General features: G+C 66.0%; 54 protein-coding genes, 1 tRNA gene and 1 pseudogene (1 of these 56 cut by a window edge). 14 read left to right on the top strand and 42 right to left on the bottom strand.

What is annotated here, in order from left to right; all coding sequences use genetic code 11:
* Positions 1-246 precede the first annotated feature (246 nt).
* The 3 genes from mutS to WBN46_RS08245 all read left to right on the top strand — a co-directional run bounded on the left by mutS (position 247) and on the right by WBN46_RS08245 (position 6275).
* Positions 247-2790, top strand: coding sequence for a DNA mismatch repair protein MutS (gene mutS, locus WBN46_RS08235; RefSeq protein WP_337731900.1), 2544 nt, complete (start codon positions 247-249; stop codon positions 2788-2790).
* A 450-nt stretch (positions 2791-3240) separates the two neighbouring features.
* The gene (gene katG, locus WBN46_RS08240) at positions 3241-5487 is read left to right on the top strand and encodes a catalase/peroxidase HPI (RefSeq protein WP_337731111.1); all 2247 of its coding nucleotides are present in this window, start codon (positions 3241-3243) and stop codon (positions 5485-5487) included.
* 173 nt (positions 5488-5660) lie between these two features.
* Positions 5661-6275, top strand: coding sequence for a DUF937 domain-containing protein (locus WBN46_RS08245; RefSeq protein ID WP_192201526.1), 615 nt, complete (start codon positions 5661-5663; stop codon positions 6273-6275).
* 78 nt (positions 6276-6353) lie between these two features.
* On the opposite strand, the gene WBN46_RS08250 is transcribed toward WBN46_RS08245, so the two are convergent.
* From WBN46_RS08250 to ffh, 7 genes are all read right to left on the bottom strand, one after another.
* The gene (locus WBN46_RS08250; protein ID WP_337731112.1) at positions 6354-6755 is read right to left on the bottom strand and encodes an RNA-binding S4 domain-containing protein; all 402 of its coding nucleotides are present in this window, start codon (positions 6753-6755) and stop codon (positions 6354-6356) included.
* Positions 6756-6884: 129 nt separating this feature from the next.
* On the bottom strand, positions 6885-7292 hold the full coding sequence (rplS, locus tag WBN46_RS08255; protein WP_192201528.1) for a 50S ribosomal protein L19: 408 nt from the start codon (positions 7290-7292) through the stop codon (positions 6885-6887).
* A gap of 149 nt (positions 7293-7441) precedes the next feature.
* Positions 7442-8200: a tRNA (guanosine(37)-N1)-methyltransferase TrmD gene (gene trmD / locus WBN46_RS08260; RefSeq protein WP_337731113.1), complete on the bottom strand. Its 759-nt coding sequence runs from the start codon at positions 8198-8200 to the stop codon at positions 7442-7444.
* 64 nt (positions 8201-8264) lie between these two features.
* Complete coding sequence (gene rimM, locus WBN46_RS08265) at positions 8265-8792, bottom strand: ribosome maturation factor RimM (protein WP_337731114.1); 528 nt, start codon at positions 8790-8792, stop codon at positions 8265-8267.
* 38 nt (positions 8793-8830) lie between these two features.
* A complete protein-coding gene (rpsP, locus tag WBN46_RS08270) occupies positions 8831-9085 on the bottom strand; it encodes a 30S ribosomal protein S16 (protein ID WP_142124374.1) in 255 nt (84 codons plus the stop codon).
* 106 nt (positions 9086-9191) lie between these two features.
* Positions 9192-9992 carry an aminotransferase class IV family protein gene (locus tag WBN46_RS08275; RefSeq protein WP_337731115.1) on the bottom strand — a complete coding sequence of 267 codons (801 nt, stop codon included), beginning with the start codon at positions 9990-9992 and terminating at the stop codon, positions 9192-9194.
* 120 nt (positions 9993-10112) lie between these two features.
* Positions 10113-11483 carry a signal recognition particle protein gene (gene ffh / locus WBN46_RS08280; protein WP_337731116.1) on the bottom strand — a complete coding sequence of 457 codons (1371 nt, stop codon included), beginning with the start codon at positions 11481-11483 and terminating at the stop codon, positions 10113-10115.
* A gap of 97 nt (positions 11484-11580) precedes the next feature.
* Between ffh and ccsA the strand changes: the two genes are divergently transcribed.
* A complete protein-coding gene (gene ccsA / locus WBN46_RS08285; protein ID WP_337731117.1) occupies positions 11581-12372 on the top strand; it encodes a cytochrome c biogenesis protein CcsA in 792 nt (263 codons plus the stop codon).
* Positions 12369-12887, top strand: a complete 519-nt coding sequence (locus WBN46_RS08290) for a demethoxyubiquinone hydroxylase family protein (RefSeq protein ID WP_337731118.1) — start codon at positions 12369-12371, stop codon at positions 12885-12887. Before ccsA ends, WBN46_RS08290 begins: the two co-directional genes overlap by 4 nt.
* 135 nt (positions 12888-13022) lie before the next feature.
* Here WBN46_RS08290 and radA read toward each other — a convergent pair whose 3' ends face one another.
* The 4 genes from radA to WBN46_RS08310 all read right to left on the bottom strand — a co-directional run bounded on the left by radA (position 13023) and on the right by WBN46_RS08310 (position 19950).
* Positions 13023-14414: a DNA repair protein RadA gene (gene radA, locus WBN46_RS08295; RefSeq protein WP_337731119.1), complete on the bottom strand. Its 1392-nt coding sequence runs from the start codon at positions 14412-14414 to the stop codon at positions 13023-13025.
* 103 nt (positions 14415-14517) lie between these two features.
* Positions 14518-14593 (bottom strand) — tRNA-Thr (locus WBN46_RS08300).
* Between the two features lie 402 nt (positions 14594-14995).
* Positions 14996-15310, bottom strand: coding sequence for a hypothetical protein (locus WBN46_RS08305; RefSeq protein ID WP_337731120.1), 315 nt, complete (start codon positions 15308-15310; stop codon positions 14996-14998).
* Between the two features lie 8 nt (positions 15311-15318).
* Positions 15319-19950: an RHS repeat-associated core domain-containing protein gene (locus tag WBN46_RS08310; RefSeq protein ID WP_337731121.1), complete on the bottom strand. Its 4632-nt coding sequence runs from the start codon at positions 19948-19950 to the stop codon at positions 15319-15321.
* Between the two features lie 209 nt (positions 19951-20159).
* Between WBN46_RS08310 and WBN46_RS08315 the strand changes: the two genes are divergently transcribed.
* Positions 20160-23030: an FG-GAP-like repeat-containing protein gene (locus WBN46_RS08315; RefSeq protein WP_337731122.1), complete on the top strand. Its 2871-nt coding sequence runs from the start codon at positions 20160-20162 to the stop codon at positions 23028-23030.
* Between the two features lie 305 nt (positions 23031-23335).
* On the opposite strand, the gene WBN46_RS08320 is transcribed toward WBN46_RS08315, so the two are convergent.
* The 5 genes from WBN46_RS08320 to WBN46_RS08340 all read right to left on the bottom strand — a co-directional run bounded on the left by WBN46_RS08320 (position 23336) and on the right by WBN46_RS08340 (position 27434).
* Complete coding sequence (locus tag WBN46_RS08320) at positions 23336-23656, bottom strand: hypothetical protein (protein WP_337731123.1); 321 nt, start codon at positions 23654-23656, stop codon at positions 23336-23338.
* A 166-nt stretch (positions 23657-23822) separates the two neighbouring features.
* Positions 23823-24314, bottom strand: a complete 492-nt coding sequence (locus WBN46_RS08325) for a hypothetical protein (RefSeq protein ID WP_337731124.1) — start codon at positions 24312-24314, stop codon at positions 23823-23825.
* Positions 24315-24883: 569 nt separating this feature from the next.
* Entirely contained in the window at positions 24884-25189 is a 306-nt protein-coding gene (locus tag WBN46_RS08330) for a hypothetical protein (RefSeq protein ID WP_337731125.1), read from the bottom strand.
* Positions 25190-25477: 288 nt separating this feature from the next.
* On the bottom strand, positions 25478-25798 hold the full coding sequence (locus WBN46_RS08335; protein WP_225590998.1) for a hypothetical protein: 321 nt from the start codon (positions 25796-25798) through the stop codon (positions 25478-25480).
* A 343-nt stretch (positions 25799-26141) separates the two neighbouring features.
* A complete protein-coding gene (locus WBN46_RS08340) occupies positions 26142-27434 on the bottom strand; it encodes an adenylosuccinate synthase (RefSeq protein WP_192201543.1) in 1293 nt (430 codons plus the stop codon).
* Between the two features lie 454 nt (positions 27435-27888).
* Here WBN46_RS08340 and WBN46_RS08345 point away from each other — a divergent pair.
* Both WBN46_RS08345 and WBN46_RS08350 read left to right on the top strand, forming a co-directional pair.
* Positions 27889-28209, top strand: a pseudogene (locus WBN46_RS08345) (DUF559 domain-containing protein); the annotation flags it as partial.
* 171 nt (positions 28210-28380) lie between these two features.
* Positions 28381-28503 carry a hypothetical protein gene (locus WBN46_RS08350; protein WP_337731126.1) on the top strand — a complete coding sequence of 41 codons (123 nt, stop codon included), beginning with the start codon at positions 28381-28383 and terminating at the stop codon, positions 28501-28503.
* Positions 28504-28530: 27 nt separating this feature from the next.
* On the opposite strand, the gene WBN46_RS08355 is transcribed toward WBN46_RS08350, so the two are convergent.
* The 9 genes from WBN46_RS08355 to rlmE form a co-directional block, all read right to left on the bottom strand.
* Positions 28531-28716: a DUF2065 family protein gene (locus WBN46_RS08355; protein WP_192201544.1), complete on the bottom strand. Its 186-nt coding sequence runs from the start codon at positions 28714-28716 to the stop codon at positions 28531-28533.
* Between the two features lie 91 nt (positions 28717-28807).
* The gene (gene hflC / locus WBN46_RS08360) at positions 28808-29671 is read right to left on the bottom strand and encodes a protease modulator HflC (RefSeq protein WP_337731127.1); all 864 of its coding nucleotides are present in this window, start codon (positions 29669-29671) and stop codon (positions 28808-28810) included.
* Positions 29668-30792: an FtsH protease activity modulator HflK gene (gene hflK / locus WBN46_RS08365; RefSeq protein WP_337731128.1), complete on the bottom strand. Its 1125-nt coding sequence runs from the start codon at positions 30790-30792 to the stop codon at positions 29668-29670. Before hflK ends, hflC begins: the two co-directional genes overlap by 4 nt.
* 234 nt (positions 30793-31026) lie before the next feature.
* Positions 31027-32367 carry a ribosome rescue GTPase HflX gene (gene hflX, locus WBN46_RS08370; RefSeq protein ID WP_337731129.1) on the bottom strand — a complete coding sequence of 447 codons (1341 nt, stop codon included), beginning with the start codon at positions 32365-32367 and terminating at the stop codon, positions 31027-31029.
* A 34-nt stretch (positions 32368-32401) separates the two neighbouring features.
* Positions 32402-32680 (bottom strand): RNA chaperone Hfq, encoded by a 279-nt coding sequence (gene hfq, locus WBN46_RS08375; RefSeq protein WP_062355623.1) that lies wholly within the window; start codon positions 32678-32680, stop codon positions 32402-32404.
* A 173-nt stretch (positions 32681-32853) separates the two neighbouring features.
* The gene (gene miaA, locus WBN46_RS08380) at positions 32854-33804 is read right to left on the bottom strand and encodes a tRNA (adenosine(37)-N6)-dimethylallyltransferase MiaA (RefSeq protein WP_337731130.1); all 951 of its coding nucleotides are present in this window, start codon (positions 33802-33804) and stop codon (positions 32854-32856) included.
* 57 nt (positions 33805-33861) lie between these two features.
* Complete coding sequence (gene folP, locus WBN46_RS08385) at positions 33862-34761, bottom strand: dihydropteroate synthase (protein ID WP_337731131.1); 900 nt, start codon at positions 34759-34761, stop codon at positions 33862-33864.
* 188 nt (positions 34762-34949) lie between these two features.
* Positions 34950-36878 (bottom strand): ATP-dependent zinc metalloprotease FtsH, encoded by a 1929-nt coding sequence (ftsH, locus tag WBN46_RS08390; protein WP_192201550.1) that lies wholly within the window; start codon positions 36876-36878, stop codon positions 34950-34952.
* Between the two features lie 49 nt (positions 36879-36927).
* A complete protein-coding gene (rlmE, locus tag WBN46_RS08395) occupies positions 36928-37560 on the bottom strand; it encodes a 23S rRNA (uridine(2552)-2'-O)-methyltransferase RlmE (protein WP_142124628.1) in 633 nt (210 codons plus the stop codon).
* Positions 37561-37661: 101 nt separating this feature from the next.
* On the opposite strand from rlmE, the gene yhbY reads away from it, so the two are divergent.
* From yhbY to WBN46_RS08410, 3 genes are read left to right on the top strand one after another with little or no spacing between them, the layout of a single operon-like run.
* Complete coding sequence (gene yhbY / locus WBN46_RS08400; RefSeq protein WP_192201551.1) at positions 37662-37967, top strand: ribosome assembly RNA-binding protein YhbY; 306 nt, start codon at positions 37662-37664, stop codon at positions 37965-37967.
* A 23-nt stretch (positions 37968-37990) separates the two neighbouring features.
* Positions 37991-38368: an Mth938-like domain-containing protein gene (locus WBN46_RS08405; protein ID WP_337731132.1), complete on the top strand. Its 378-nt coding sequence runs from the start codon at positions 37991-37993 to the stop codon at positions 38366-38368.
* A 13-nt stretch (positions 38369-38381) separates the two neighbouring features.
* On the top strand, positions 38382-39011 hold the full coding sequence (locus tag WBN46_RS08410; protein WP_337731133.1) for a D-Ala-D-Ala carboxypeptidase family metallohydrolase: 630 nt from the start codon (positions 38382-38384) through the stop codon (positions 39009-39011).
* Here the strand turns inward: WBN46_RS08410 and WBN46_RS08415 are convergent.
* From WBN46_RS08415 to surE, 5 genes are read right to left on the bottom strand one after another with little or no spacing between them, the layout of a single operon-like run.
* On the bottom strand, positions 38972-39793 hold the full coding sequence (locus WBN46_RS08415) for an endonuclease/exonuclease/phosphatase family protein (protein WP_337731134.1): 822 nt from the start codon (positions 39791-39793) through the stop codon (positions 38972-38974). The genes WBN46_RS08410 and WBN46_RS08415 overlap by 40 nt on opposite strands.
* A gap of 44 nt (positions 39794-39837) precedes the next feature.
* Entirely contained in the window at positions 39838-40623 is a 786-nt protein-coding gene (locus WBN46_RS08420) for a peptidoglycan DD-metalloendopeptidase family protein (protein ID WP_337731135.1), read from the bottom strand.
* Between the two features lie 37 nt (positions 40624-40660).
* Positions 40661-41317 (bottom strand): exopolysaccharide biosynthesis protein, encoded by a 657-nt coding sequence (locus WBN46_RS08425; RefSeq protein WP_337731136.1) that lies wholly within the window; start codon positions 41315-41317, stop codon positions 40661-40663.
* A 5-nt stretch (positions 41318-41322) separates the two neighbouring features.
* The gene (locus WBN46_RS08430; RefSeq protein WP_298121883.1) at positions 41323-42000 is read right to left on the bottom strand and encodes a protein-L-isoaspartate(D-aspartate) O-methyltransferase; all 678 of its coding nucleotides are present in this window, start codon (positions 41998-42000) and stop codon (positions 41323-41325) included.
* Complete coding sequence (gene surE / locus WBN46_RS08435) at positions 41997-42776, bottom strand: 5'/3'-nucleotidase SurE (RefSeq protein ID WP_192201558.1); 780 nt, start codon at positions 42774-42776, stop codon at positions 41997-41999. Before surE ends, WBN46_RS08430 begins: the two co-directional genes overlap by 4 nt.
* An 89-nt stretch (positions 42777-42865) precedes the next feature.
* Between surE and WBN46_RS08440 the strand changes: the two genes are divergently transcribed.
* Positions 42866-43414, top strand: a complete 549-nt coding sequence (locus tag WBN46_RS08440) for a Smr/MutS family protein (RefSeq protein WP_337731137.1) — start codon at positions 42866-42868, stop codon at positions 43412-43414.
* A 59-nt stretch (positions 43415-43473) separates the two neighbouring features.
* On the opposite strand, the gene WBN46_RS08445 is transcribed toward WBN46_RS08440, so the two are convergent.
* From WBN46_RS08445 to WBN46_RS08485, 9 genes are all read right to left on the bottom strand, one after another.
* Positions 43474-43698 (bottom strand): hypothetical protein, encoded by a 225-nt coding sequence (locus tag WBN46_RS08445; RefSeq protein WP_192201560.1) that lies wholly within the window; start codon positions 43696-43698, stop codon positions 43474-43476.
* Between the two features lie 119 nt (positions 43699-43817).
* Positions 43818-44876, bottom strand: a complete 1059-nt coding sequence (gene truD, locus WBN46_RS08450; RefSeq protein ID WP_337731138.1) for a tRNA pseudouridine(13) synthase TruD — start codon at positions 44874-44876, stop codon at positions 43818-43820.
* Complete coding sequence (ispF, locus tag WBN46_RS08455; protein ID WP_337731139.1) at positions 44873-45364, bottom strand: 2-C-methyl-D-erythritol 2,4-cyclodiphosphate synthase; 492 nt, start codon at positions 45362-45364, stop codon at positions 44873-44875. Before ispF ends, truD begins: the two co-directional genes overlap by 4 nt.
* Positions 45365-45382: 18 nt before the next feature.
* Positions 45383-46081, bottom strand: a complete 699-nt coding sequence (gene ispD / locus WBN46_RS08460; RefSeq protein ID WP_337731901.1) for a 2-C-methyl-D-erythritol 4-phosphate cytidylyltransferase — start codon at positions 46079-46081, stop codon at positions 45383-45385.
* Entirely contained in the window at positions 46078-46428 is a 351-nt protein-coding gene (gene ftsB / locus WBN46_RS08465) for a cell division protein FtsB (RefSeq protein WP_192201563.1), read from the bottom strand. Before ftsB ends, ispD begins: the two co-directional genes overlap by 4 nt.
* A gap of 3 nt (positions 46429-46431) precedes the next feature.
* A complete protein-coding gene (gene eno, locus WBN46_RS08470; RefSeq protein ID WP_192201564.1) occupies positions 46432-47718 on the bottom strand; it encodes a phosphopyruvate hydratase in 1287 nt (428 codons plus the stop codon).
* Positions 47719-47735: 17 nt separating this feature from the next.
* Positions 47736-48569, bottom strand: coding sequence for a 3-deoxy-8-phosphooctulonate synthase (gene kdsA, locus WBN46_RS08475; RefSeq protein WP_337731140.1), 834 nt, complete (start codon positions 48567-48569; stop codon positions 47736-47738).
* A 152-nt stretch (positions 48570-48721) separates the two neighbouring features.
* Entirely contained in the window at positions 48722-50383 is a 1662-nt protein-coding gene (locus tag WBN46_RS08480) for a CTP synthase (protein ID WP_337731141.1), read from the bottom strand.
* 141 nt (positions 50384-50524) lie between these two features.
* Positions 50525-50776 (bottom strand): hypothetical protein, encoded by a 252-nt coding sequence (locus WBN46_RS08485; protein WP_192201567.1) that lies wholly within the window; start codon positions 50774-50776, stop codon positions 50525-50527.
* A 280-nt stretch (positions 50777-51056) separates the two neighbouring features.
* Here WBN46_RS08485 and parE point away from each other — a divergent pair, with 280 nt between their 5' ends.
* Together parE and WBN46_RS08495 are read left to right on the top strand one after the other, a co-directional pair.
* On the top strand, positions 51057-52946 hold the full coding sequence (gene parE / locus WBN46_RS08490) for a DNA topoisomerase IV subunit B (RefSeq protein WP_192201568.1): 1890 nt from the start codon (positions 51057-51059) through the stop codon (positions 52944-52946).
* Between the two features lie 117 nt (positions 52947-53063).
* Positions 53064-54206, top strand: a complete 1143-nt coding sequence (locus WBN46_RS08495) for a carboxylate-amine ligase (RefSeq protein ID WP_337731142.1) — start codon at positions 53064-53066, stop codon at positions 54204-54206.
* Positions 54207-54219: 13 nt separating this feature from the next.
* Here the strand turns inward: WBN46_RS08495 and WBN46_RS08500 are convergent, their stop codons facing one another.
* The 3 genes in view from WBN46_RS08500 to gorA are tightly spaced (at most 36 nt apart) and all read right to left on the bottom strand, a layout consistent with a single transcriptional unit that may run on beyond the window.
* The gene (locus WBN46_RS08500) at positions 54220-55203 is read right to left on the bottom strand and encodes a DMT family transporter (RefSeq protein ID WP_337731143.1); all 984 of its coding nucleotides are present in this window, start codon (positions 55201-55203) and stop codon (positions 54220-54222) included.
* Between the two features lie 10 nt (positions 55204-55213).
* The gene (gene hutG / locus WBN46_RS08505; protein ID WP_337731144.1) at positions 55214-55990 is read right to left on the bottom strand and encodes an N-formylglutamate deformylase; all 777 of its coding nucleotides are present in this window, start codon (positions 55988-55990) and stop codon (positions 55214-55216) included.
* A gap of 36 nt (positions 55991-56026) precedes the next feature.
* A protein-coding gene (gene gorA / locus WBN46_RS08510; protein ID WP_337731145.1) for a glutathione-disulfide reductase crosses the window boundary here: on the bottom strand, positions 56027-56979 show its 3' portion. It continues 403 nt past the right edge of the window; only the last 953 of its 1356 coding nucleotides appear in the window; its start codon lies off the right edge, out of view — the gene reads right to left on this strand; it ends in the stop codon at positions 56027-56029.

The following is a 56979-nucleotide window of genomic DNA, read 5'->3' on the forward strand; positions in this document are numbered from 1 at the left end:
TAACACCCACTTCACAGCACGGCATTCTGCACTGCGTCGATACGCAGGCCATCACTTTGGCATGGATAAGTCACTGATTTTCCGAACGATCGTGCGGAACTTCGATTACGTCGGGTGCTGCTCGCTGTGCCAGCCCCCAGTTCCACTCCGCGGCCACGCACGCCCAGCCGCTACAATCAGCACCCTTTCGCACTTCCCTTCCCCACAGGCCTCGTGAGCAAAGACAAGTCGGAACACACGCCCCTGATGAAGCAGTTCTTCGCCGCCAAGGCGGAGTACCCGGACCTCCTGCTGTTGTTCCGGATGGGCGACTTCTACGAGCTGTTCTACGACGATGCCCGCAAGGCGGCCCGGCTGCTCGACATCACGCTGACCCAGCGCGGGAGCTCGGGTGGTGCGCCCATCCCGATGGCGGGCGTACCGGTCCATGCCTGCGAGGGCTACCTGGCCCGGCTGGTGGCGCTGGGCGAATCGGTGGCGATCTGCGAGCAGATCGGCGATCCGGCGCTGGCGAAGGGGCTGGTCGAACGGAAAGTGGTGCGGGTGGTCACCCCAGGCACCGTGACCGACGAAGCGCTGCTCAACGAGCGTCGCGATACGCTGCTCATGACCGTCGCGCGCGGCCGCTCGGGCTATGGCCTTGCATGGGCAGACCTGGCCGGTGGTCGCTTCATGGTCAACGAAGTGGACAGCGACGACGCCCTGGAGGCCGAACTCTCCCGCCTGGAGCCGGCCGAACTGCTGGTTCCCGACGAAGAAGGCTGGCCGGCATTCCTGCAGCAGCGCACGGGCGTCCGCCGGCGCGCGCCCTGGCTGTTCGATCCCGACAGCGGCCGGCGGCAGCTGCTGAACTTCTTCGGCCTGCACGATCTCAGCGGCTTCGGCATCGACGACAAACCGCTCGCCACGGGCGCTGCGGGCGCCCTGCTCGGGTACGTGGAAGAAACCCAGAAGCAGCGCCTGCCCCACCTGACCGCGATCGCGGTGGAATCGGCCGGCGATGCCATCGCCATGAACGCGGCCACGCGCCGCCACCTGGAACTCGATACGCGCGTCGACGGCGACACGCGGCACACGCTGCTCGGCGTGCTCGATTCCACCATCACCCCGATGGGGGGGCGCTTGCTGCGTCGCTGGCTGCACCGGCCGCTGCGCGACCAGCGTGTGCTGGGCGAACGCCACCAGGCCGTGGCCACGCTGATCGAACACGGCACCGACCGCGAACTGCGGACGGGCTTCCGTGCGCTGGGCGATGTGGAACGCATCCTCACCCGCGTGGCGTTGCGCTCCGCGCGGCCGCGCGACCTGTCCACGCTGCGCGACGGCCTTGCCCTGTTGCCGGACGTGCGTTCGCACCTGCTGCCACTGGACGCGCCGCGCCTGCAGGCGTTGGCCATGGCGCTCGGTGAGCATGCCGATACCGCATCGCTGCTCCTGGCTGCCATCGCGCCGCAACCGCCGCTGAAACTCAGCGATGGCGGCGTGCTGGCCGATGGCTACGATGCCGAACTGGACGAATTGCGCCAACTCAGCACCCACGCGGACCAGTTCCTGATCGACCTGGAGACCCGGGAGCGTGAGAGCAGCGGCATTCCCACGCTGAAGGTGGGCTACAACCGCGTGCACGGCTACTACATCGAGATCAGCAAGGGCCAGGCCGACAAAGCACCGGTGCACTACACCCGACGGCAGACGCTGACCGGCGCCGAGCGCTACATCACCGAGGAGCTCAAGCAGTTCGAGGACAAGGTGCTGTCGGCGCGCGAGCGCTCGCTGTCGCGCGAGAAGCTGCTGTACGACGCGCTGCTGGACACGCTCAACGAGCGACTCGAACCGCTGAAGCGCTGTGCCGCCGCGCTCAGCGAACTGGATGTGCTCGCCGCCTTCGCCGAGCGGGCGCAGGCGCTGGACTGGACCCAGCCGGAACTCAACGATGTGCCGGGCCTGCGGATCGAGCGCGGCCGCCACCCCGTGGTGGAAGCCGTGCGCAAGGAACCCTTCGAGCCCAACGACCTGCACCTGCACGAAGACCGGCGCATGCTGGTCATCACCGGCCCTAACATGGGCGGCAAGAGCACCTACATGCGGCAGAACGCGCTGATCGTGCTGCTCGCCCACATCGGCAGCTTCGTGCCTGCCTCGCGCGCCGTCATCGGCCCGGTCGACCGCATCCTGACCCGCATCGGTGCGGGCGACGATCTCGCACGCGGGCAGTCCACCTTCATGGTGGAGATGGCGGAGACCAGCTACATCCTGCACCACGCCACCGCGCAATCGCTGGTGCTGATGGACGAAATCGGCCGCGGCACGTCGACCTACGATGGCCTGGCACTGGCCGACGCCGTCGCACGCCATCTCGCCGCGACCAACCGCTGCCACACATTGTTCGCCACCCACTATTTCGAGCTCACCGCGCTGGCCAACGAAACAGGCAGCGGCATCGCCAACGTGCATCTCGATGCCGTCGAACATGGCGATACGCTGGTCTTCATGCACGCGGTGAAGGAAGGCGCCGCGGACCGCAGCTTCGGCCTGCAGGTGGCCGCCCTCGCCGGTCTGCCGAGGACCACGCTGCAGCAGGCCCGTCGCCGCCTGGCCGAACTGGAGCAGCGCGGCCGCGAGACGCACGCCTCGGACATGGCTCCCCAGGCACTCGATGCACCGCAGCAGTTCGCCTTGTTTGCTGCCCGGCCTTCGGCCGCGCAGGAAGCGCTTGCCGCGATCGATCCCGACGAACTGACGCCCAAGCAGGCACTCGAAGCCATGTACCGGCTGAAAGCCCTGCTCTGACCGTTTCGCGAGAACCCCGCGAACGCCATTGGCTGATCCGGTGCATGCCGGCAGGCAGCAGTACAGTGGGACGCGCACGCTCGTACAACATCCGCGTAACGTGCGCGGCGTATCGTCGTATGCGCCACCCGGGGATCGTCGATTGCGCAATGCACCATTGAATCGCGCTATCGAACTCTTCGTCACAAACGATTTTCATTGATCGTTCGCATTGCCTAGTCTGGTCGCCATCCGCCAACGCCCGCAGGACGTCAGCCATGTGCATGCCCGCCATCCGGTACGCCCCGCACGCGCCCACCGTCTCGAAGAACCGCTGGCCCGTTTCGCTCCCCACCCTCCAGCACACGCGGCCGCCCCGCGCCGCTCGCGCGCCGCAGGCATGGCGACCGCAGTCGCCCGCTTGATCCGACTCCTTCCCACCCACACCCGACGGCAAAAGGAAGCACACGCATGACCACCGAATCGAAGTGCCCGTTTCACCAGACCGCTGGCGGCGGCACCGGCAACCGCGACTGGTGGCCCAACCAGCTGCGCGTGGACCTGCTCAACCAGCATTCCTCCCGTTCGAATCCGCTCGACGGCGGTTTCGACTATGCCGAGGCCTTCAACAAGCTCGACTACCACGCACTGAAGAAGGACCTGCGCGACCTGATGACCGATTCGCAGGACTGGTGGCCGGCCGACTTCGGCCACTACGGCGGTCTGTTCATCCGCATGGCCTGGCACAGTGCAGGCACCTACCGCATCGGCGATGGGCGTGGTGGTGGCGGTCGCGGGCAGCAGCGTTTCGCACCCCTCAACAGCTGGCCGGACAACGTCAGCCTGGACAAGGCGCGCCGCCTGCTGTGGCCGGTCAAGCAGAAGTACGGGCAAAGCATCTCCTGGGCCGACCTGATGATCCTGGCCGGCAACGTGGCGCTGGAAACGATGGGCTTCCGCACCTTCGGTTTCGGTGGTGGCCGCGAAGACACCTGGGAACCCGACCAGGACGTGTACTGGGGCCGCGAAACCACCTGGCTCGGCGGTGACGTGCGCTATGCGCATGGTTCCGAAGGCGTCGAGAAGCCGGCCGATGAAGGCGTGCTGGTCTCCGACGACGATGCCGACGGCGACGTGCACTCGCGCCGGCTGGAGAACCCCCTGGCCGCCGTCCAGATGGGCCTGATCTACGTCAACCCGGAAGGTCCCGATGGCAATCCCGATCCGCTGCTGGCCGCCAAGGACATCCGCGACACCTTCGGCCGCATGGCGATGGACGATGAGGAAACCGTCGCCCTGATCGCGGGTGGCCACACCTTCGGCAAGACCCACGGCGCCGGCCCGGCCGACAACGTGGGCGCCGAGCCGGAAGCGGGCGATCTCGAGCAGCAGGGCTTCGGGTGGCACAACAAGTTCGGCAGCGGCAAGGGCCGCGACACGATCACGTCAGGCATCGAAGTGACCTGGACGCAGACGCCGACGCTGTGGAGCAACAAGTTCTTCGAGAACCTGTTCGGCTTCGAATGGGAACTGGAGAAGTCACCGGCCGGCGCGCACCAGTGGGTTGCCAAGGACGCGCCCGAGGATGTGCCGCACGCACACGACGCATCGAAGAAGCAGCGCGTGAAGATGCTGACCACCGACCTGTCGCTGCGCTTCGATCCGATCTACGGGCCCATCTCCAGGCGCTTCCTGGAGAACCCGCAGTCCTTCGCCGATGCCTTCGCGCGCGCATGGTTCAAGTTGACCCATCGCGACATGGGGCCGCGCGTGCGCTACCTCGGCCCGGAAGTACCGAAGGAAGAACTGGTATGGCAGGACCCGCTTCCCAAGGCGGACTACGCCACCGTGGATGCGGCCGACATCGACGCATTGAAGACGAAGATCGCAGCATCGGGGCTGTCGGTACCCGAACTGGTCTCGACCGCGTGGGCGTCGGCCTCGACCTTCCGTGGCGGTGACAAGCGCGGTGGCGCCAATGGCGCGCGCATCCGCCTCGCCCCGCAGAAGGACTGGGCCGTCAACCAGCCCGGGCAGCTGGCGAAAGTGCTGAAGACCCTGGAGCGCATCCAGATGGAGTTCAACCTCGACGCTGCCGGCGGCAAGAAGGTCTCGCTGGCCGACCTGATCGTGCTCGCCGGCGGCGTTGGCGTGGAGCAGGCGGCGAAGGCCGGCGGCATCGATGTCAGCGTGCCGTTCCAGCCCGGCCGCACCGATGCGCGCCAGGACCAGACGGACGTCGAATCGTTCGCCGTGCTCGAACCCTTCGCCGATGGCTTCCGCAACTATCTCAAGGGACGCTCGGTGGTGCCGGCCGAACACCTGCTGGTGGATCGCGCCCAGCTGCTGACGCTGACGGCGCCGGAGATGACGGCCCTGGTCGGCGGCCTGCGCGTGCTGGGTGCGAATGCCGACGGTGGCAGCGAGGGCGTGTTCACCGACAGGCCGGGCGTGCTGAGCAATGACTTCTTCGTCAACCTGCTCGACATGGGCACGGAATGGAAAGCGACCGGCGCGAACCGCTATGAAGGCCGCGATCGCAAGACCGGGGCCGCGAAATGGACCGGTACGCGCGTGGACCTGGTGTTCGGCTCGAACTCCGTCCTGCGCGCGCTCGCAGAGGTTTACGCCAGCGCCGACGGCAAGGAAAAACTGGCAAAGGACTTCGTCGCCGCCTGGACCCGGGTGATGGAACTGGACCGCTTCGACCTCAAGTAAGGCGATCGACCCGATCAGCGTTTGCGTCGCTCTGTCAACGCCGCATGCCCCGAAAGGCATGCGGCGTTGCTGTTTCCGTCGGTCGGCCGACCGCTAGTGTGAGTCGGCGACGGGTCAGATTGGCGCTAGCATGATGCGCCGCTTCCCACCGCGTCCAGGAGGACGACCGCACCATGAGCAACGCATCCCTCGCAGAAGACCTCTTCGCCCAATTGCAGGGCGCGCCGCTGCAGCAGGTGTCGCAGCAACTGGGTATCGGCCAGATGCAGGCATCCAGCGCCATCGGCGCCGCACTCCCGTTGCTGTTGGGCGCATTGGGTCGCAACGCGGCACAGCCGCAGGGTGCGGAGGCACTCTTCGGTGCCCTGCAACGCAACCACGGCGGGCTGGACATCGGCAGCGTGCTGGGCGCGGTGCTGGGTGGCGCTTCTTCGCCGCAGGCCAACGGTGCGGGCATCCTCGGGCATGTCTTCGGCGGCCAGCAGAACCGTGCAGAACTGGGCCTGGGCCAGGCGACCGGGCTGGGTGGCGAACGTGCAGGCCAGTTGTTGAAGATCCTCGCCCCCATCGTGCTCGCCTTCCTCGCCCAGCGCATGAGCCAGGGCAGCGCGCAGAACAACCCGCTGGGACTGGCTGAAGTGCTGGGACAGGAACAGCGCCAGGTGCAGCAACAGGGCGGTCTGGGCGGCGGATTGCTTGGCGCCGTGCTGGACCAGGACGGCGATGGCCAACTCGGCCTGGGCGATATCCTCAAGATCGGCAGCGGCATGTTCGGCGGCGGACGCTGATCCGCTTCCACGTAGCGCACAGTTGCAACCAGGAAGGGCGCCATCGGCGCCCTTCTTCCGTTTCAGGCGCGGGTACGGCTACAGCGCATCGATGTCGCCCAACGCACGGATCAGGCGACGCGCGCGCTTGTCCGGTCGCGACTGCGGCGCCTGGTAACCGGCACGCTCCGCACGGCGCGCCGCGAGTGCGGCCTCACGCCGCTGCCTTGAGGCTGCCGATTCGGAATACAGCGCCTGCGCCAATGCGGCCGAACCGCGACGGTCACTCAGCGCAAGCACCTCGATCTCGAAGACCTCCTCACCTCGCGTGATCGCCAGCACATCGCCCACGCGCACCGCACGCGACGACTTCGCGCGCTGCCCGGCCGCGTCGACCTTGCCGGTCTCGACCGCCTGCTTGGCCAGGCTTCGGGTCCTGAAGAAGCGTGCTGCCCAGAGCCAGAGATCCAGGCGCACGGTTGCAGTGGGGAGTTCAGTCATCGTGATCGAGGAACAACAGGTGCATGAGCGTCATGCCGCGGCGCCGGGATTCCGCCGCGGAATCCACCCGCCGGAAACGCGAACGGCCACCCGGAGGTGGCCGTTCCTGCAGCGCTATCCAGCCAGCCGTTACTCGGCGGCGGAAGCCGCCGCAGCGGCGGCCTGGCGGGCGACCTTGGCGGCGGCGTTGGCAGCCAGATCTTCCTTGATGCGGGCGGCCTTGCCTTCCAGTTCGCGCAGGTAGTACAGCTTGCCGGCGCGGACCTTGCCGCGGCGCTTCACTTCGACCGAGTCGATGGTGGCGCTGTGGGTCTGGAACACGCGCTCGACGCCGTAGCCGTGCGAGATCTTGCGGACGGTGAACGCGGAGTTCAGGCCGGCGTTCTTCTTGGCGATGACAACGCCTTCGTACGCCTGCACGCGCTCACGGTTGCCTTCCTTCACTTTCACGTTGACGACCACGGTGTCACCGGGGCCGAACGCGGGCAGCTCGCGCGTGATCTGGGAGGCTTCGAATTCCTGGAGGAGCTTGCTCATGTTGGCACCAATGCTTGTATGCGTGATTGTGTCTTGCGACAACGAAAACTGATGCAGTCGCCGAATTGCGCCGCACGATATTGTTATGGGATCCGGGGGCGTGAACCGCCCAAGGGTCGCGCATTCTACCGGATTCCCGGCCGGACTGGCTACCCTGCCCCGTCCCCGCCGGCCTGACCTGCCCGGAAGGCCGCCAGCAGGGCCTTGTCGGCCTTGGTCAGGCCCGCCTCGTCCAGCAGGTCGGGCCGGCGCAACCAGGTGCGCCCCAGCGCCTGCTGGCGACGCCAGCGGGCGATGGCGGCATGGTCGCCGGATCGCAGGACCGCCGGGACGTCACCCAACGGGTGGCTGGACGGGTGGGTGAAATGGGGGCAATCGAGCAGGCCATCGCCTTCGAAACTGTCCTGGATGGCCGAATCCGCATCGTTCAGGGCACCGTCCTGCAGACGGCCGACCGCGTCGATGACCACGGCGGCCGCCAGTTCTCCCCCGGACAGCACGTAGTCGCCGATGGACAGCTCCTCGTCCACCTCGGCATCGAGGAAACGCTCGTCCACGCCCTCGTAGCGGCCGCACAGCAGGATCATGCGCGGCAGCGCGGCCAGTTCGCGCGCCTTCTTCTGGGTCAGCGGCGCACCCTGGGGGCTCAGGTAGATCAGTGGCGCCGGTGCGGCATCCGCGGCACGGACCGCCTCCAGGCAGGCCTGCAGCGGCTCGATCATCATCACCATCCCGGGACCGCCACCGAAGGGACGATCATCCACGCGTCGATAGCCGCCGCTGGCGTAGTCGCGCGGGTTCCAGCCATGCAGCGACAGCAGCCCGCGTTCCTGCGCGCGTCCGACCACGCCCACGGCGGCGGCCTGGGCGATGAACTCGGGGAACAGGGTCATGACGTCGATACGCATGGCGATCGGCTGCAACTTGGGTGGGGACGCAGGGTAACCGCCACGGCGGTCGCCCGCGAGGCGGCTAGAACTCGGGATCCCAGTCCACGGTGACCACGCCCGCCTCGAAATCCACCGAGCGGACGTAATCGGGATCGACGAACGGAATCAGGCGCTCGCGGTCGCCCCGCGCGACCAGTACGTCGTTGGCACCGGTCGAGAACAGGTGCGAGACGGTGCCGAAATCGGTGCCGTCCACGTTGACCACGCGCAGGCCTTCCAGATCAACCCAGTAGAACTCGCCGGCACTCGGCGGCGGCAAAGACGACCGCGGGACGAAGATCTCCAGTCCGCGCATGGCCTCCACCTCACCACGGTCTTCCACGCCCGGCAGCGTGGCCACCAGGTGCTTGCCCGATGCCTTGCCACGGGCCCCCATGAATTCGCGTTCGGCGCCGCTGGCGTCGCGCAGCGTCCACGGCTGGTAGCGGAAGATGGCCTCGCGCGGCTCGGTCCAGGATTCGATCTTGATCTGGCCACGCACACCAAAAGCGCCCAGAAGCCTTCCCAGCAGAATCATCTTCTGCGGAGTCGGTGGGCGCTCGGTGTTCATGCGTACGGAAGGCCGCGCGGTCTGCGCGGCCAAGACCATCAGGCCGCCGGAGCGGTCTTGATTTCCTTGTACAGGTTGCGGACCTTCTCGGTCAGCTGCGCACCGTTGCCGACCCAATGGTCGACACGGGCCACGTCGAGTTCGACGCGCTTTTCGTTGCCGGCGGCGACCGGGTTGTAGTAACCCACGCGCTCGATGTTGCGGCCGTCACGCGCGCTGCGCGAGTCGGTGACGATGATGTGGTAGAAGGGGCGCTTCTTCGCGCCGCCGCGGGTGAGACGGATCTTGACCATGGTGTTTTCCAGTGTTGCCCAGTCGCCAGAATGGCGAGGTAAGCCGGCTATTCTAAGCCATTGAATCGGTCAGGAAAACCCACCCCCGGACAGGTCGCCCGGACGGTCAGGCCAGCGGCTCCCAGGGCACGGCATCCAGCGCCCTCTTCAATACCCCCATGAGGGCGGTATCAAGGCCCCATGCGACGCCATCGACGGCCACCACCGGCTGCAGGCCACTGGCATTGCAGGCGAATCCCGCCCGGTACCGGCCCAGCTCGGCCAGCGGGATAGGCCCGCACCGCTGCGGGACGCCCACCTCTTCCAGCGCCTGTCGCAGCAACCGCTCGGCCGTGCCGCGCAATGCCGGCCCCTCGGGCCAGGTCACCGTTTCTCCCTCCCACAGGCCCAGGTTCCAGATCGACCCCTCGACCACCTGCCCGGCCGGATCGACGAACAGTGCGTCGTCGTATCCGTCCGCCACCGCCTGGCGGCGGTAGTGGAACAGCGGGAAGGTGCCCACGTGCTTGTACTGCGGCAAGGGCCGTACGAACGGATAGGACTTCACCCGCAGCGCGGGCTTGTCCGGCGATGACGGCGGCGCCAGCGACACCAGTACGTCGGGGGTGACGATTCGCGCAGGATCGCGGTAGTCGAACCGCGTGGAAAACACGGTGATGCGCACCGACGCATCGCGCAGGCCAGCCTGCTCCATCACCTGCGCGGCCTGCTTCAATGCATTGTCGCCGTCCAGCCCGCTGCCGAACAGCGCGAGCGTGGCCTCTTCCAGTCGCCGCACATGCAGCGCACGTCCCTGCACCGCGCCATCGCGCACTTGCATCGAGGTGAAGTGGCCATAGTTGGCCAATGCCAATGCGCGCAGGTCGTCGGCGGTGGCGGGTTTGCCGTTGAGGAACGCCGAGATCATGCGGGCGCCTTCTGATTCCCTTGTAGGAGCGACGTCAGTCGCGACCGCATGCCAACAGAGCGCATGGTGCTTCGTTCTCGCGGTCGCGACTGACGTCGCTCCCACAACAGGCAGAAAGCCTCAACGGAACGGCATGCCGCCGCGCGCGCCCATCATGCCCTTCATGTTGCGCATCAGGCCCTTCATGCCGCCGCCGGCCAGCTTGCCCATCATCTTTTCCATCTGCTGGTACTGCTTCATCAGCTTGTTGACGTCCGCCGGGGTCAGGCCGGCGCCCTTGGCGATGCGGGAACGGCGCGAACCGTTCAGCAGCGCGGGGTTGCGGCGCTCCTTCTTCGTCATCGAGTTGATGATGGCGATCATGCGCGGCACTTCCTTGCCCTGCTGCACCTGCTGCTTCACGTGCTCGGGGATCTGGCCCATGCCCGGCAGCTTGTCCATCAGGCCGCTGATGCCGCCCATGTTCTGCATCTGCTCCAACTGGTCGCGCATGTCGTTGAGGTCGAACTTCTTGCCCTTGATGACCTTGGCCGCCAGCTTCTCGGCCTTCTCGCGGTCGACGTTCTGCTCGACCTGCTCCACCAGCGACAGCACGTCGCCCATGTCGAGGATGCGGTTGGCCACGCGCTCGGGGTGGAACACGTCCAGCCCGTCGGGCTTCTCGCCCACGCCGATGAACTTGATCGGCTTGCCGGTGATGTAGCGCACCGACAGCGCCGCGCCACCGCGCGCATCACCATCGGTTTTGGTGAGCACCACGCCGGTCAGCGGCAGCGCTTCGCTGAAGGCCTTGGCGGTGTTGGCGGCGTCCTGGCCGGTCATCGCGTCGACGACGAACAGCGTCTCCACCGGCTTCACCGCCGCGTGCAGGCCCTTGATCTCGGCCATCATGGCCTCGTCGATCGCCAGGCGGCCGGCGGTATCGACGATCAGCACGTCGACGAAGGACTTCTTCGCATCGTCGATGGCGGCGCGGACGATGGCTTCCGGCTTCTGGCCGGCATCGGACGGGAAGAACAGCACGTCGACCTGCTGGGCGAGCGTCTTCAGCTGCTCGATCGCGGCCGGACGGTAGACGTCCGCGCTGACCACCATCACCTTCTTCTTGCGCTTCTCGCGCAGGTGCTTGGCCAGCTTGCCGACGGTCGTGGTCTTGCCGGCACCCTGCAGGCCGGCCATCAGGATGACGGCGGGCGCGGGCACGTTGAGGTTCAGGTCGCTGGCCTGCGAGCCCATCACCGCGGTCAGCTCATCGCGCACGACCTTGATCAGCGCCTGGCCCGGGGTCAGCGACTTCAGCACTTCCTGGCCGACGGCGCGCACCTTGATCCGCTCGATCAGCGCCTGCACCACCGGCAGCGCCACGTCGGCTTCCAGCAGGGCGATGCGGACTTCGCGGGTAGCCTCGCGGATGTTCTCCTCGCTCAGGCGGCCGCGGCCACGGAGGCGTTCGATGGTGCCGGAGAGGCGCTGGGTCAGGGATTCGAACATGGGGGAAGGGACCGGGGAAAATCGGACCGGAATTATATGCGGTCGCGCCGCGCCCGCCCCCTGCCTTCCTGCCGGCCCGCTGTGCGACACTGCTCCGATGACAGTCATTCTCATTGCCGTCGCGCTTTACCTGTTCGCCACCGGCCTGCTGGTCCGCTCCGTCGGCCGCGATCCGGGCGAGGGCATGCGCCTGTGGCTGTGGCCCGCGGTCGGCGGCGTGCTGCTGCACGGCGCCTATCACCTGCTGGTGGCCTGGCGGACGCCGGGCGGCCCGGACATGCACTTCTTCGCGGCCCTGTCCCTGGTGTCGCTGGGCATGGCGGTGATGACCCTGCTGGTCGCCATCCAGGGCCGCATGGCCGCCCTCGGCGTGGTGGCGTTCCCACTGGCCGCGTTGCTGCTGGTGGTCTACCACCTGTACGGGCACCGGGCCTCCAGTGGACTGGACTGGCGCCTACAACTGCACGCCTGGCTCGCGCTGCTCGCCTACGCGGCGCTGGCCATCGCCGCCTTGCTGGCGCTGATGCTGTGGGCGCAGGAACGCGCCCTGCGCCGGCGCGAGTTCTACCTCTGGCTGCGTGCCCTTCCGCCGCTGACCGAACTGGAAGACCTGCTGTTCCGCACGATCACGGTCGGCTTCATCCTGCTGACCGCCACGCTGCTGACCGGCGTGCTCTTCGTCGAGAACTTCCTGGTCCAGAAGCTCACCCACAAGACCGTGCTGAGTGTGCTGTCGTGGCTGACCTTCGGCGCCCTGCTGGTCGGACGCTGGCGCTACGGCTGGCGCGGTGCGAAGGCCGTGCACTGGACGCTGACGGCCATGGCGCTGTTGCTGCTGGCGTTCTTCGGCAGCAAGTTCGTGTACGAGATGGTGCTGAGGCGGGCTTGAGTACGCCGCTGGGCGACCGGATCCTGAAGGTCGATCACGCGGGCGAAAACGGCGCGGTCAACATCTATCGTGCACAGATCCTGGTGTCGCAGTGGACCGCGCCGCAGCTGGTGCCACTGCTCCGGCATTTCCTCGATCACGAACTCGGTCATCGCACCCTGTTTCACGATCGCCTCCAGGCACGCGGTGTCCGTCGCTGCCGCAGCTATGCGCTGTGCGGTGTCGGCGGCTGGACGTTGGGATTGGTGACCGGCCTGCTGGGACCATCCGCCATCGCGGCCACCACGTATGCCGTCGAAAGCGTGGTGCTGCGGCACCTGATGGCGCAACGGCAGCAGCTCGCGTCCACCGACGCGGATGCCTTCGATGCGGTGTCTCGCATCGTCGTGGAAGAACAGGAGCATCACGATCACGGCCGTGACGCGATGCACTCCGGCGCTTTCTGGCCGCCGATCCTGACCCCGATCGTGCGCGTCTCGACGGAAGCGATGATCTGGCTGGGAATGCGGCTCTGATGCTCGTCGCGACCTGCTTCTTGTAGGAGCGACGTAAGTCGCGACCGCGAGATCGACACACCTTGGAGGGTTGGCGCGCGCGTCAGCCGTGCGGTCGCGACTTACGTCGCTCCTACAAGGGATCCGCGCCCCGCCCTACTCCGCCGCCGCTTCCAGCGCCTGCGACAGCCGCTCCACCGCCACCACCTCCAGTCCCTTGAACGCGCCCGATTTCGGTGCGTTGCCTTTGGGCACGATGGCGCGCTTGAAGCCGTGCGTGGCCGCTTCGCGCAGGCGCTCCTCGCCGTTGGGCACAGGGCGGATCTCGCCGGACAGGCCCACTTCGCCGAAGGCCACGGTCTTCTCCGCCAGGGGGCGGTCGCGCAGGGATGACAGCACCGCCAGCAGCACGGGCAGGTCGGCGGCGGTTTCCTGCACGCGGATGCCGCCGACGACATTCACGAACACGTCCTGGTCGCCCACCACCACGCCGCCGTGCCGGTGCAGCACGGCCAGCAGCATGGCCAGGCGGTTCTGTTCCAGGCCCACGGCCACACGGCGCGGGTTGGACAGTGGCGAGCTGTCGACCAGCGCCTGCACTTCCACCATCAGCGGGCGCGTGCCTTCGCGGGTAACCAGCACGCAGCTGCCGGGTTGCTGGGTGCTGCCGCCGGACAGGAAGATCGCCGACGGGTTGGGCACTTCCTTCAGGCCCTTCTCGCCCATGGCGAACACGCCCAGTTCGTTGACCGCGCCGAAGCGGTTCTTGAAGGCACGCAGCACGCGGAACCGGCTGCCGCTCTCACCTTCGAAATACAGCACGGCGTCCACCATGTGCTCCAGCACGCGCGGGCCGGCAATGCCGCCTTCCTTGGTCACGTGGCCGACCAGGAACACGGCGGTGCCGGTCTCCTTGGCGTAGCGCACCAGCCGTGCCGCACTCTCGCGCACCTGGCTGACCGAGCCGGGGGCGGCGGTCAGGGATTCGGTCCACAGGGTCTGCACGGAATCGGCCACGATCAGCTTCGGCCGTGCCACCGAGGCGTGCTGCAGGATGTTCTCGATGCCGGTTTCGGCCAGGGCCTGCAGGTTGTCCAGCGGCAGGTCCAGGCGCACGGCGCGGCCGGCGACCTGGGCCAGCGACTCCTCGCCGGTGACATACAGCGCCGGCAGGCTGGCCGACATCTTCGCCACGGCCTGCAGCAGCAGCGTGGACTTGCCGATGCCCGGGTCGCCGCCCACCAGCACCACCGCACCCTCCACCAGGCCGCCGCCCAGCACGCGGTCGAACTCGCCGATGCCGGTGGTCACGCGCGCTTCTTCGCTGTGGCGCACGTCCTTCAGCGCGGTGACCTTCGGCGCCTCGGCCTTGCCGGCCCAGCCGGAGCGACGGGCGGCGGCGGGCGCGCTGGCGGCGCTTTCCAGCACGATCTCGCTGAGGGAATTCCACGCCCCGCAGTCGGCGCACTGGCCCTGCCATTTGCTGTGGTCGGCGCCGCATTCGGTGCAGACGTAGGCGGTACGGGACTTGGCGGAGGTCTTGGCCACGGGAAACCTGTCGTGAAGGCGAACGGCTACTGTATCGGGCCGCCGTCTCCGGGGGCGAGACCCGGAAAAACAAAACCCCGCCGAAGCGGGGCTTTGTCACGACTGGTGCCGGAAATAGGAATCGAACCTACGACCTACGCATTACGAATGCGCCGCTCTACCAACTGAGCTATTCCGGCGGAGCCGCGAATTTTAGGGGTTGGGGTGGGGGTGGGTCAATGCGGGGGTGTTGGGATCGGGTGGTAAGCCGTTGGGAAGCCGGGGGGACCTGCGGTGGTCACTGGAAATCACATGCCCTCACGACCTCCGTCGTTCCGGCATGTGGGGGTTCGCAAGCTCACTCTCAACTTATGACACCGTGTTTGCATTCCTAGTCAATAATCAGGAGCCGGCTGTCCCTTCGCGACCCGCCACGCAGTCAACTAACGGAAAGAATCCGAACATCGAATCCATCCTCTAAGAGTAGTGCTCGAAGCCAATGACTTCGGGGCATCTCTTGTAATCGCGCATGTCAGCTTCCTGCATCATAGATCGTGGACCCAGCGCCTGAACAGACTAGTGGACTGCAGAATGAAAACAACTCATGTCAGCAAAGCCCTCACCTCTTCATCGACATTCTTACTCTTAAGAATGTGAGACCTAACATCAGCCGCCATGATCTGATCAGGATCCAGGAAAGACAGTGCAGCCAACTTCACAAGCACATCTTTACTTGGATCCTGCTTTAGCCACCAATGAAAAACCCCATTTCTATCATGCTCGGAAGCCCTCTCGTTTCCCGGCTCATATAGCTCAACTAGCTTGGCCAATAGATGGTCTGGCATCAGGCCGTAGTGAAGCCACTGTGCAGGAAACTGCATCACCTTGAAATACTCATTCTTGTCCATCGGATTCATCCAAATGCTTAGGGATTAATATCCTCTAGTATCTCCAAACATGCTATTGGATCCGAGCGACACGCATTGGTAATCGAGTCGGCGCCGACCAATGGAGCCGACATCGCCCTCACCAAGAACTTTCCATGCTTAAAAACCAAACGCTGCCTGGTTCGAATTAGATCTTTCTGCGCGCTCGTTAAGGACTGGCACATTTTTTTCTGCTCTCTAGTCATATCTCTAGCATCCTTAGCGCTTAGAGGCTCGAACTTCTCGGTGTCTACCCTAGGACCATCATTACCTCCTAGATGAACATGAGGAGGATCATGCTCGGCCCGATAAGTCGTCGCTTCAGGTCCAGGATTGCCATGAATGGTGACCGAGACTCCCGGAATCTTCAGATCTATCAAACCCAAGGGGTCGATGTATCCAAGCGGATTCCCTCGCACGTACGTGTAGGTATTAATTCCGCCAGCCAAGCCAATCGGATCCGACTGCAGATATCTACCCACCCGGCTATCGTAATCACGGAACCCGTTGTACCAAAACCCCGTTTCCGCATCGAAGTACTGCCCTGGAAATCCGAGATTCAGGGCACCCAGGTTATTGAACACCACTGCTCGATCAAACGCGTAGTTGGCCGCCGCCCAACGCATGGTGTTACTGCTATCGGTCACGACCTCTGGGCGCCCCAAGTGATCGTTGTGGAGAAAGAACAACTGGTTGTTGCGCACCATGGCGATGGGTTCATTGCCCAGCCACAGGTAGCTGCTCCATACGCCATCCGTATACTCGGTCAGCAGCGTATTCTGAGCTGCATACACGAATCGACTGCTCCCCGACGGCCCACTTTTGCCGATGCGCTGGTCCAGCGCATTGAACTGATATGTCGTGGTACCTGCGGCATAACTCTGGTACGCCCGATTTCCTCCACTGAAGTAGCCGACAGCAGCACTGCGTGACGCAGTAATCAGCCGATTGAAACCGTCGTAACCGTAAGTGGTCGTTGAACCTCCCCACGACTGACTGGATCGGTTACCTCTACCGTCATACGCGTAGACAATGTCCTCGCTTGCCAGTCGATTGCTGGACGCATCAACCTGATAGGTCGTATTCGCGGTCGCACTTAGCCCCGGCACCCACCAGCTGTGGAACGAGCGATTGCCGTTGGCGTCATAGGAAAAGCTCTGATTTCCAGCAGGCGCGGTAACGCCCGTCAGCCGAGACAGTGCATCGTAAGCAAAGGCTTCGTTGTACTCCGGCCTTGACCAGTTCTGGATCGAAGTGATCTCGTCGTTGACGTTGTAAGTCTGCGTATGACCCACCCACCCATGGTCATGTGTGATGGTCATTCTGCCATCAAGGTCGTAGCTTCTTTCCTTGATGACGCCGTTGCCGTACGTAAACTGGCCGATGGGACCGGAAGGCTGATACTGCATTCCTGTCGCAATGTTATGGGTCACGCCATTGATGACGGCCTGCATGACGGTCAGCCTGCCTTGACTGTATCCGTACCCCACCGAAACCCCGCTCGGGTAGGTCATGCCCGCCAGCCGGCCAACCGCATCATACGTGTAATGCGTCCACTCATCGCTTGTCGGCGTCCAATCGCGCGTTACGGTGATCTTGCCGTCTTCGCTGTAGCCATAGTGCCGTGTCCCGCCGCTATGGTCGGCATTGCACAGTCGACCTTTCCCGTTGCTACACCAGTCGTACCCGAACCCCCTTCCCTCTGTCGGGGTTCCATACCAGGTGAGTCGACCCAACGTATCGTAGTTGTAAGTAAGGGTACTGCCATCATTTCGCACTTGGTGCGTCATCTGGCCGAAAGCGTTGTACTGATAGGTCGTCGTGCCGGTATCCGGACTGGTCAGCGACCACAATTGACCGAATCCATCATACAGATACGTCGTAATGTTTCCCTTGGGGTCCTTGACCCATACGAGCCGATCGCCCAGGTCGTACTTGAACTCCGATACGCCTCCGGCGGCATCAATCTGCTTGGTCAGGCGACCGAGCTTGTCGTACTCCATGCGTGTCTCGCGTCCTAGCGAGTCGATACTGAGAAGCAGGCGATCATCCCTGTCGTACCCATAATCCTGGCGCTGCCCGTTATTGCCTCGGCGAGCAATGACACGGCCAAGCTCGTCGTAATCGGTGTACGCACGGTACGAAACGCCGGGAGGCAGTGCCTGGAGTGCCTGCGCAGAAGAAAGGGTAACGCCCGCCATCCCGCTTTTCCGCGCAAGTGGACCAAACTGCGGTATGCAATCCGGAACCGCTGGAGGACAAGGATCTGTTGGCGGATTGGAGGCGTAGACGACGTCAAGTGTCGTGCTTGGCGTCATGGGACCGAAGGCGACCCCGGCATGGGTCATCTGCCACTGAGACGTATAAGTGCCATATCCGGGCGCTGTGCCTTGGATGCTGAAGGTTGCGGTCTGCCCCGGGAGTACGGTACCGGGCACACCAACCACGCTGATGCCGAAGGCACTGCTGAAATTCTGGCTTGTGGAAACGAGTTTATAACCATCAGCCGTCGACCATGCAGTCGTGCCGGTGTTCTTCAACTGGATATTGATGGTATAGGACTGACCTACATAAAGGGGAGAGATCGTCTGTCCGATGTACTGGACGCCTGCAACAGGATCGACAGGTGCGTTCGTCAGACGCTCGGCTTCAACAAGCGTTGGCAGCGACGCGTTGTTGTAGATATACCGCATCTGTTGGTAGGCGCCGCCTGGTGTTGCCTCATGCGTCGACAGCAAGCGCCCGGCCGTGTCATATCGCATGTGACGTGCATGTGCATCAGGCGTCGTCACAAGGACGAGACGCCCCATCCCGTCATAGGCGTACGTCGTCGTGTGGATAGCACCGCCTACGATGCGCTTCTGAGCCGTGATCCTTCCCCGCGCATCATAGACATACTCGGTAACATCGCCATTGATGCCGGTGATCCGCCCGGGCTGACCGAGTTCGTTGTAGTTGTCATACACCACATTGCCGAGCGCCGACCCCACGCCGACGAGATCACCTTTCGTGCTGTAGCTATAGGTAACAGCATCGGCATTTCCATACAGCGGCCCGTCAACGGTCATGGTGGCAACCATGCCACTGGCATGCTCGGTATAAGTGTAGTAGGTGATCCTGGTTTGATTCAGGCTGGCCGGCACGGCGCTGGACAGGTTCCTGACCGTCGTCGTTTCCAGTCGCTTGCGCGCGTTGTAGCCATAAGTGATCTGGTACAACTCTTGCGTACCGGCCTGGTTATGCACCGTCTCCCTCAAGAGCCGGTTCTCAGCAGGATCCCATACGTAGCTGGTTGCCCGGGCCTCAGGGGTCCCGGCGGCGACGATTTTCTTGAGTAACTGACCTTTGGCATTGTAATCGTAGTCGGTTACACCACCCTCGTTATCGTAGACCTTGTCCTTGTAGCCATTGGCATCGTAGGTGATGCTTCTGGCGCTCGATGGACAGTTGTTCGAAACGTGGCCCATGACCGTCGTCAGCTTCCGGTCGAAGAACGCCTGCGTCGATTGCTTGCCGAGCGGGTTCGTATGCAAGACCGACATCGTCTGCTTGCCGTTCTGGAATCCACTTGTATACGCAAAGGTGTGGCGATCAACGCCACCTGCATGCTCACTGAGAGTGGCACGGCGTTCCGCGTCATACGCGAAGGTGGAGTAGCGAACGTCGTTGTACGACTTGCCTGTGAGCGCGAAGAATTCAGGCTTCTCGTAATGATAGGTAATGACTGTCGAAGGGGTGCCCGGCAGCGTCACCGTGGCCAGAAGATGCAAGCCATCGTAGACCTTCTGATGGCTGTAGGTGTATCGATACGCGTTGCCCGCCGGATCATTGATCTGCCTGAGCTCATCGCCCGTCCACAGGAACTGTATGAATCGCGTGGAGGTATGGGTAACGCGCTGGAGCTGCGTTCCCTGCATCCCTCCATACGTAAACGTCCACCCTATTCCTTGTTCATCCTTGACCTCCAACGGAAGCCCACCCACTCTGTAGCGCTCTAGAGTTCCTGTTTCCCCATACAGCATCCAGGTCCCATTGGCCTGCCGTACGATCCTGGAAACCGGACTCGCCTTTTCTTCGTAATAGATGCCGTCAGCTGCCTTGATGTAACGAATCTTCCGCCCATCTGGTCGATGCGCCCAGATCGTCGAGTAGGTGTGGCCCACCTGGCACTCCGCACTGCTTGGGACGGGATAGCAGTGACTCAGACCGTAGCTGCTGCCAAAGCTGAGCTTGTAGTCGAAGTTGGTCTGCCAGTGATAGCCGAAGAGGCCGATTCCATCCCAGTGCTGGTTCCAGGTGCGTTCAAGCCTGAGTCCGGATCCCGCAAAATCGACCTCATGCTCGATCTTGTTGCCGGAGGACATGACCACGGGATTACCCGCTTTGGGCTGCTCCTCTTTGCAGTCCGGTGGGGCGCTCGAGTCATTGTCGGACCCATTCTCCATCTGCCCCATGTTCCCGCTGAACTCGCTGCCATTGACGATGCCGCCGGCGGTGCCAAGGGACTCTATTCCCGACCTGTAGACAGTTTGCGGGTTAGGTCGGAAACCATGGACCTGCACTGTCGAAAGATTGGTCGTACCCGCTCCGTTGGGCAGCCTAGGGATGAGGGTATCGTCAACTTGTGCCATCACTGAAGGTGCCAGCGATGCCGACAAGCCAACGAGCGCAGCGCTAGACAATACGAAGTTTCGTATAGCCGCAGAACATCGGAAAGGATTTGAAACGAATCCCTGCTCTTCCCCAGCCCAACGCATACGACCAGCTTCCATCTACTCCGCTCCATTCCAGCCCCTTGCAGGCCAGAGTCCTTGCGTCCACCACCCCGGTGGGACACCCCATGCCGGAAAAACTACTACCCGGCAATGCACCTTGGGAAGCCGTGAATGCACGTAAGCGTATTTACGTCCAGTACCACTCACACCGCAGGCCCGATCTGCCTGTACGGAGTGCGTCGGACACACTCTGCATCCGTATGGTGGGGGCTTGGTGCAGCGCCCTGTCCAGCGCATACGGGGGACGCCCCCGCGTCGCGTCGCGTCCCAATGTGAGGCATGATGAGCCCAGGGAATGGCGCCGCCTTCGACGGGGCCCATGGCTGGCGCAGCGCCGGCACACATGCAGCATCACCTTGTCGGCAAGGAGGCGTCAGCTCATGGGACAGACTCACGGAACCTCAACGGCGCGCGTCGCGCTACTGCGGGGTTGGCTCACCTGCCTGGCATGCCTGTTGTGGAGCTCCGCGCACGCCGAACCCACCATCACCACCATCGCCGGCGGCGGCAACCCGATATCGGGCAACGGTGACGGTGGACTGGCGACGCAGGCCCGGCTGCAAGAGCCCGTCGCCGTTGCGGTGGACCGTTCCGGCAATGTCTTCGTCGCCGAACGCTATGGGTTCACGGTGCGCAGGATCGGCACAAACGGCATCATCACCACGGTGGCCGGTAACGGTCAGCAGATGTACGACGGCGATGGAAAGCCAGCGACCTCGGCCGCCATCGATGTGCGTGGCATCGCGGTCGATGCAGCGGGCAACCTTTACATCGCCGACGGCGGGAACGGTCGGATCCGCAAAGTGGCACCCAACGGCGTCATCAGCACCCTCGCCTCCGCAGGCCTGTCGTTCCCCACGCGCCTGGCGGTAAGTCCATCCGGGCAGGTCCATGTGATTGACCAGTTGCGGATCTGGAAAGTGAACCCGTCGGGCAGCCTTCAACTGGTGGCGGGCATCGGCGAGTACGGTTCGACGGGTGATGGCGGACCCGCCATCGCGGCCCGCCTCGGCAACCCGGAGGCGCTGGCCTTCGATCGCAGCGGCCGGCTTTACATCGTCGACAACAACGACAGGATCCGACGCATCGCGCTCGACGGGACTATCTCGACGATCGCCGGCAATGGCCCCTTCCGGGTCGACCCGGTGGCGCGGAACTCCCGCATCCACTCACCCACGGGCATTGCCGTGGATGCTCGCGGCAATGCCTATGTCGCACTGCGAAACAACCTGGTGCGCACCATCAACCCCGACGGCATCATCGACGATGCGGTGGTCAGACTGAACGACTCAGGCGGGATAGTGATAGGCGCGCCTTTCGGTTTCCAGGGCGACGGCGGTCCCGCGCTCGACGCGCTGCTGCACGAACCGGAAGCGCTCGCCATCGATGAACAGGACCACCTGTACATCGCCGACACCAGAAATGGACGCATCCGCAAGGTCACGCCGATACCGACGGCCCGCACACCGCTCGGCCTGGACGCATTCGCGCCGCAGAAGATCTACGGCATCGGCAGTTACGTCAGGCACGTGGCGATCGGCGACATCACCGGCGATGGTCGGCAGGACGCTCTGCTGACGACCTCGAGCTGGTCGGGGCCGTACGCGGAGCCGGCCAAGGACTTCCACGTGTGGCTGTTCGTGCAGAAGCCGGATGGCACGCTGGCGGCACCGCTGGGTTATCCCTTTCCGGGCGACGCAATTGGTGGACGCACGGGCAGCGGACTGGACACGGGCGACTTCAATGGTGATGGATTCGAGGACGTGGTGGTCGGCACGCTCACCGGCATCACGGTGTTCCTGGGCTCACCCTCGGGCCTGGGGTCCGGCCTCGGCTACGCCTCCCAAACGCCGGGCGCACAGGCGGCCCACGGCCTCACGGTGCTCGATGTGGATCGGGATGGCCGCCTCGATGTCGTGACACTCAGCGGCGGCAGGAGCGAGGGCGGCACCAGTCACACCGACCAGGTCGGCCTGCTGGTCTACTACGGCAACGGCAGCGGCGCCTTCCCACGACAGGACTTCCGCGTGCGCCCTGCGGGTGCGAGCTGGGGCGCGCTGCGTGCCGCCGATATCAACAACGACGGGTTGCTCGACCTCACCAGCTCCTGGACCGACATCATCGCCGGTTATTACCGCGGCGGCTTTGAAGTGACACTGCACCAGGGTGCATCCGGCTTCGGGGCGGTGCGGCGCTGGCATCCCGCCGAATCCCTCTCTTGGGGCCCGGGCTATGCGTTCGGCGACTTTGATGGCGATGGCCGGAAGGATGCGATCGTGTCGTACACGGCCAACACGCCGTCCGCAAGGTATGCGCACTTCAGGCAGGAGCAGGACGGCAACTTCGTCGAGATCGGCGCCTGGCCTGCCTTCGATGTGCCAAACGAACTGATCAGCGCCGATATGAACAATGACGGACGCGATGATCTGCTGGTCATCCACGGCGGGTGGAGTTCCATTGGCTACATGCAGCAGAAGCCGATGGGCGGGCTGGATGTCGAGATCAAGTACGAAGTCGAGCAATCTTCCCACCCGCAGATGCCTGCGCTGGTGGTGGGCGACCTCAATGGCGATGGATGCCGCGACGTTGCGATGGCTGATCGCAACTATGGGTTGATCGTCCTGGAAGGACGCAACTGCATGATTCGCCAGAACGGCTCGCAACCGCTGGTTCCCGGTTGGGGGTCGCTCGCCATCCACGGCGCGATCACGCAGGGTCAGGCGAACCCGGGCGAAGGCAGTTCTTCGCGACCCGTTATCACCGAAGGACCCATCCCACATTCGAGGGCTGGCGCCACCGTGCGCGGGAGCAGCGATGCCAGCCGTGCGTGGCATGCGCGCAGGGTGATCGTATGGTTGATGCTATTGGGTGCACTGGGCATCTTCAGCGGCGCAGCATGGTTCTTGCTCACGCGGACGTCATGGCTGCGTCGTTGAGCGTCGCGTTGCGTCTGCGGTGTCTCCACTGACGGCGGTCCGGCGATCCGATCCGCGGGGTAACCGATGTTCCCGGGCCCGCATGCGGCTCAACTGACCAGGAGCAGCGCCGCGCTGTGGGTAACGCGCCCCCTCTGGTACTGCGATTCGCCGCCCCGTTCGATGACACCGGCGACGCCACGGTCACGCTGGCGCTGGGCGCCGTGGCTTCGCTGTTCCGCCGAGGTGGCCAGCCACCACCTCGCGACCGGTACGACAGCGGTGTGTCTAATGGCGGCGTGCGACGTGGGAGGACAGGCAAGGCATCAGCTCATCCCCCCTCCTCCCTCACCCTCCTGCCCCAACGCCTCACGCAATCGTGCGTTCTCCTCCACCACACGCCCATAAGCACGGAACAACGACCACGTTCCCCACACGCCCAGCACCAGGGCGTGGGCGAACGGGATGGCGGCCAGTGCCATCAGCGAGGCCAATGCGGTTGCGTCGAGGGTGCGTACGTAGGGGATGGCCATCAGCCCCTGGTTGATGAGGGCGGTCGCGGTGGAGATGGTCAGCAGTCCGAAGCTGACGTGGCGGAAGCGGCGCCATGCGCGCCACTGCAACACCAGCGCGACGATGCTGTACAACCAGTCCGGCCACGATGAAGACCCAGCTGAGGATCATGTAGACGGGCATGCAGGCTCCTGGCGTGAGTGCGGTGACGGGGTTTTATCACGTGGATGTGCGCTTGCTCGACCGCACATGAAAAGGCCCCGCGGTGCGGGGCCTTCTGTTTTCCGGGCGGGCTGTGTGTCAGCCGTTGCTGCCGCTCGAGCCGACGGGTTCGTCGGGCGAGGCGGTGCGGTTCCTGCGGACGAAGCGCTGCGAGAGTTCGCGGCGGGCTTCGTCCACGCCCTTGTCCTTGCCGGCCACCTTGATGACGCCGTAGACCTCCAGCGAGGCAGCCATCAGGTCGCTGCCGAGGGCGAGTTCGGTGTCGGATACGCGTTGCATGAGATGGGCGAGCCGCGCCGCGCGCGGGCGCAGCGCTTCGAGGGCGGCATGGTCTTGGCGAAAGGCGTCGTAGTTGAAGTCACGCGGCATCAGGCCGGCATGTTGTTCGGCGACGGCCAGGGCGCTGGTGCAGAAGGCGCGCGATTTGTTGCCCATCTTCACCAGGTCGGAGCGCTCTTCGACGGTGAGGGCGATCAGGAGGTCGAGGTCGGTTTCGAGGGCGGTCAACGCGCTGTCGATACGTTCCAGGCGCTCGGCCTCGAACGTCATGCTGATGCGGTTCTGCGTCATGTGCTTGCGTCCTTTCGGGTTGTACCGGCCGGGTCCGGCCGGCACAGGCAGCCTACCGCTGCGCACCCGCGTTGCGATGCGCGGCAGCGCTAATGGAGTAGTTCTCACACTCCGCAGGACGATTTGGCGAAAAAGCGTGGCGCGATACCGAAAAAGATCCAGCGTTGGACGAAAAAGAGGGAACGCTGGATGTTTGTGTGAGAAGAAACACCGGAAAAGGGGGAACGTTGGACCTTAGTGAGAGAAGAGAGACCGGAAAAGATCCAACGTTGGATCTTTGTGTGAGAAGAAACACCAAAAAAGACGGAACGTTGACCGTTAGTGAGAGAAGAAAGACCGAAAAAGGGTCAACGATGGGGGTTCTTGTGAGAAGAGAGACGGGGATGCTACGACTGCGGCCTCACCCCGGGCGTGATGTGGCGGGAAAAAGCGCTTGGGGGCTCGCTTGAGCTCGGGAAGATCAAGGATGGGCTGAAGCAAGAGCGCCCCTCATCCGCCTTCGGCACCTTCTCCCCGTTTCACGGGGAGAAGGAAAAGCGGGTCTTGCGCGCGAATGGTTCGGGATTGCCTCAATCCCTCAACTTCAACGCCGGCTGCTCATCAATCGTCCCATCCTCGTTGACCACCACGTAGCGATCACCCTCGCGGTTGAACAGTATGGGGATGGGGATCTTGAAGAGGGGGCGGCGGATGAACTTCAGGCGCCAGTGGAAGGTTTCCATCGTGTGGATGGTGGCCTGCTGCTGCGGGGTGAGGCCGGCCAGCAGCGTGGCGTCGTCCATCTTCGGCGCGCCCTTGCGGCGCTCCGGCGTGCGGGGAGACGTGCCCGGGGTGTCCGGGTCGGGGGTGTCGCGGGGGCGATGGGGATCCGTCATCCGGTGGGGGGCTCCTGATGGCGTGGAACGGGAATGCGCATGCCGCTGTGGCGGCCGCTTTACCTTCTATCGGCCGGGCTCAAGGGAACGTGAGGACCGCGTTGTGTCGCGGAGAGAGCGTTCAGGGAAGGGGGTTGGCTGGCGCGGGAAAGTCTCGCTTGCCCCTCATCCGCCCTTCGGGCACCCACCCCGGCCGGGCGAAGCACGCCCGGCGTTCCGACGATCGCGCGGCATGCCGCGCAAGCAGATCGTCTTCACCCCGCCCGCGGGGAGAAGGATATGCAGCCGTCAGGCGCGCAGGACGAGCGTGGGGGTTTCGTTGAGGGTGCCGTCTTCTTCGATCACCACGTGACGCGTTGCGTCACGATCGAACAATACCGGGATGGGCGCGCAGAACAGCGGGCGGCGCACGAAGGCCAGGCGCCACTGGAAGATTTCCAGCGCTTCCAGCGTCATCAACTGCGCGGGCGTGAGGCCGGCGCGCAGGTCGGCGGCATCCTGCGCCGCGGTGGATTTGCGGCGCTCGGGCGCGCGCGGGGCCGCCGCCTTGGGGGCGGAGGCCTGCCAGGGGCCATTGATGACGGAGGCGTGGGCAGCAGTGCGATGCATGGGGGTGGGGGCTCCAACAATTGCGGGTGACATCTGTTGCTACTAACGGCCACGGGCGGCCGCTATTTAGGGTGATGACCGCGATGCAAGCCGTGTGCCGGAATGCGGGGCGCGCAAGAAAAAAGCCCCGCGTGGGCGGGGCTTTCCTGGTGAGGTGATGGATCGCGCTTGCCCCTCATCCGCCTTCGGCACCTTCTCCCCGCTTGCGGGGAGAAGGAGAAGCATGCGCCCCGCTTGCGGAGAGAAGGAGAAGCATGCGCCCCGCTTGCGGGGAGAAGGAAAGGCAGGCTCCCGCCTCGCGGGGAGAAGGAAAAGCGTGCCCCCGCCTTGCGGGGAGAATCCCTCAGGCGAACGGGTCCTGCAGCACCATGGTGTGGTCGCGGTCGGGGCCGGTGCTGACGATGGCGAGCGGGCAGCCGGACAGTTCTTCCAGTGCGCGCAGGTAGGCACGCGCGGCCGGCGGCAGCTTGTCCCACTCGGTGACGCCATGGGTGTTCTCGTCCCAGCCCGGGAATTCCAGGTACACCGGCGTGCACTCTTCCCAACCGCCCGCATCCAGCGGCGCGTACTCGGTACGCTTGCCGCGGTATTCGTACGCGATGCAGATCTTCAGCGTCTTCATGCCGTCCAGCACGTCCAGCTTGGTGATGCACAGGCCGGAGATGCCATTGATGGCCACGGCGCGCTTCAGCGCGACGATGTCCATCCAGCCGCAGCGGCGCGGACGGCCGGTGGAGGCGCCGTATTCCTGGCCACGGTCGCGGATGCCCTGCCCCACTTCGTCGTCCAGCTCGGTCGGGAACGGACCGCCGCCCACGCGCGTGGCGTAGGCCTTGCAGATGCCCAGCACATAGTCGATCGCGTCCGCACCCACGCCGGTGCCCGCGAACGCGCCGCCGACGGTGGTGTTGGAACTGGTGACGTAGGGATAGGTGCCGTGGTCGATGTCGAGCAGCGCGCCCTGCGCGCCTTCGAACAGCACGCGCTTACCCTGCTTGCGCAGGTCGTGCAGGATGCCGGCCACGTCGGACTTCATCGGCTGCACGTATTCGCCGAAGGCGAGCGCTTCGTCGTAGGTCTTCTGGAAGTCGACCGCGTCCACGCCCAGGTACTTGGTCAGCACGAAGTTGTGGTAGTCCAGCGCGGTGCGCAGCAGTTCTTCCAGCTGCTTGGGGTAATGCAGGTCGGCCACGCGGATGCCGCGACGCGCCACCTTGTCTTCGTACGCCGGACCGATGCCGCGGCCGGTGGTGCCGATGGCCTTGCCGCCGGCTGCCTTCTCGCGCGCCTGATCGAGGGCGATGTGGTACGGCATGATCAGCGGCGTGGCCGGGGAGATCTTCAGGCGCGAACGCACTTCCACGCCGGCCGACTCCAGTTCGTCGATTTCCTTGATCAGCGCGGCCGGCGACAGCACCACGCCGTTGCCGATCAGGCACAGCGCGTCGGGGCGCAGGATGCCGGAGGGAATCAGGTGCAGGACGGTCTTCTTGCCCCCGATGACCAGCGTGTGGCCGGCATTGTGGCCGCCCTGGAAACGGACGACGGCTCCGATTTCCTCGGTGAGCAGATCGACGATCTTGCCCTTGCCTTCATCGCCCCACTGGGCGCCGAGAACGACGACTGACTGACCCATGACGGGTAACTCCTCGATTGTTGGCGGCCATCGGGGCCACCGGAAGGGTCGTGCTGGTCCAAGGCGCCGTTGCTGCCGGCAGGCTCCATCGGGGAGCCGCCCGCCACGCCGGGCCCAGACACGGAAAAAGCCGGCGGTCTTCCCACGCAGGGAGCCCGTCCGGCTTTTGTGCATTATCCGGGTTTAGGGGGACGGGGGCTACCCTGCCGGGGGGCCGTGCTGCGGGTTCAGGAATCGCGCCAAGAGCGGCCCCTCATCCGGCCTTCGGCCACCTTCTCCCCGCTTCGCAGGGAGAAGGGGAGGAGCGGGCGCTTGGCGTTTCCTTCTCCCCGCCTGCGGGGAGAAGGTGGCCGAAGGCCGGATGAGGGGCGCTTTCCGATCCGCCGACGCGGCACTTCCGGATATCGTCAAGGCCCGCCGTGGACCGATGCTGCCTCCCACAGGAGGCAACATCATGCGAAGGAAAACAGACCACGCGCGCCAGCGTCAGCTACGACGCGACCAGACCGAGGCGGAACGCGTGCTGTGGCAACCCCTGCGTGACCGGCGCCTGTCGGGGTGGAAGTTCCGCCGGCAGCATCGGATAGGTCCCTACTTTGCGGACTTCGCCTGCGTGGAGGGGCGCCTCATCGTGGAGCTGGATGGCAGCCAGCATTTGACCCAACAGCGTCACGACGACGCGCGCACGAGCTTCCTGGAAACGCAGGGGTTCCGGGTGCTGAGGTTCTGGAACGATGACGTATTGCGCGACACGGAAGCGGTACTGGCCACAATCGCCACCGCGCTCGCCCCTCATCCGCCTTCGGCACCTTCTCCCCGCAGGCGGGGAGAAGGAAAGAGCGATGCCGTAACGGCTCCCTTCCACTGCGAAACCAGTAGAAGGAAGGAGCGAAGCCGTGATTGCTCCCTTCTCCCTGCGAAGCGGGGAGAAGGAAAGAGCTAAACCGTGACGGCCCGTTCCATTGCAAAACCAGCAGAAGGAAAGAGCGAAGCGATGATTGCCCCCTTCTCCCTGCGAAGCGGGGAGAAGGTGCCGAAGGCGGATGAGGGGCGCTTTCCGATCCGCTGACGCGAATGCCGCGTCGCAAGCGACTCCTCAGCGCTTCAACACCCACAAGAACGTCAGCCCGAAGATCAGGATGAAGCCGCCGACCGCGCGCACCTGGCCGTCGGACATCTGCAGCAGTTGCACCACGGCGCGCTTCCATCCCGCGGGAATGGCGAACAGCACCAGGCCTTCGAGGATGGCGACCAGGCACAGAGCGGACCAGAGTTCGGACATGGGGGAAGTCCCGGCGCCGCCGTGACGGCGGGGCGATGGAGAACAGGGCTGAAACGGCACCGGCCGCCCTGGGGCGGCCGGTGAAGGAGGCTCAGCGATCGCTGCGCATGTACTGGAGGAAGGGGTCGTCCTTGTCCAGCACGATCACGCCCTGCCCGTCCTTGAACGAGGCCCGGTAGGCCTCCAGGCTGCGCTGGAAGGCGTAGAACGCCGGGTCGCGGTTGGCGGCCACGCCGTAGAGGCGGGCCGCTTCGGCATCGCCTTCACCGCGCAGCTTCTGCGCATCGCGCTCGGCTTCGGCCAGCAACACCGCCACGTCGCGGTCGGCCTGCGCCCGCACGATCCGCGCCTGCTCGGCGCCCTGCGCGCGCAGGGCGCTGGCCACCTGGGAGCGTTCGGCGCGCATGCGGTTGTAGACCTGGTCGATGACTTCGCTGTCGGTCGGCAGATCGATCTGCTTGAAGCGGATGTCCACCACCTGCATGCCCAGGTTCTTGGCACCGGCATTGATCGCCGGCAGCTGCTTCTCGATCAGCTCGTTGCGGTTGCCCGACACCAGCTGGGTGAGCGTGCGCGAGTTGATCTCGTTGCGCAGCGATTCCTTGATGATGGGCGCCAGGCGCTCGGTGGCCAGGTCGGCCTGGCCGCCGGTGGCACGGTAGAAATCGGCCGCGTTGACGATGAAGCCGATGGCGATGAAGTCGACGCTGACGTCCTTGCGCTCGGAGGTCAGCGAGCGTTCCGGCGGGAACTCGTTGGCGGTGAAGCGGCGATCGAACACGCGCGCGGTTTCCACCAGCGGCAGCTTGAAGTGCAGGCCGGGGCCGATCTCGCTGCGCACCACGCGACCCAGGTTGAGCACCAGGCCCACCTGCCCTTCGCGCACCACGTAGACCGAGCCCATCAGGCCCAGCAGTACGGCCACGGCGATGCCGACGATCAATGAAGTCTTCATGGCTGCGCCTCCTCACGGCCGGCCGGGCGCGGTGAGCGCACCGCATTGCGGGAACTGGACGGGGTGCTTTCCACGGGCGGCATCATTTCGGTGGGAATCACGCCCGTGGGCAGCTGGCCGGCGGACGAGCCGGCGGCATTGCCCATGGGCACGTAGATCAGCTGGCGGCTGTCGCCGCCGATCACCTTGCGGTTGTCGGCGAGCACCTGCTGCACGGTATCCAGCCACAGCCGCTTGCGGGTGACCTCTGGCGCGTTGCGGTACTCGTCCAGCAACAGGCTGAAGCGGGTCGCGTCACCGGTGGCGCGGGCGATGGCGGCGGTCTTGTAGCCTTCGGCCTGGGTACGGATCTGCTGCGAATCGCCGCGCGCCTCGGGGACGATCTTGGCCGCATAGGCACGCGCCTGGCTGACCACGCGCTCGTTTTCCTGCTGTGCGCTGTTGACCTCGTCGAACGCCGGCTTGACGGCTTCCGGCGGGCGGGCGTCCTGCAGGCTCAGTTCGGTGACGACCAGGCCAGTGCGGTAGGCCTCCAGCGAGGCCTGAAGCGCCGTGCCGGCGGTGGCGGACAAGGGGCCGCGATTGTTGAGCGCCGCGTCCAGATCGGAACGGCCGATCACTTCACGTACGGCGCTCTGCGCGGTCTGCTCCAGCACGCGGGTGGCGTCGGTGGTGCCGAACAGGAACAGCTTGGGATCGCCCACGCGGTACTGCACGTTGAACGACACGGTGATGATGTTCTCGTCGCGGGTCAGCACCGGCAGGCTGTTGCTGAAGGTGCGCACGCCGGTGGCGTTGACCTTGGTGACGCTTTCGATGGGCCAGGGGAACTTGAAGTTCGGGCCGGGCTGCATGGTGCGGTTGTACTGGCCGAAGCGCAGTACCACGCCACGGTCCTGCTCGCCGATCAGCTGGAAGCTGGAGAACAGCACCAGGATGCCCACGCCCAGCAGCACCCAGCGCAGCGGATTGCCGCCGCCAGCGCCGCCGAACAGGCCGCGCAGGCGTTCGACCACGTCGCCGATGCCGCCGCCCTGCCGGTTGCGCGGCTTCCAGCTGTTGTTCCGGTTGCCGTTGTTGCCAGATCCGCCGCCGCCACTGCCAGGGGTGTTCCAGGCCATGCCCACTCCGTATTGAAAGATTCGCGCGGCCGGGGCCGGCGCAGGTTTCGATTCTACTAGATAGGGGCGACCGGGCCCGGAGGCAAGGCCGGGAGGTCATGCGCGCCCCGGATTCGGGCCTTTGTAGGAGCGACGTGAGTCGCGACCGGGACACGTCCCGGCCATGACGAATGATCCTGCCGATCCGGCCGTGCGGTCGCGACTGACGTCGCTCCTACAGAAAGCAGGCAATCCCTACTGCCACTCCTCCCGCTCCATCTTCGGCAGCAGCGCCTCCAGCGGATGCCCGCCGGCCTGCGAGGCCAGGCGCTGCGCGTCGGCCAGGGCCAGGTCGAGGGTGACGCGCCAGCCGTTCTCCTCGAAGTCCTCCGCGAGCACCGCGCCGAGTGCGTGCAGGCGCGAGCGCAGGCGCGCCGAGTTCGCCGGCAGGTGCAGTTCACCACGCACGCGCTGGAAGCCCAGCCGCTGCGCCAGCGCGCCGCGCAGCAGATCGATGCCCGCGCCATCGCGCGCCGACAGCCATACCCGCTCGCGGCCCATGCCGGCACTGGGGGCGTCGCCTTCGTCCACGCCGGGGTCTGGCTGGTCGTGGCGCGGTTCGGCGCCTTCGATGCGGTCGATCTTGTTGAACACCAGCATCTGCGGCAGGTCGCCGGCGCCGATTTCCTGCAGCACCTCGTCGACCTGCGCGATGCGCTCTTCGCGGTGCGGATCGGCGGCGTCGATGACGTGCAGCAGCAGGTCGGCTTCGCGCGCCTCGCTCAGGGTGGAGCGGAAGGCGGCGACCAGTTCATGCGGCAGGTCGCGCACGAAACCCACGGTATCGGCCAGCACCACCGCACCTCCGGGCAGGTCGATGCGGCGCACGGTGGGGTCCAGCGTGGCGAACAGCTGGTCGGCCGCGTAGGCCTCCGCGCCGGTCAGCATGTTGAACAGGGTGGACTTGCCGGCGTTGGTGTAGCCCACCAGCGCCACGCGCGGCAGTTCGCTGCGCACGCGGGCGCGGCGCATCTGGGTGCGCTGCACCTCGACTTTCTCCAGCCGCTTCTGCAACTGCTCGACCCGCTTCTGCAGCAGGCGGCGGTCGGTTTCCAGCTGGGTTTCGCCGGGGCCACGCAGGCCGATGGAACCGCCGCGCTGGCGCTCGAGGTGGGTCCAGCCACGCACCAGGCGCGTGGCCATGTGGCGCAGCTGTGCCAGTTCGACCTGCAGCTTGCCTTCATGGCTGCGCGCGCGCTGCGCGAAGATGTCCAGGATCAGCCCGGTGCGGTCCAGCACGCGTCGCTCGAGGAATTTTTCGAGGTTGCGTTCCTGGCCCGGAGACAGCGGGAAGTTGACCAGGATGAGATCGGCGCCGGTGGCATCGGCGGCGGCCTTCACTTCTTCCAGCTTGCCGCTGCCGATCAGCGTGGAGGGATTGGGGCGGTCGATGCGCGCGGTGAGCAGCGCGGCGATGGTGGCGCCGGCCGAGCGGGCCAGGTCGCTGAATTCCTCGGTGAGGCCGTCGTCGGGACGGCCGCCGGCATGCGGCTGGATCAGCAGCGCATGCTCGCCCTTGCGGGATCTTTCAAACAATGGGGTCGTGCCTCTTCACTGGAGGCACGCATTATCACGCGGTTTCGTCGTCGCCGCCTTCGGCGTCTTCGTCACCCTGCTGCACGTAGCCCCCGCCCGGTCCCACGCGCACGTTGCGCGCCGGCACCACGGTGGAAATGGCGTGCTTGTAGACCATCTGGCTGACCGTGTTGCGCAGCAGGACCACGAACTGGTCGAAGGATTCGATGGTGCCCTGCAGCTTGATGCCGTTGACCAGGTAGACCGACACCGGGACGCGCTCGCGCCGCAGTGCATTCAGGAAAGGATCCTGCAGGGATTGCCCCTTGGACATGACGTACTCCCGCCTTGCGTTCTTATAGTTAGGTATGTGGTGCCGTGCCGGGCCGACGAACAGCTCCCCTGTCGTCCCGGAGCCCCGATGTTACACAACATCGGCCCGGCGGGGCGTTGCCAAGTCAGGCAACGGGTCCCAATTCCGGACAATGTGACCCAAACGGCCCACGATCACGGCAGGAACAGGGCCAGTGCATCGTCCAGGCGGGCGCGATCGATGGCCGGATCGAACCAGCGCGCGTCCCGTTCTCCGCGCAACCAGGTCAGCTGGCGCTTGGCGAGCTGGCGGGTGGCGGCGATGGCGCGCTCACGGAACGCCGCCGCATCGCCCTGGCCGTCGAGATACTCCCACGCCTGGCGATAGCCCACGGCGCGCACTGCCGGCAGGTCGAGGGGGACGGCGACGGCCTGCATGCCGGGCAGTGCGCGCAGGCGGTGGACTTCGTCGAGAAAGCCTTGTTCGAGCATCAGGTCGAAGCGGCGCGCGATGCGCTCATGCAGCACGGTGCGATCGGCCGGTGCGAGTACCAGCTTCAGCACGCGGAACGGCAGGCGCATGCCGCGTGCTTCGCGCTGCCATTGGCTGATGGGCTTGCCGGTGAGGCGGTACACCTCCAGCGCACGCTGGATGCGCTGCGGATCGGTGGCATGGATGCGCGCGGCGGCGGCGGGATCGACCCGGGCCAGCGCCGCATGCAGGGCCGGCCAACCCTGCGCCTGCGCTTCCGCGGTGATCTCGGCGCGCAATGCGGCATCCGCCGCCGGCATGGCGGCCAGCCCTTCGAGCAGGGCCTGGAAATAGAGGCCGGTGCCGCCGGCGAGGATCGGCAATCGCCCGCGCGACGCGATGCCGTCCAGCCCGACGCGTGCCTCCTGCGCGAACTCGGCCGCCGAATACGCCTGCCACGGGTCGCGCACGTCCAGCAGGTGATGCGGCACGCGCGCCCGCTCTTCCACCGTGGGTTTGGCCGCACCGATGTCGAGGCCCCGGTAGACCAGCGCCGAATCCACGCTGACGATCTCGCCACCGAAACGTTGCGCCACTTCCAGCGCGAACGCGGTCTTGCCCGACGCGGTCGGGCCCATGATGGCGATGGCGAGGGGACGGGCATCGAGCGGCATGCGGGTATTGTCGCATCCGTCCGCCACGCAGCCCGGCGTGGCGGCTGGGCCGGCCCTCTACTCGTCGTCGGGCCAGCGGATCGTCGGCGCGGCGGTCGGCTTGCGGGGCGCCGGGATGGCGGCGACGGCATTCCATATCTTCAACGCATCCACCGTGGCGGCCACGTCGTGCACGCGCACGATGGCCGCGCCGCGCTGCACGGCGATCAGGTGCGCGGCCACCGATCCGGCCACGCGATCAGCCGGCGCATCACGGCCGGTGAGCTGCCCGATGCTGCGCTTCCGCGACAGGCCCGCCAGCACCGGCACGCCGAGCTCGACGAAGCGGTCCAGCTGCGCCAGCAACTGCAGGTTGTGCGGGGTGTCCTTGCCGAAACCGAAGCCGGGATCGATGATGATGTGCTTCTTGGCGATGCCGGCCATTTCGGCCGCGAAGATGCGCTCGGCGAGGAACCGGTGTACCTCGCCGATGACGTCGTCGTATTGCGCTGCGGCCTGCATCGAACGCGGCTCGCCCTGCATGTGCATCAGGACCACCGGTACGCCGAGCGTCGCGGCGGTGTCGAGCGCACCGTCGCGGCGCAGGCCGTAGACGTCGTTGATCATGCCCGCACCGGCCTGCACGGCGGCGCGCATCACGTCCGGTTTGGAGGTGTCGACGCTGATCGGCACCGCGACCTGCGCGGCAAGCCGTGCGATCACCGGTATCACGCGGCGCAGTTCCTCCTCCAGCGCCACCTCGTCCGCGCCCGGGCGCGTGGATTCGCCCCCGATGTCCAGCAGGTCCGCGCCCTCTTCCACCAGTTTCAACGCGTGCGCGACAGCCGCTTCCGTCGTGTCATGCGCGCCGCCATCGGAAAACGAATCCGGGGTGACGTTGACGATGCCCATCACCTGCGGGCGGTCGAGCCGGAGGATGCGGCCGGCGCAGTCGAGCTGGGGGACGGTGTCGAACATGCGCTTCTCCCGATGTGCTGCACGCATTGTAGAGCGCACTCCGTTGTGGGAGCGACGCCAGTCGCCGCCCACCGTGACGGACGCGGCACGAGGAAGCATCGCGCCTCGCGTCGCTTCCGCCAGACCGGAACGACGAAGGCCTGGCATGGCCAGGCCTTCGCGTCACGCGACGGGTGGATCAACGCGCCTCAGGTCTGCGCGGCCGGACCCCCGATCGGCGGCAGCGGACGCGACTCGGGCTTGTCGTCGTCCTTGCCGGTCTTGTTCCAGCCCATCGGCGGCGGCGGCTCGCGCCCTTCCATGATGGCGTCGATCTGCGGCACGTCGATCGTTTCGTACTCCAGCAGCAGCTGCGACATGGTGTGCAACTTGTCCATGTTCTCCGTCAGGATCGTCTTGGTGCGCGCATAGGCGCGATCCAGGATGGCGCGGACGACTTCGTCGATCCGGCGCGCGGTCTCGTTGGAGACGTTCTTGTGCTGGGTGACCGAGCGGCCGAGGAAGACTTCATCCTCTTCCTCGCCATAGGCGATCGGCCCCATCTCGTCGCTCAGGCCCCACTTGGTGACCATGTTGCGCGCCATCTTGGTGGCGCGTTCGATGTCGTTGGACGCGCCCGTGGTGACCTTGTCGGCACCGAAGATCAACTCCTCGGCGACGCGGCCGCCATACAGCGAACACAGTTGCGACTCGATGGCCACGCGGTTGAGCGAATACTTGTCGCCTTCCGGCAGGTACATGGTCACGCCCAGCGCGCGGCCGCGCGGGATGATGGTGACCTTGTAGACCGGATCGTGTTCCGGCACCAGACGACCGACGATGGCATGGCCGGCCTCGTGGTAGGCGGTGAGCGTCTTCTCGTCCTCGCTCATCGCCATCGAACGGCGTTCGGCGCCCATCAGGATCTTGTCGCGCGCGCGGTCGAAGTGGTCCATGCGGACTTCCTTCGCGTTCTCGCGCGCGGCGAACAGGGCGGCCTCGTTGGCGAGGTTGGCCAGGTCGGCACCGCTGAAGCCCGGCGTGCCGCGCGCGATGACCATCGGCTCGACATCGTCCGCCAGCGGCAGCTTGCGCATGTGCACGCGCAGGATCTGTTCGCGGCCCTTCACGTCAGGCAACCCGACCACGACCTGGCGATCGAAGCGGCCCGGACGCAGCAGCGCCGGGTCCAGCACGTCGGGACGGTTGGTGGCGGCGATGACGATGACGCCTTCGCCCCCCTCGAAGCCGTCCATCTCGACCAGCAGCTGGTTCAAGGTCTGCTCGCGCTCGTCATGGCCGCCGCCGAGGCCGGCACCGCGGTGGCGGCCGACGGCGTCGATTTCATCGATGAAGATGATGCACGGCGCGTGCTTCTTGGCCTGCTCGAACATGTCGCGCACGCGGCTGGCGCCGACGCCGACGAACATCTCGACGAAGTCCGAACCGGAAATGCTGAAGAACGGCACCTTGGCTTCGCCGGCGATGGCCTTGGCCAGCAGCGTCTTTCCGGTGCCGGGCTGGCCGACCATCAGCACGCCGCGCGGGATCTTGCCGCCCAGCTTCTGGAACTTGCCCGGATCGCGCAGGAACTCGACCAGTTCGCCGACCTCCTCCTTCGCCTCGTCGCAACCGGCGACGTCCGCGAAGGTCACCTTCACCTGGTCCTCGCCCTGCAGCTTGGCGCGCGACTTGCCGAAGGACATCGCGCCCTTGGCACCGCCGCCACCGCCCTGCATCTGGCGCATGATGAAGATCCAGAAGCCGATGATCAGCAGCACGGGCAGGAAGTTCAGCAGGATCGCGACCAGCGAGATGCCGCTGTCGGGCTGCTCACGGTCAAAGGTGACGTTCTTGCTGATCAGTTCGTTGACGAGGCTGGGATCCTGCGGACCGTAGACCGTGCCCGTCTGGCCGTCCTTGCGCTTGAAGGTGATCGCGTTGGTCGACAGATTGCTCTCGTTGGTGAACTGCACCGACGCGACGCGGCCCGCTTCGACTTCCTGCAGGAACTCGGAATACGTGATCGCGCCACTGGTGGTCGTGGCCCCGCCCTTGGGCGAGAAGCTCTGGAAGACGACCATCAGCACGACGGCGACGACTACCCACAGCAGAAGATTCTTGGTCAGGTCGTTCATCCTCATCGGCTCCGGCGTTCCTCTTTCGTAATACGCACTTTACGTCACCTTACTTGATCTGGATCCGCTTGCCCTGTCCCAGGGCATACACCTCGGGGGAGCGCTTGCGGGACGCGTCCGGTTTGCGGATCGCCACCTTGTCATAGCGGCGGCGAAGCTCGCGGATGTAGTCGTCGGAACCGGTGCCCTGGAACAGCTTGATCAGGAACGCCCCGCCCGGCTTCAGGTGGCTGTCGGCGAACTCCATGGCCAACTCCGCCAGATGCATCATCCGCGGCTGGTCGACCGCATCCACACCACTCTTATTGGGGGCCATATCCGACAGCACAAGGTCCACGGGAGCGCCGTCCAGCATGGCTTCCAACTGGGATAGGACGCTGTCTTCCCTGAAATCCCCATGAAGGAACTCCACCCCGGCCAGCGGCGGCATGTCGAGGATGTCCATCGCCACCACGCGGCCACTGTCGCCCAATGCCTGGCGGACGAACTGCGACCAGCCGCCCGGCGCGGCGCCCAGGTCGACGACGACCATGCCCGGCTTGAGCAGGCGGTCGCGCTCCAGCAGTTCTTCCAGCTTGTAGGCAGCCCGCGACCTGAGGCCCTCGGCCTGGGCCTTCTTCACGTAGGGATCGGAGAAGTGTTCCTTCAGCCAGCGCTGGCTGCTCTTGCTGCGGGTGGCCATGTCGGCGAGGTCTCCGGGCACGCTGCGACGGGAGCCGCCGGAGCCGTTCGTGGGGGTGGCCATGATACCCTGATCACCCTTTTGAACCCGTACCGTGCCGCATGCCTGTCGCCCTGACCGCTGCCCAGACCCGTTTCCTGCGCGGCCAGGCCCACGACCTGAAGGCGCTGCTGCAGATCGGCAACAAGGGTGTCACGCCGGCCTTCATCGCCGAGCTGGATGCCGTGCTTGAGCAGCACGAACTGGTCAAGGTGAAGGTCGCCGGCGAGGACCGCGACGCCCGCGACGCGATGATCGACGACCTGGCCGACAAGGCCGACGCCGCCCTGGTGCAGCGCATCGGCCACACGGCCGTGCTGTATCGGCCCAGCAAGGAACGCCGGCACATCGTGCTGCCGCGCGGCTGATCCCGGCGCGCAGGTCGCCCGCCATGCAACTGAACCACGAACTGCCCGACTACGCCTTCACCCTGCGGTCCGCCGACGGCCAGTCCGCCCGGGTGAACGACCGGACGCTGTCGGCCAGCTTCATCCTCTCGCCGCAGCAACTCGTCGAAGACTGGCCGGTACGCGACAGCGCTTCGCTTGCACCGGACGATCTGGCGCCGCTGCTGGCGCTGAAGCCGGAAGTGGTCCTGCTGGGCACCGGCGAGCGCCAGGTGTTCCCGCCTGCAGCGGTCATGGCCGCGTGCCTGAGCCTGGGCGTCGGCCTTGAGGTCATGACGAACGCCGCTGCCGCCCGCACGTTCAACGTGCTGGCCAGTGAATCTCGCAAGGTCGTGGCCGGGTTCCTGCTGGCGCCACGCTGACCGCGTCATGGCGATGCGGCACCTGCTCCTGCTGCCCGCCATCCTGTTCGCCACCGCATGCAACCGGGCCCCACCGGATGCCGCGCAGCGCTACGACGATTGGCGGCAGGGCGCCGGCGCACAGAGCCTGACCGCTTACGAACGCATGCTGACCGACGCCGGTGTCGGTGGTGTGGTGCCGATGCATGCGCTGCTGCGCTCCAGCCGCCGCTGGCGGACCTGCCAGGCGCCGGAGTTCCTGTTGCCCCCTTCCGACCGCGCCGCCGCCATCGTGCCGACCCTGCGCGTGGTCGCGCAATTGCAGGCCTTGGGTATCGTCGAAGGCAGCAACGTGCGCTCCGGTTACCGTTCCGCCGCGCTGAACCGCTGTTCGGGAGGGAGCACGCGCAGCCGCCACCTCCTCAACACTGCACTGGACTTCGACCTCGCCGACGGCAGCCAAGCAAGCGCCCTGTGCGAGTTCTGGCGCACGCGGGGTCCGTCACTGGCGATGGGACTGGGCTTCTACACGCCGACCAGGATCCACATCGATACGTCCGGGCACCGTACCTGGGGCAACGACCACCAGCGCGGAACCTCGCTGTGCGCCACCGGCGCGACGGGTCAGTCGGCCGCGCGGGCCAACCGCACCCGGACACCGTAGTGGTCGGACGGCCAGGCGCCCTGCGCGTCGGACTGGTCAAGGATGATGTCCGCGTCGACGACGCGGAACGCCTCGCGCTGGGCGAAGACATGATCGATGCGGATCTGCGGATGACCCAGGTGCGTGTTGAGCGTGGTGTGCACCGGCGTGTTGGTGTCCACGCCCGCGTGCGCCTCGGAGTAGGCCTCGAGGAAGCGCGTGCGCAGCGGCGCCAGTTCCGGCGTGTCCGAACGCGTGTTGAAGTCGCCGCCGATGATCGAGGGTGCGTCACCGGCCGTCTCGTCGATCAGCGCGAGCACGCCCGCGATCTGTTCGGCACGTATCGCCCCGCCCCCCGGCTTGTAATGCAGATGGGTCACGTAGACGTTCAACGGCATCCCGTGCACCGTCGTCCGCACCCAGCCCGCATTCCGGTAATCGTCGAGTGGCGCGAGCTTCACTTCACGCGACTGTTCGATCGCGCCCTTGACCAGGATGGCGTTGCCATAGCGCCGTGGCTGTTCCGGTGCATCGGCCGAGAAGAACCGGCACCGGTAGCCGAGGCGTGAGGCCAGCACCTGCGCCTGGTTGGGCAGCGCGGCATCCTGCAGCACTTCCTGCAACACGATCACGTCCGGCGACAGCGCTTTCAACCCGGCGACGATCATGTCCTGGCGATGGGGCCAGTCCTGCTTGTCGTGCCACAGGTTGAGGGTGACCACGTCGACGGTCGACGCCGCCGGTGCGCTGCGTGGCCGCTGGCAGGCGACCAGAGCCACCACCGCCATCAGCCCCAACGTCATCAGGGCCCGCTTCCGCCATATCGACACGGTCATCGGCACGATACTCAACGCGCGGGGAGATACTGCAGCGGATCGACCGGTTTGCCGTTGTGGCGGATCTCGAAGTGGAGCATCTCGCGCGATGCGCCGCTGCTGCCCATTTCCGCGATCTGCTGGCCGGCCTTGATGTTCTGGCCTTCATTCACCAGCCGCTTGCGGTTGTGGCCGTATGCGGACAGCCAGGCTTCGCTGTGTTTGATGATGATCAGTTCGCCATAACCCACCAGGCCGGCGCCGGAGTACACCACCACGCCGTCCGCCGCCGCGCGCACCGCCTGGCCGCTGCTGCCTGCGATGTCGATGCCCTGCTTGGTGGCATCTCCTGCGACGAAACGTCCGATCAGATGGCCTTCCGCCGGCCAGCGCCACGAGAATCCGGCGTTCGCCGGCGCTGGCGTCGCGACAGGACGCGTGACCGGTGCGGGCGGTGTCGGGCGCGTGGTCGCGCCGGTGACGGGCTTGGGGGGCGTGGTCGTCGCGGTGGGCCGGCTGCCGGCGCTGCCCGGATACAGCTTCAGCGATTGACCGGGGTAGATCGTGTAGGGCGGCGCGATGCCGTTCCAGCGCGCGAGGTCGTTGACATCGACCCCATTGCGGAATGCGATGCCGAACAGGGTATCGCCGCGCTGCACGCGCACCGTCGCACCCGGCTTGGCCTGCGAAGGTTTGCGGGTCGATGACGAGGACGGCTCGCGCACCACCGTGGTCGAGCAGGCGCCCAGCATCGCCACGGCAAAGCCGATCATGAGGGCGCGCGTCATTCGATTGCGGGAGCAGAGCGTCGTGGTCATGCGTGGAGTCGTTTCCTCAAGGCGTGGCTTGGCGGCCTCAGCCGGTCAATCGCTGGAACAGTTCGCGCACCGCGACGCCGCCGCCACCGATCAGTACGCTGAAGTAGATGATCGTGCCGATGTTGGCCAGATGGCCCAGCAGGATCGCACCCCCGTCGCGCTGGATGAAACCGATGGCGTACAACAACAGCGCCAAGGCTGGCAGGGTATTGCTGAATGGCACGAATCCGAACGGTGCCATCAACAGCAGTGCGGCCAGGATGAAAGCAAGATTGTTGAGCGTCCCCTGCCCCGCACCGTCGACGAAAAAGCGCAGGCGGCGCGGCCGGCTGATCTTCTCCATCCTGCGGACCCATACGAGTCCGCCGATCAGGCCCGGTCGCAGGCGATCGGCCGGCAATGCCTTGTCCTTCACGCGTGCCGGCAGCCACAGCGGGCGGTTGATCAACCGGCTTACCCCGACCAGCAGGATGGCCGCGCCGAACACGGTGCTGACGCCCGGGATCGACACCGGGATCAGGAACACAAGCGTCAGCAGGATGGTCAGCAACAGCAGCCCTTCGTCGCTGAAGACATCCAGCAGTTCGCCCAGGCTCAAGGTGTCCGGCGGAAGGCGCTCGATGATGTCCGCCAGTTGCTCGCCCAGCGAAGCCGCCTGATCGAGCGCATCTGCGTCGTGTTGCGGATCCGTCACGCCGCTCAATCCAGGGTTCCCGACAGCAGCGGCACGAAGACCACGGGGGCCAGCGTGGTTTCTTCCACGCTGCCATCCGGGCGCTTCAGCAGGCGCACCAGGGATTGCGAACCACTGCCGCCGACCGGCGCGACAAGTTGCCCGCCCACGGCGAGTTGTTCCACCAGCACGGGCACCAGCGCGGGAGCGGCGGCGGTCACGATGATCGCATCGTACGGACCGTGCTCGGCCCAGCCGATGCGGCCATCGTCGTGCTTGCTGCGCACGTTCATGCCCAGCTGGCGCAGGCGCTTGCGGGCTTGCCGCAGCAGGTCGCCGATGCGCTCGACGGTATGCACTTCGAGCCCGAGCATGGCGAGCACTGCAGCCTGGTAACCCGAACCCGTGCCGATCTCCAACACCTTCTTCGGCGAGGTCTCCAGCAGCACTTCGGTCATCCTCGCCACCACCCAGGGCTGGGAAATGGTCTGGCTGTGGCCGATCGGCAGCGCCGTGTCCTCGTAGGCGCGCGTTGCCAACGCCTCATCGACGAACAGGTGACGCGGCAGCGTGCGGATGACATTGAGCACGCGCTCGTCGGTGATGCCGGACTCGCGCAGGCGGTCCACCAGGCGATCGCGCACGCGCTGGGACGTCATGCCCATGCCGACGGCCTCGGGCTGCAGACGCAGCCGCGGCGTCATGGGGCGTCCTCGAGTGCGGCAGTCAATCCGCCCACCCAGCCGGCGACCTTCTCCAGCGCCTGATAGCGCGTCAGATCGACGTGGATCGGTGTGATGGAAATATGGCCGGTACGCACGGCATGGAAATCGGTGCCGGGGCCTGCGTCCTGCTCGCGCCCCGCGGGACCGATCCAGTACACGGTATGGCCGCGCGGGTCAGGCTGCGGCACGCAGGGCTCGGAGCGGTGGCGGTTGCCGAGGCGGGTGACCTCGAAGCCCCGCAGGTCGGACCAGGCGAGGTCGGGGACGTTGACGTTGAGGATGGTGTCAGCCGGCAACGGATCGGACTTCAGCCGGGCCACGATCTCCACCGCAGCGCGCGCGGCGGTTTCGTAGTGCTTCGCATCGTGGTTCCGGGTGACCAGCGACATCGCCACCGCCGGCAAGCCGAGGAAGCGGCCTTCCATCGCCGCCGACACCGTGCCGGAGTAGATGACGTCGTCGCCCAGGTTGGCCGTGTTGTTGATGCCCGACACCACGATGTCGGGCTCGAACTCCAGCATCCCGGTCAACGCCAGGTGCACGCAGTCCGTCGGCGTGCCCGCCACGCTGCAGGTGTAGTGATCAATGCGCTTGAGCCGGATCGGCAGGTCCAGCGTCAGCGAATTGCTGGCGCCCGAGCGGTCGCGGTCGGGGGCGACCACGTACACTTCGTGGCCCGCACTGCGCAGGCCTTCTGCCAGGATTCGGATGCCGGGGGCGTCAACGCCGTCGTCGTTGCTGACCAGTACGCGCATGGGTTTCCTCGGGGACGGCCCCATGATACCGGAACCACGCCGCAGCTTCCCGCGCTTGCGTCACGTGCCGATGCCGCTACGCTGGCGACATGTCCCGCCCCACGCCTCCCGACGACGATGACGCCGCGCTGTTCCGCGATGCGATCGGCGAGGTGCGACGGTTGCAGGAAGCGCCGCCACCGCCACGCAAGGCGCCGCCGAAGCCTTCGGCGCGCATGGCCGATCGCGACGAGCACGAAGCGCTTGGCGAGTTCCAGCGTGGCATGGAATCCCTAGATGTACGCGCCGCCGGTGATGTATTGAGCTACCGCCGCGAGGCGCTCTCACCGCGCGCCTTCCAGCGCCTCAAGCGTGGGCAGTTCTCGGTACAGGACGAACTGGACCTGCATGGCGCCACCGCGCTGCAGGCGGAGGGCCTGCTACGCCGGTTCTTCGCGGAAGCGCATGCGCATGACCATGGCTGCGTGCGCGTGATCCATGGCAAGGGCCAGCGCTCCGAAGGCGATGCACCTGTATTGAAGAATCTCGTGGACCGGGTATTGCGCCAGCGCGCGGACGTGCTGGCGTTCCATTCGGCACCGCCCGCGCAGGGCGGCACGGGCGCGGTCCTGGTATTGCTGGCACGAAGCCGCAGCTGATCAGGACGCCCCTGCCGCCGTTCCGACAGGCATGGGCGTCGACCACTCTGGGGCCAGACTCACTGCTTGTTGGCAGTGCTGTCCTCGATCCGCGGGGGATTCACCCACGTCAGGTGGATGCCACGACGCTTGGCGATCCGCTCGACATAGGCGATGTACTGCTGCTCGGCGGTCAATTGACGCTGGGCGGGCGGCGGCGAACTGGCGGTTCCACGCGTACTGGCGCATGCGGCCAGCAAGGCGCAGACGGACAACACAACTGCAAGGCGAAGCATGGTGTTCATGGCGACCCTCCGGCGTGTGGAAAGAACCTGTGGGGCGCCCTCCAGCGGTCTGCAGCCGGCACGTCGCTGGCGACGCCTGTTTCCGCTTATACGCCTGCTGGACGGCGCTTCCAGTGTCTTCAGTCGCGTTCCGACGGACGGTCTTGCGGCTGCGACGCATCCCGCGTCGAACCCAGTTCGTGGAGCACCGCCGTCGCGTAACTCCCCGGCGGCAAGGCGAATGCCAACCGCAGCACATCGGTCGACAGCCATTGCCAGGCCAGGCCGTCGGGCCGCAATCGCAACGCACGCCGCTCCTGCTTCAGCCCTTCGCGCTCCAGCCCGGCCCGCATCGCGGCCGCATCATCCCCCTGCAGCGCGCGCTCCTCGCAAAGGCGTGCCGCAGCCTCCACGCGCGGCTCTCCCTGGCCCCACAACGGACCGGAGGGATGGATGTCGAAACCGGCCAGCCGCTGTGCCAGCGCATCGCTCCAGGGTTCCGGCCCGAACACGCTGCGGCTGCCCGCAAGCGTCCAGACTTCGCCCTCCAGCCCCCGATTCCAGCTGCCATCGGCGATCCGGGCCGCCAGCACCCGGTTGAACAAGGCGGAACGCGCCGCCGACAGCAGTATCGAGCGTTGTTCGCGACGCACCCGCCGACCCGCGAACATCGCCAATGCCGCCGCGACATTGCCGCCGTCGCGACCGAATCGCTGTTCGCCGAACCAGTTCGGGAGGCCATGCAGGGCGATGTCGCGCAATCGCGCCTCGATGGCCCCGGCATCGCCAACGACATCGCGCAGCACCAGTTCGAAGCGATTGCCCGCCAAGGCTCCGCGCGGGAGCTTGCGCGAATGCCAGGTCGACTCGATCACCGCCAGGTCGTCGGAGGCAAGAGCCGCCAGATCGGGCGCCGTCTTGCGCGGCAGATGGACGCTGAAACGCTGTCGCGTGACCGCGTGCCGGTCCTTCAGGCCCGCATACCCCACGCCCATCTCCCCGATGCCCGCCCATGCGGCGATGCGCTTGGCCGCGAACTGGGTGTTCATGCCGCGCTTCTCGACGGTCAGCAGCAGGTGCTCACCCTCGCCGGAAGGCGCGAAGCCGGGCAATTCCTCCACGAAGAAGTCTTCCGGCGCGTTGCGCATGGTCGCGGACAGCACGGATGCGCCGAACGCACGGGGCAGCTCTTCGCTCACGCCTTCACCAGCAGCACGACCGCCTGCGCCGCGATGCCCTCGCCGCGGCCGGTGAACCCCAGCGTCTCGGTGGTGGTGGCCTTGATGCTGACGGCATCGATATCGACGCCCAGGTCTTCCGCCACGCATGCCCGCATCGCACCGGCATGCGGGCCGACCTTCGGCCGCTCGCAGATCACGGTGACGTCGGCGTTGCCGACGCGCCAGCCCCGCCCGCCGATGAGGGCGTTGCAATGGCGCACGAATGCACGGCTGTCCGCCCCTTTCCAGCGGTCATCCGACGGCGGGAAGTGCAGGCCGATATCACCCAGCGCCAGCGCGCCCAGCATGGCGTCGCACAGCGCATGCAGCACCACGTCACCATCGCTGTGCGCGAGCACGCCGCGTTCATGGGGCACGCGCACGCCTCCGAGCATGACATGGTCGCCATCGCCGAAGGCGTGCACATCGAAGCCCTGCCCGATGCGGATGTTCAATGAGTCGGACATGTCGTTCCCGGTTCGGCGTCAGCGATCGCGTTGTGCCAGTTCGTAGGCGAACCGCGCCAGGTCCGCCGGCGTGGTGATCTTGAAATTGCTTTCGGAGCCTTCCACCAGCAACGGCCGCAGGCCCAGGCGCTCCATCGCCATCGCTTCGTCGGTGACTTCCACACCGTCGGCCGTGGCGGCCTCCAAAGCACGGGTCAGCTGCAGACGGCGGAACAACTGCGGGGTGAAGGCACGCCACAGCCGCTCCCGCGGCTCGGTGGCATCGATGCCGCCATCGTCGCCCGCACGCTTCAACGTGTCGCGCACGGGGGCGGCGAGGATGGCGCCGACCGGATCGTTGCGGCCGCGTTCCAGCAGCTGCGACAGGTCTGCGAGCGACAGGTTCGGACGCGCGGCGTCGTGTACCAGCACGAAGTCATCCGCGCGCACATCGCCCGGCAGCGACTGCAGGCCGGCCAGCACGGACGCCGCACGGCTCGCACCCCCGATACAGGCGCGCACCGGTTTGCCCGCGAACTCGGTCCAGCGCGGCCAGTCCGGGTCGTTCTCGGAGACCGGCACCACCGCACCCTCCACCGCGTCATGCGCGAACAGGGCCGCCAGCGTATGCGCAATCAGGGGCGCGCCATCGACAACGAGATACTGCTTGGGAAGCTCGCCGCCGAAGCGCGTACCGCGTCCGGCGGCAGGCACGACGGCCCAGATGCGGGCCATCAGGGAACGGGCTCCGCGACATCACCGTCGCTTCCCGCCTCGTCACTGGTCGCGACCGGTGTCGGCGCCGCCGGTTCGACCACGCGGTAGAACTTCTCGCCCGGCTTGATCATGCCCAGCTCGCTGCGCGCGCGCTCCTCCACCGCCGATTCGCCGGACTTGAGGTCCTCGACTTCGGCGGCGAGGGCGTCGTTGCGCTCCTGAAGGCCGGCATTTTCGCGCTTCTGCGCCTCGACCTGCTGCTCCAGCGCGACGACCTGGCCGGAACTGCCCACGCCGAACCAGAACTTGTACTGCAGCCATCCCAGCAGCAGTACGAGCACCAGCAGCAACCAGGGCGCCTTGCGCATGGATTACTTCTTCAGCGACACGAAGGCGTTTCGACCGGCATAGCGCGCCTTGCCGCCCAGCGCTTCTTCGATGCGCAGCAGCTGGTTGTACTTGGCCACGCGGTCGCTGCGGCACAGCGAACCGGTCTTGATCTGCGTGGCCGTGGTGGCCACCGCGATGTCGGCGATGGTGGTGTCCTCGGTTTCGCCGGAGCGGTGCGAGACGACCGACGCGTAGTTGGCGTGGTGCGCCATCGCGATGGCTTCCAGCGTTTCGCTGAGCGTGCCGATCTGGTTGACCTTGATCAGGATGGCGTTGGCGGTGCCGGACTCGATGCCTTCCTTGAAGATCTTCGGGTTGGTGACGAACAGGTCGTCGCCGACCAGCTGCACCTTCTTGCCGATCCGGTCGGTCAGCAGCTTCCAGCCCGCCCAGTCGTCCTCGGCCAGGCCATCCTCGATGGTGATGATGGGGTACTGCGCGGCCCAGTCCGCGAGGAAGTCGACGAACTGCTCGCTGGTCAGGCGCTTGTTCTCGCCCACCAGGTGGTACTTGCCGTTGTCGAAGAACTCGCTGGAGGCCACGTCCAGGCCCAGCAGCACATCTTCGCCGGCCGTGTAGCCGGCCTTGCCGATGGCTTCGAGGATGGTGTCCAGCGCCTCGACGTTGCTGCGGAAGTCCGGGGCGAAGCCGCCTTCGTCGCCAACCGCCGTGCTCAGGCCGTGGCCCTTCAGCACCGACTTCAGCGAGTGGAAGATCTCGGTGCCGGCACGCAGCGATTCGGCGAACGAATCGAAACCGACCGGCAGCACCATGAACTCCTGGAAGTCCACGTTGTTGTCCGCGTGCGCACCGCCGTTGATGATGTTCATCATCGGCACCGGCAGGGTGACGTCGTTGCCGTTGGCGAGGTGCTGCCACAGCGGGATCTTCTTCGACGCCGCCACCGCATGCGCGTTGGCCAGCGACACACCCAGCAGCGCATTCGCGCCCAGGCGACCCTTGTTCTCGGTGCCGTCCAGATCGATCAGGCGGCGGTCCAGGCCTTCCTGGTCGGTGGCGTCGAACCCATGCAGCGCGTTGGCGATGGGGCCGTTGACGTTTTCCACCGCCTTGCGGACGCCCTTGCCCAGGTAACGCGTCTTGTCGCCATCACGCAGTTCGACCGCTTCCTTGGTGCCGGTCGAGGCGCCGGACGGCACCATCGCGCGACCGAAGGAACCGTCGTCCAGCGTGACCTCGGCTTCGAGGGTGGGATTGCCGCGGGAATCGAGGATTTCGCGGGCGTGGATCTTGGCGATCTGGGTCATCGTGTCGTGTGCTCAGCTCAGAGAGTGGATTCGAGGAAACCGTTCTTCTTGGTGATGCCGTCCAGCGCCAGCAGGGTTTCCAGCAGCGCTTCCATCTTGTCCAGCGGCCACGCGTTCGGGCCATCGGACAGGGCCTTGGCCGGATCCGGGTGGGTCTCGGCGAACAGGCCGGCCACGCCGACGGCGACGGCCGCGCGCGCCAGCACCGGCACGAATTCGCGCTGGCCGCCGGAGCTGGTGCCCTGCCCGCCCGGCAACTGCACCGAATGGGTCGCGTCGAACACCACCGGGCATCCGGTATCGCGCATCACGCTCAGCGAGCGCATGTCGCTGACCAGGTTGTTGTAGCCGAAGGACGCTCCGCGCTCGCAGACCATGATGTCCTGGTTGCCCGTGGACTTGGCCTTGTCGACGACCGGCTTCATGTCCCACGGCGACAGGAACTGGCCCTTCTTGATGTTGACCGGCTTGCCGGCGGCGCAGACCTTCCGGATGAAGTCGGTCTGGCGGACCAGAAAAGCGGGCGTCTGCAACACGTCGACGACGGCCGCGACTTCATCCATCGGCGTGTATTCGTGCACATCCGTGAGCACCGGCACGCCGACCTGCTTCTTCACGGCGTCGAGCACCTTCAGGCCTTCCTCCATGCCGGGACCACGGAAGCTGGTGCCGGAGGTGCGGTTGGCCTTGTCGAAGCTGGACTTGAAGATGAAGTTCATCCCCAGCTTGCCGGTGATTTCCTTCAGGCGGCCGGCCACGTCGATCTGCAACTGCATCGACTCGATCACGCACGGACCGGCGATCAGGAAAAGGGGCTGATCCAGGCCGACGTCAAAACCACAGAGTTTCATGCATTCACCTTTGGTCAGAGCCCCTCTCCCCCCGGGAGAGGGGTTGGGGTGAGGGTACGGCGGAATCAGCAAGGCTGGAACATCCCGGACTTCGCCGTACCCTCATCCGCCCCTTCGGGGCACCTTCTCCCGGAGGGAGAAGGAACAAGCCTTCAAGCCCGCGCTTCCTTCAACAGCTTGCCGCCGGCCTTCTTCTCGCGCGCGGCGCGGATGAAACCGACGAACAGCGGATGGCCATCGCGCGGCGTGGACAGGAACTCCGGGTGCGCCTGGCAGGCCAGGAACCACGGGTGCACGCTGCGCGGCAGTTCCACCATCTCCACCAGCAGGTCGTCCATCGACTTGGCGGCGATGACCAGACCGGCGTCTTCCAGTTGCGTGCGGTAGCGGTTGTTGAATTCGTAACGGTGGCGATGGCGCTCGGCCACCACGTCCTTGCCGTAGAGCTCGCGCGCCAGCGTGCCGGGCTTCAGGCGCTGCTCCTGCAGGCCCAGGCGCATGGTGCCGCCCAGGTCGGAGCGCTCGTCGCGCTTCTCCACGTCACCCGTCGCGGTGCGCCATTCGGTGATCAGACCGATCACGGGGTGCGGCGACTGCTTGTCGTTCTCTGTGCTGTTGGCGTCCGTCAGGCCGGCCACATGGCGTGCGTAATCCACGACCGCCGCCTGCATGCCATAGCAGATACCGAAGTACGGGAGCTTCTGCTCGCGCGCGAAGCGCGAGGTCAACACCTTGCCTTCGAAACCCCGGTCGCCGAAACCGCCCGGCACCAGGATGCCGTCCACGCCCTGCAGCAGGGCCATGTCGGTGCCTTCCAGTTCCTGGGCTTCGATCCACTTGAGATTGACGCGGGTACGCTGGCGCAAGCCACCGTGCTTGAGCGCCTCGCCGACCGATTTGTACGCATCCTGGTGGTCGACGTACTTGCCGACCACGGCGATGGTCACTTCGTCCAGCGGATTGAGCGTGGCATCGACCGCCGCTTCCCACTCGGACAGGTCCGCCGCCTTCGCGTTGTCGATGCGGAACTGGCGCAGGACGATCTCGTCCAGACCCTGCCCGTGCAACCCCATCGGAATGCGGTACAGCACGTCCACGTCCGGCACGCTGATGACGGCACGCTCGGGCACGTTGGTGAACAGCGAGATCTTGCGGCGCTCGGAGTCCGGGATCGGCTGCTCCGACCGGCACAACAACACGTCGGGCTGGATGCCGATCGACCGCAGTTCCTTCACCGAATGCTGTGTGGGCTTGGTCTTCAGCTCGCCCGCGGCCGCCACGTACGGCACCAGCGTCAGGTGCATGAAGAGGGCCTTCTCGGGACCACGCTCGGTACGGATCTGACGGATGGCCTCCAGGAAAGGAAGCGATTCGATGTCGCCGACCGTGCCGCCGATTTCCACCAGCGCCACGTCGAAGCCTTCGGTGGCCTCGTCGATGCAGCGGCGGATCTCGTCGGTGATGTGCGGAATCACCTGGACGGTGGCGCCCAGGTAGTCGCCGCGACGCTCCTTGCGGATCACGTTCTCGTAGATCCGGCCGGTGGTGACGGAATTCTTGCGGCTCAGGCGCGTGCGCACGAAGCGCTCGTAATGGCCGAGATCCAGATCGGTCTCGGCGCCGTCATCGGTGACGTACACCTCGCCGTGCTGGAACGGGCTCATGGTGCCCGGGTCGACGTTGATGTAGGGGTCCAGCTTCATCATCGTGACCTTCAGGCCACGTGCTTCGAGAATGGACGCAAGCGAAGCGGCGGCGATGCCCTTGCCTAGCGAGGACACAACGCCGCCGGTAACGAAAATCAGGGGAGTCATGGGCGGGGCTCCGGAAAGCCATAGTCTACAGGCAACACGTGTCGCCCGGAAGCGCGACGCCCCGCCGGAGCGGGGCGTCTGCCATCAGTGATGAGCCACGAAACCCTTGCGACGCAAGGGTTTCGGCGGATCTGCGGAAGGTCAGGGCTTGCGCTCTTCCTCTTCCTCGCCCGCCTTCTTCTGCTGGCCCTCGGCGGCCTTGCGCTTGGCAGCGGCCTCGTTGGCGGCACGGCGGCGCGCCTTGGCGTCGGGGTCGGACGGATCACTGGTCTGGGACTGGTCCTGCTTCGGCTTGTCGGCATCGGCGCCCGCCTTGGACTGGGCGAACGCATGGACCGCGAACAGCGCGCCGGCGACGGCGGCGGAGAGCAGCAACAGGTTGCGCGACTTCATGGGAATGCTCCTCGTGGGATGGCGGGAATCTGGGGGCACCGGATGGCGCCCGCAAGGGCTTCCATGTCCACGCCGCAAGCGTACTGCGCCCTGCCCGGCCCTGGACTGAACATGGCAAAAAAGCCGCACTGGCCGCACACTGCCGCCCGGTCCGGGATTCCGGACGGGAACAGGGCGCGTCGCGTGGCCTGCGACGACCTTCGGGTCGACTGTCCCCACCATCACGTCATCCTGCGGCGTCCATGGCGCCGCGCCGCCGCACCGAGAACCTGAAAACCCCATGAGCAGTCGCTACAACGCCGCCGACATCGAAGTCCTCTCCGGCCTTGACCCCGTCAAGCGCCGCCCGGGCATGTACACGGACACTTCGCGCCCGAACCATCTGGCGCAGGAAGTCATCGACAACGCAGTGGACGAGGCGCTGGCCGGACACGCCGGCAGCATCGAAGTCACGCTGTTCAAGGATGGCAGTTGCGAAGTCAGCGACGACGGTCGCGGCATGCCGGTGGACATCCATCCCGAAGAGAAGATCCCGGGCGTGGAACTGATCCTCACCCGGCTGCATGCGGGCGGCAAGTTCAGCAACAAGAACTACACCTTCTCCGGCGGCCTGCATGGCGTGGGTGTCAGCGTGGTCAACGCGCTGTCCACCCTGGTGGAAGTGCACATCAAGCGCGACGGCAGCGAGCACCGCATCACCTTCCGCAACGGCGACCGCGCCTCGCCGCTGGAAGTCGTCGGCAGCGTGGGCAAGAAGAACACCGGCACCCGCGTGCGCTTCTGGGCCGATCCCAAGTATTTCGACACGCCCAAATTCAACGTGCGCGCGCTCAAGCACCTGCTGCGCGCCAAGGCGGTGCTCTGCCCCGGCCTGAATGTCACCCTGTTCGACGAAGCGAGCGGTGAGCGCGACAGCTGGCATTACGAAGACGGCCTGCGCGATTACCTGCGGGGCGAAATGGCGGGCCGCGAACTGCTGCCGCCGGACATCTTCGTCGGCCAGTTGAAGAAGGACAGCGAGGTCGTCGACTGGGCCGTGGCCTGGGTGCCGGAAGGTGAACTGGTGCAGGAAAGCTACGTCAACCTGATCCCCACTGCGCAGCACGGCACGCATGTGAACGGCCTGCGCAGCGGCCTGACCGATGCGTTGCGCGAGTTCTGCGATTTCCGCAACCTGCTGCCGCGCGGCGTGAAACTGGCGCCGGAAGATGTGTGGGACCGCGTGGCCTTCGTGCTGTCGCTGAAGATGACCGATCCGCAGTTCAGTGGCCAGACCAAGGAACGCCTGTCGTCGCGCCAGGCCGCCGGCTTCATCGAAGGCGCCGCCCACGATGCCTTCAGCCTGTGGCTGAACCAGCACGTCGAGCTGGGCGAGAAGATCGCGCAGATCGCCATCGAGCGCGCCAGTGCGCGCCTGAAGACCGAGAAGCAGGTCATCCGCAAGAAGGTCACCCAGGGCCCCGCCCTGCCCGGCAAGCTGGCCGACTGCATCAGCCAGGACCTGTCGCGCACGGAGCTGTTCCTGGTGGAAGGCGACTCCGCAGGCGGCAGCGCCAAGCAGGCGCGCGACAAGGATTTCCAGGCCATCCTGCCGCTGCGCGGCAAGATCCTGAACACGTGGGAAGTCGCCAGCACCTCGGTGCTCGCGTCCGACGAGGTGCACAACCTGGCCATCGCGATCGGCTGCGATCCCGGCAAGGACGACATCAGTGGCCTGCGCTACGGCAAGGTCGTGATCCTGGCCGACGCCGACTCCGACGGCCTCCACATCGCCACGCTCCTGGCCGCCCTGTTCCTGCGCCATTTCCCGGCGCTGGTGCAGGCGGGCCACGTGTTCGTCGCCATGCCGCCGCTGTTCCGCGTGGATGTGGGCAAGCAGGTGTTCTATGCGCTGGACGAGGAAGAGAAACGCCTGCTGCTGGAGAAGATCGAGCGCGAGAAGATCCGCGGCCAGGTCAACACGACCCGCTTCAAGGGCCTCGGCGAAATGAATCCCGCCCAGTTGCGCGAATCCACCATCCACCCCGATACGCGGCGGCTGGTGCAGCTGACCGTGGACGACAGCCTGCAGACGCACGGCCTGATGGACATGCTGCTGGCCAAGAAGCGGGCGGGCGACCGCAAGACGTGGCTGGAAGCGAAGGGCGACCTGGCTTCCCTCGAAGTCTGAGTCCCGGCGGCGATCGATTGTCCGGGGCTGCACCTGCGGCCTCTTCACCCGCGATAGCGGCGCCATGGCGGGTGCGGTTCAACATGCCGTTCACCCTCCCGGTGAGATAACGCGGACATGGCGCAGACACCACCGCACGAAGCCCACCCTTACACCTTCGGACTCGAGGAAGAGTACTTCCTCGTGCGCAGCAACGGCCGGCGCCTGCGGCACATGCCACGCCGCTTCTTCGAGGAATGCCGCGACGCGCTGGGGGACCGTTTCGGCAGCGAGATGCTGCAGACCCAGGTCGAAGTGCAGACCCGGGTACACGACGACCCCTCTGACGCGGAATCCGATCTGCTGGCATTGCGTCGCAGCGTGAGTGGCGTTGCGCGCAAGCATGGGCTGGGGATCCTGGCGGCCGGCACGCATCCTTCGGCGCAATGGCGCGGGCAGCTCAGCACCGACAAGCCGCACTACGACCAGGTGATGGATGAGCTGCAGATGCTCGGTCACCGCAACCTGCTGTGCGGACTGCATGTGCACGTGCAACCAGCCGATCCGTCCTCGCGCGTCGCGCTGATGGCACGCATGCAACCTTTCCTGCCGCTGCTGCTGGCCTTCAGCACATCGTCACCGTTCTGGATGGGGCATGCCACCGGACTGATGGGATACCGGCAGACCGCCTACCAGGAGATTCCGCGGACCGGGCTGCCGCCGCTGTTCCGCGACCAGGCGGAATACGACCGCTACGTGCAGCGCATGGTCGACGGCCGCGCCATTCCGGATGCGAGCTTCCTGTGGTGGGCACTGCGGCCCTCGCTCGCCTTTCCGACACTGGAACTGCGTGTCACCGACGCGTGTACCGATCCGCGTGACGCATTGGCGATCGCGCAGTTGTTCCGCTGCCTGGTACGGCATCTGGAGCGCAGGCCGGTCCTGCATGCGGAACTGGGGGCCGGCGACCAGGCCGTGGTCGCGGAGAACCTGTGGCGTGCACAGCGTTATGGCTTCGATGCCGGGCTGATCGACCTCGGCAGCCTGCGCCTGGTATCGGTGCGCGAGATGCTGGACAACACGCTCGATGCCTTGGCTGGCGACATCGACGCCCTGGCATGCAGGCCGCAGATCGATCGCTTCTGGCGCATCCTCGACGAAGGCACCAGTGCCCATCGCCAACTGCAGTTGCACCGCGAACGCCGCCTGGCCGGCGACACGCATGCCGAGGCTCTCACCCATGTGGTGCAGTGGCTCGCGCGCGCAAGCGCCGCCGCGTAACCGGTGTGTGCGCTCAGCGCACGATGGCCTTCTGCTGCGACACCACGAAAACACCCGCCATCACCAACACCGTGCCCGCGATCTGCCACGGACCCATCGGCTCGCCCAGCAACAACAGGCTGAGCACGATGGTCGACACCGGCCCGATCATCCCGACCTGCGCCGCGAGGGCAGAGCCGATCCGGGCCACCGCCATCATGACCGCCAGCACCGGCAACACTGTACATAGCGTGCCATTGACCAACGAAAGCGCGTACACCTCCCACGGCAACACCAGCGCACCAAGCGGCCGGAGCAGCAGGAACTGGAGCAGGCAAAGCACGCTGGCCACACTGCTGGCGTACGCCGTCAGGCGTACCGCACCGACGCGCGCCACCACCTCACCGCTGCCAACGAGGTAGAGCGCGTAGGCCAGCGCACTGCCGAACACCAGCACGCTGCCGAGCGCGATGTTGGAACCGCCTGCCTGCAGGTCATGGCCAAATGCCAGGGCCACGCCGGCATAGCTGACCCCCAGCGCCCACGCCTGCCTGCGCGAGATGCGCTTGCGGAACGCCAACCAGCCGATCAGCGCCACCAACGTCGGCGTGAGGTACAGGATCAACCGCTCCAGCGTGGCGGTGATGTAGGCCAGGCCCGCGAAATCGAGGAAACTGGCCAGGTAGTAGCCGAGGAAACCCAGCAGCAGGATTCTGCCCAGGTCGCCCTTCGACAGCGCCGCGCTGCGCCGCGCGGCCCACAACCCCATCAGCAGGAAGAACGGGAACGCGACCAGCATGCGCAGCGCCAGCAAGGTCACCGCGTCGGCACCGTAGCGATAGCCCAGCTTGACGATGATCGCCTTGCCGGAAAAGGCGATGGCACCCATTGCGGCGAGCAGCAGGCCGGAGCGGCTGACCACGTGCAGGCCCGGTCGCGCCTGCGGCGCTTCCACTGCCTCGGCCGGTGCCACGTCGAGTGGCTGCGCCAGTTCGTCTTCCGCTTGCGGCCGTGTCATCGCGACCGCTTCACGCCAGCGTGCATTCCAGCAGGCGACGGATCAGCACTTGCGTGCGCGCGGCGCGCTCGGGCAGGTAGGCGAAGCTGTCTTCGTCCATGTAGTTCAGCTGCGCCAGTTCGAGCTGCACCGCCTGGATGTCCCGGGCGACATCGGCGTAATGGCGGGTGATGTAGCCGCCGCGGAATCGACCATTCACGACGAAGCTGAAATCCACCTGCGACGCAAGCACGCCTTCCAGCGCGTGCTGCAGGCCCGGCGAACAGCTCGCTCCACCGGCGGTACCGAGATTGAAATCCGGCAGGCGACCCTCGAACAGGAACGGCACCTCGCTGCGGATGGAGTGGCCTTCCCACAACACGACGCGCCCGTGCGCTTCGTGGAGGCGCGCGATCTCGGCCTGCAGGGCTCGATGATAGGGGCGCCAGTAGGTGTCCACGCGTGCCGCGATCTCCTCCGGCGTCGGCTCCTGTCCCGGCAGGTAGACGGACTCGCCGCTGAAACGCACGACGGGGCATAGGCCGGTGGTGTTCTGGCCCGGATAGAGCGAGACATCATCCTCGGGCCGGTTGAGGTCGACCACATAGCGCGAGTACGCAGGCACGATGATCGATGCGCCGAGTCCGCGCGCGAAGGCATACAGCTCGGCGACATGCCAGTCGGTATCCGGCACGCGGCGTGCCTCGGTCGTCAGGCGCGCAGCGAGTTCGTCCGGCAGCGCGGTGCCGTGGTGCGGCAGGCTGATGAGCAGCGGCGCCGTGCCGCGATGCAGGGTGTAGGTATCCATGCCGCCATTGTATCGCCGCCCCCACCGGGGCAGGCGTCAGCGCAGGAGCACCACTTCCTCGGCGCTGGTGGGATGGATGGCCATCGTGTCGTGCAGGTCGGCCAGGGTGATGCCCTTCTTCAACGCCACCGCGAACCCCTGCAGCATTTCGTCTGCCCCCTCGCCCAGCAGATGCAGGCCGACCACGCGCCGGTCGTCGCCCGTGCAGACCAGCTTGAACAGGCTGCGCTGCGGCGAATCGGCCAGTGCATGCAGCATCGGCCTGAAGCGCGTCGCATATACGCTCACCTGATCGCCGAAGCAGGCTCGCGCCTCGGCTTCGGTCAGGCCCACTTTTCCAACCGGCGGATGGGAGAACACCACCGTGGCGATGTTGCGGTAGTCGAGCTTCGCATCGGCCTGCCCACCGAACACGCGATCCATCAGGCGACGTGCCGCCGCGATGGCCACGGGCGTCAGTGCCGCCTGTCCCGTCACGTCGCCCACGGCGCAGATCCCGGCGACCGAGGTGTTCTGGTACGCGTCCACCTGGACGAATCCGCGTGCATCGATCGCCACGCCCGCCTTCTCCAGGCCCATGCCGGAAGTGTTGGGTGTTCGCCCCGTCGCGAAAATCAGCGCGTCGAAGCGCTCGCTGCGCGTCCCGTCCACCGCCAATACCGTCACTCCGCCCCCGGACGCCTCCTCCAGCGCTGCCACGGCATGTCCGAAATGCAGGCGCACCCCGTGCTGGCGCATGTCATCCGCCAGCTCCGCGGTGATCTGCTCGTCGAAGCCGTCCAACAACCGTTGGCCGCGCACGAAAAGTTCCACCTGGCTGCCCAGCGCCTGCAACACGCCGGCCAGTTCGACCGCCACGTAACCACCGCCCACGATCGCCACGCGGGGAGGCGCCGCGCACAGGTTGAAGAAATCATCCGAGACCATGCCGAGCCCAGCGCCAGGAATCTCCGGTCGTGATGGCCGGCCCCCTGTCGCGATTAGCACCT

It is taken from the genome of Pseudoxanthomonas sp. CCNWLW251, from assembly GCF_037402255.1.
GTDB lineage: Bacteria > Pseudomonadota > Gammaproteobacteria > Xanthomonadales > Xanthomonadaceae > Pseudoxanthomonas_A.

Coding starts and splice junctions, on each gene's coding strand:
- mutS (WP_337731900.1), top strand. CDS start 247: ATGAAGCAGTTCTTCGCCGCCAAGGCGGAGTACCCGGACCTCCTGCTG.
- katG (WP_337731111.1), top strand. CDS start 3,241: ATGACCACCGAATCGAAGTGCCCGTTTCACCAGACCGCTGGCGGCGGC.
- WBN46_RS08245 (WP_192201526.1), top strand. CDS start 5,661: ATGAGCAACGCATCCCTCGCAGAAGACCTCTTCGCCCAATTGCAGGGC.
- WBN46_RS08250 (WP_337731112.1), bottom strand. CDS start 6,755: ATGACTGAACTCCCCACTGCAACCGTGCGCCTGGATCTCTGGCTCTGG.
- rplS (WP_192201528.1), bottom strand. CDS start 7,292: ATGAGCAAGCTCCTCCAGGAATTCGAAGCCTCCCAGATCACGCGCGAG.
- trmD (WP_337731113.1), bottom strand. CDS start 8,200: ATGCGTATCGACGTCATGACCCTGTTCCCCGAGTTCATCGCCCAGGCC.
- rimM (WP_337731114.1), bottom strand. CDS start 8,792: ATGAACACCGAGCGCCCACCGACTCCGCAGAAGATGATTCTGCTGGGA.
- rpsP (WP_142124374.1), bottom strand. CDS start 9,085: ATGGTCAAGATCCGTCTCACCCGCGGCGGCGCGAAGAAGCGCCCCTTC.
- WBN46_RS08275 (WP_337731115.1), bottom strand. CDS start 9,992: ATGATCTCGGCGTTCCTCAACGGCAAACCCGCCACCGCCGACGACCTG.
- ffh (WP_337731116.1), bottom strand. CDS start 11,483: ATGTTCGAATCCCTGACCCAGCGCCTCTCCGGCACCATCGAACGCCTC.
- ccsA (WP_337731117.1), top strand. CDS start 11,581: ATGACAGTCATTCTCATTGCCGTCGCGCTTTACCTGTTCGCCACCGGC.
- WBN46_RS08305 (WP_337731120.1), bottom strand. CDS start 15,310: ATGAATCCGATGGACAAGAATGAGTATTTCAAGGTGATGCAGTTTCCT.
- WBN46_RS08310 (WP_337731121.1), bottom strand. CDS start 19,950: ATGGCACAAGTTGACGATACCCTCATCCCTAGGCTGCCCAACGGAGCG.
- WBN46_RS08315 (WP_337731122.1), top strand. CDS start 20,160: ATGCCGGAAAAACTACTACCCGGCAATGCACCTTGGGAAGCCGTGAAT.
- WBN46_RS08325 (WP_337731124.1), bottom strand. CDS start 24,314: ATGACGCAGAACCGCATCAGCATGACGTTCGAGGCCGAGCGCCTGGAA.
- WBN46_RS08330 (WP_337731125.1), bottom strand. CDS start 25,189: ATGACGGATCCCCATCGCCCCCGCGACACCCCCGACCCGGACACCCCG.
- WBN46_RS08335 (WP_225590998.1), bottom strand. CDS start 25,798: ATGCATCGCACTGCTGCCCACGCCTCCGTCATCAATGGCCCCTGGCAG.
- WBN46_RS08340 (WP_192201543.1), bottom strand. CDS start 27,434: ATGGGTCAGTCAGTCGTCGTTCTCGGCGCCCAGTGGGGCGATGAAGGC.
- WBN46_RS08355 (WP_192201544.1), bottom strand. CDS start 28,716: ATGTCCGAACTCTGGTCCGCTCTGTGCCTGGTCGCCATCCTCGAAGGC.
- hflC (WP_337731127.1), bottom strand. CDS start 29,671: ATGAAGACTTCATTGATCGTCGGCATCGCCGTGGCCGTACTGCTGGGC.
- hflK (WP_337731128.1), bottom strand. CDS start 30,792: ATGGCCTGGAACACCCCTGGCAGTGGCGGCGGCGGATCTGGCAACAAC.
- hfq (WP_062355623.1), bottom strand. CDS start 32,680: ATGTCCAAGGGGCAATCCCTGCAGGATCCTTTCCTGAATGCACTGCGG.
- miaA (WP_337731130.1), bottom strand. CDS start 33,804: ATGCCGCTCGATGCCCGTCCCCTCGCCATCGCCATCATGGGCCCGACC.
- folP (WP_337731131.1), bottom strand. CDS start 34,761: ATGTTCGACACCGTCCCCCAGCTCGACTGCGCCGGCCGCATCCTCCGG.
- ftsH (WP_192201550.1), bottom strand. CDS start 36,878: ATGAACGACCTGACCAAGAATCTTCTGCTGTGGGTAGTCGTCGCCGTC.
- rlmE (WP_142124628.1), bottom strand. CDS start 37,560: ATGGCCACCCGCAGCAAGAGCAGCCAGCGCTGGCTGAAGGAACACTTC.
- yhbY (WP_192201551.1), top strand. CDS start 37,662: ATGCCTGTCGCCCTGACCGCTGCCCAGACCCGTTTCCTGCGCGGCCAG.
- WBN46_RS08405 (WP_337731132.1), top strand. CDS start 37,991: ATGCAACTGAACCACGAACTGCCCGACTACGCCTTCACCCTGCGGTCC.
- WBN46_RS08410 (WP_337731133.1), top strand. CDS start 38,382: ATGCGGCACCTGCTCCTGCTGCCCGCCATCCTGTTCGCCACCGCATGC.
- WBN46_RS08415 (WP_337731134.1), bottom strand. CDS start 39,793: ATGACGTTGGGGCTGATGGCGGTGGTGGCTCTGGTCGCCTGCCAGCGG.
- WBN46_RS08420 (WP_337731135.1), bottom strand. CDS start 40,623: ATGACCACGACGCTCTGCTCCCGCAATCGAATGACGCGCGCCCTCATG.
- WBN46_RS08430 (WP_298121883.1), bottom strand. CDS start 42,000: ATGACGCCGCGGCTGCGTCTGCAGCCCGAGGCCGTCGGCATGGGCATG.
- surE (WP_192201558.1), bottom strand. CDS start 42,776: ATGCGCGTACTGGTCAGCAACGACGACGGCGTTGACGCCCCCGGCATC.
- WBN46_RS08440 (WP_337731137.1), top strand. CDS start 42,866: ATGTCCCGCCCCACGCCTCCCGACGACGATGACGCCGCGCTGTTCCGC.
- WBN46_RS08445 (WP_192201560.1), bottom strand. CDS start 43,698: ATGAACACCATGCTTCGCCTTGCAGTTGTGTTGTCCGTCTGCGCCTTG.
- ispF (WP_337731139.1), bottom strand. CDS start 45,364: ATGTCCGACTCATTGAACATCCGCATCGGGCAGGGCTTCGATGTGCAC.
- ftsB (WP_192201563.1), bottom strand. CDS start 46,428: ATGCGCAAGGCGCCCTGGTTGCTGCTGGTGCTCGTACTGCTGCTGGGA.
- eno (WP_192201564.1), bottom strand. CDS start 47,718: ATGACCCAGATCGCCAAGATCCACGCCCGCGAAATCCTCGATTCCCGC.
- kdsA (WP_337731140.1), bottom strand. CDS start 48,569: ATGAAACTCTGTGGTTTTGACGTCGGCCTGGATCAGCCCCTTTTCCTG.
- WBN46_RS08480 (WP_337731141.1), bottom strand. CDS start 50,383: ATGACTCCCCTGATTTTCGTTACCGGCGGCGTTGTGTCCTCGCTAGGC.
- WBN46_RS08485 (WP_192201567.1), bottom strand. CDS start 50,776: ATGAAGTCGCGCAACCTGTTGCTGCTCTCCGCCGCCGTCGCCGGCGCG.
- parE (WP_192201568.1), top strand. CDS start 51,057: ATGAGCAGTCGCTACAACGCCGCCGACATCGAAGTCCTCTCCGGCCTT.
- WBN46_RS08495 (WP_337731142.1), top strand. CDS start 53,064: ATGGCGCAGACACCACCGCACGAAGCCCACCCTTACACCTTCGGACTC.
- WBN46_RS08500 (WP_337731143.1), bottom strand. CDS start 55,203: ATGACACGGCCGCAAGCGGAAGACGAACTGGCGCAGCCACTCGACGTG.
- hutG (WP_337731144.1), bottom strand. CDS start 55,990: ATGGATACCTACACCCTGCATCGCGGCACGGCGCCGCTGCTCATCAGC.